46 protein-coding genes, 1 tRNA gene and 1 riboswitch are annotated in these 43,272 nt (G+C 71.2%); of the genes, 15 read left to right on the top strand and 32 right to left on the bottom strand.

Annotation, left to right across the window (positions count from 1 at the left end; translation table 11 throughout):
* Positions 1–131: 131 nt before the first annotated feature.
* The 6 genes from ABT106_RS14440 to ABT106_RS14415 form a co-directional block, all read right to left on the bottom strand.
* Positions 132–989, bottom strand: coding sequence for a fumarylacetoacetate hydrolase family protein (locus ABT106_RS14440; RefSeq protein WP_351276511.1), 858 nt, complete (start codon positions 987–989; stop codon positions 132–134).
* Between the two features lie 122 nt (positions 990–1,111).
* On the bottom strand, positions 1,112–1,936 hold the full coding sequence (locus ABT106_RS14435) for a YidC/Oxa1 family membrane protein insertase (RefSeq protein WP_351276509.1): 825 nt from the start codon (positions 1,934–1,936) through the stop codon (positions 1,112–1,114).
* Between the two features lie 224 nt (positions 1,937–2,160).
* Entirely contained in the window at positions 2,161–2,469 is a 309-nt protein-coding gene (locus ABT106_RS14430; protein WP_502979364.1) for a DUF6412 domain-containing protein, read from the bottom strand.
* A 141-nt stretch (positions 2,470–2,610) separates the two neighbouring features.
* Positions 2,611–4,107, bottom strand: a complete 1,497-nt coding sequence (locus tag ABT106_RS14425) for a sodium:solute symporter family protein (RefSeq protein ID WP_351276523.1) — start codon at positions 4,105–4,107, stop codon at positions 2,611–2,613.
* Between the two features lie 38 nt (positions 4,108–4,145).
* Positions 4,146–4,343, bottom strand: coding sequence for a DUF3311 domain-containing protein (locus tag ABT106_RS14420; RefSeq protein ID WP_351276503.1), 198 nt, complete (start codon positions 4,341–4,343; stop codon positions 4,146–4,148).
* Positions 4,344–4,363: 20 nt separating this feature from the next.
* On the bottom strand, positions 4,364–5,257 hold the full coding sequence (locus ABT106_RS14415; RefSeq protein WP_351276501.1) for a class E sortase: 894 nt from the start codon (positions 5,255–5,257) through the stop codon (positions 4,364–4,366).
* A 56-nt stretch (positions 5,258–5,313) separates the two neighbouring features.
* Between ABT106_RS14415 and ABT106_RS14410 the strand changes: the two genes are divergently transcribed.
* Together ABT106_RS14410 and ABT106_RS14405 are read left to right on the top strand one after the other, a co-directional pair.
* Positions 5,314–6,315 (top strand): SEC-C domain-containing protein, encoded by a 1,002-nt coding sequence (locus ABT106_RS14410; protein WP_351276499.1) that lies wholly within the window; start codon positions 5,314–5,316, stop codon positions 6,313–6,315.
* 135 nt (positions 6,316–6,450) lie between these two features.
* On the top strand, positions 6,451–9,612 hold the full coding sequence (locus ABT106_RS14405; protein ID WP_351276497.1) for a DEAD/DEAH box helicase: 3,162 nt from the start codon (positions 6,451–6,453) through the stop codon (positions 9,610–9,612).
* Between the two features lie 19 nt (positions 9,613–9,631).
* On the opposite strand, the gene ABT106_RS14400 is transcribed toward ABT106_RS14405, so the two are convergent.
* Positions 9,632–10,894: a hypothetical protein gene (locus ABT106_RS14400; protein ID WP_351276495.1), complete on the bottom strand. Its 1,263-nt coding sequence runs from the start codon at positions 10,892–10,894 to the stop codon at positions 9,632–9,634.
* Between the two features lie 39 nt (positions 10,895–10,933).
* Positions 10,934–11,470: a GNAT family N-acetyltransferase gene (locus ABT106_RS14395; protein ID WP_351276493.1), complete on the bottom strand. Its 537-nt coding sequence runs from the start codon at positions 11,468–11,470 to the stop codon at positions 10,934–10,936.
* Positions 11,471–11,652: 182 nt separating this feature from the next.
* Here ABT106_RS14395 and ABT106_RS14390 point away from each other — a divergent pair, with 182 nt between their 5' ends.
* Positions 11,653–11,832: a hypothetical protein gene (locus ABT106_RS14390; RefSeq protein ID WP_267718737.1), complete on the top strand. Its 180-nt coding sequence runs from the start codon at positions 11,653–11,655 to the stop codon at positions 11,830–11,832.
* Between the two features lie 84 nt (positions 11,833–11,916).
* Positions 11,917–12,216 carry a hypothetical protein gene (locus tag ABT106_RS14385; RefSeq protein ID WP_351276491.1) on the top strand — a complete coding sequence of 100 codons (300 nt, stop codon included), beginning with the start codon at positions 11,917–11,919 and terminating at the stop codon, positions 12,214–12,216.
* A gap of 139 nt (positions 12,217–12,355) precedes the next feature.
* Here ABT106_RS14385 and ABT106_RS14380 read toward each other — a convergent pair whose 3' ends face one another.
* The 5 genes from ABT106_RS14380 to ABT106_RS14360 all read right to left on the bottom strand — a co-directional run bounded on the left by ABT106_RS14380 (position 12,356) and on the right by ABT106_RS14360 (position 17,493).
* Positions 12,356–13,786, bottom strand: a complete 1,431-nt coding sequence (locus tag ABT106_RS14380; protein WP_502979362.1) for a DUF445 domain-containing protein — start codon at positions 13,784–13,786, stop codon at positions 12,356–12,358.
* 241 nt (positions 13,787–14,027) lie between these two features.
* Positions 14,028–14,726, bottom strand: a complete 699-nt coding sequence (locus ABT106_RS14375) for a DUF1707 SHOCT-like domain-containing protein (RefSeq protein ID WP_351276489.1) — start codon at positions 14,724–14,726, stop codon at positions 14,028–14,030.
* Between the two features lie 169 nt (positions 14,727–14,895).
* Positions 14,896–15,879 carry an ABC transporter ATP-binding protein gene (locus ABT106_RS14370; protein ID WP_502979361.1) on the bottom strand — a complete coding sequence of 328 codons (984 nt, stop codon included), beginning with the start codon at positions 15,877–15,879 and terminating at the stop codon, positions 14,896–14,898.
* Positions 15,880–15,884: 5 nt separating this feature from the next.
* Positions 15,885–16,754 (bottom strand): ABC transporter permease, encoded by an 870-nt coding sequence (locus ABT106_RS14365; RefSeq protein ID WP_351276485.1) that lies wholly within the window; start codon positions 16,752–16,754, stop codon positions 15,885–15,887.
* Positions 16,747–17,493 carry an ABC transporter permease gene (locus ABT106_RS14360; protein ID WP_351276519.1) on the bottom strand — a complete coding sequence of 249 codons (747 nt, stop codon included), beginning with the start codon at positions 17,491–17,493 and terminating at the stop codon, positions 16,747–16,749. Before ABT106_RS14360 ends, ABT106_RS14365 begins: the two co-directional genes overlap by 8 nt.
* 267 nt (positions 17,494–17,760) lie before the next feature.
* On the opposite strand from ABT106_RS14360, the gene ABT106_RS14355 reads away from it, so the two are divergent.
* Positions 17,761–20,241: a transglycosylase domain-containing protein gene (locus ABT106_RS14355; RefSeq protein ID WP_351276483.1), complete on the top strand. Its 2,481-nt coding sequence runs from the start codon at positions 17,761–17,763 to the stop codon at positions 20,239–20,241.
* An 81-nt stretch (positions 20,242–20,322) separates the two neighbouring features.
* Here ABT106_RS14355 and ABT106_RS14350 read toward each other — a convergent pair whose 3' ends face one another.
* The 3 genes from ABT106_RS14350 to ABT106_RS14340 all read right to left on the bottom strand — a co-directional run bounded on the left by ABT106_RS14350 (position 20,323) and on the right by ABT106_RS14340 (position 21,526).
* A complete protein-coding gene (locus tag ABT106_RS14350) occupies positions 20,323–20,643 on the bottom strand; it encodes a DMT family transporter (protein WP_351276481.1) in 321 nt (106 codons plus the stop codon).
* A 29-nt stretch (positions 20,644–20,672) separates the two neighbouring features.
* Positions 20,673–20,745, bottom strand: a riboswitch (guanidine-III (ykkC-III) riboswitch).
* Between the two features lie 74 nt (positions 20,746–20,819).
* On the bottom strand, positions 20,820–21,122 hold the full coding sequence (locus tag ABT106_RS14345) for a GroES family chaperonin (protein WP_351276517.1): 303 nt from the start codon (positions 21,120–21,122) through the stop codon (positions 20,820–20,822).
* Between the two features lie 83 nt (positions 21,123–21,205).
* Complete coding sequence (locus tag ABT106_RS14340) at positions 21,206–21,526, bottom strand: DUF3618 domain-containing protein (protein WP_351276479.1); 321 nt, start codon at positions 21,524–21,526, stop codon at positions 21,206–21,208.
* A gap of 105 nt (positions 21,527–21,631) precedes the next feature.
* On the opposite strand from ABT106_RS14340, the gene bcp reads away from it, so the two are divergent.
* From bcp to ABT106_RS14320, 4 genes are all read left to right on the top strand, one after another.
* Complete coding sequence (gene bcp, locus ABT106_RS14335) at positions 21,632–22,099, top strand: thioredoxin-dependent thiol peroxidase (RefSeq protein ID WP_351276477.1); 468 nt, start codon at positions 21,632–21,634, stop codon at positions 22,097–22,099.
* A gap of 152 nt (positions 22,100–22,251) precedes the next feature.
* Positions 22,252–22,902, top strand: coding sequence for an HNH endonuclease signature motif containing protein (locus tag ABT106_RS14330; protein ID WP_351276475.1), 651 nt, complete (start codon positions 22,252–22,254; stop codon positions 22,900–22,902).
* The gene (locus ABT106_RS14325) at positions 22,899–23,561 is read left to right on the top strand and encodes an HNH endonuclease (protein WP_351276473.1); all 663 of its coding nucleotides are present in this window, start codon (positions 22,899–22,901) and stop codon (positions 23,559–23,561) included. The genes ABT106_RS14330 and ABT106_RS14325 overlap by 4 nt, the downstream gene beginning before the upstream one ends.
* Positions 23,562–23,609: 48 nt before the next feature.
* A tRNA-Leu gene (locus ABT106_RS14320) sits at positions 23,610–23,684 on the top strand.
* 54 nt (positions 23,685–23,738) lie between these two features.
* Here the strand turns inward: ABT106_RS14320 and rdgB are convergent.
* The 4 genes from rdgB to ABT106_RS14300 all read right to left on the bottom strand — a co-directional run bounded on the left by rdgB (position 23,739) and on the right by ABT106_RS14300 (position 26,109).
* Positions 23,739–24,356, bottom strand: a complete 618-nt coding sequence (gene rdgB, locus ABT106_RS14315) for an RdgB/HAM1 family non-canonical purine NTP pyrophosphatase (protein ID WP_351276471.1) — start codon at positions 24,354–24,356, stop codon at positions 23,739–23,741.
* Positions 24,357–24,482: 126 nt separating this feature from the next.
* Entirely contained in the window at positions 24,483–24,878 is a 396-nt protein-coding gene (locus tag ABT106_RS14310) for a hypothetical protein (RefSeq protein ID WP_351276469.1), read from the bottom strand.
* Positions 24,879–24,993: 115 nt separating this feature from the next.
* The gene (gene rph, locus ABT106_RS14305) at positions 24,994–25,719 is read right to left on the bottom strand and encodes a ribonuclease PH (protein ID WP_351276467.1); all 726 of its coding nucleotides are present in this window, start codon (positions 25,717–25,719) and stop codon (positions 24,994–24,996) included.
* A gap of 102 nt (positions 25,720–25,821) precedes the next feature.
* Positions 25,822–26,109, bottom strand: coding sequence for a PTS sugar transporter subunit IIB (locus ABT106_RS14300; RefSeq protein ID WP_351276515.1), 288 nt, complete (start codon positions 26,107–26,109; stop codon positions 25,822–25,824).
* A 172-nt stretch (positions 26,110–26,281) separates the two neighbouring features.
* On the opposite strand from ABT106_RS14300, the gene ABT106_RS14295 reads away from it, so the two are divergent.
* Positions 26,282–27,583, top strand: a complete 1,302-nt coding sequence (locus tag ABT106_RS14295) for a PTS transporter subunit EIIC (protein ID WP_351276465.1) — start codon at positions 26,282–26,284, stop codon at positions 27,581–27,583.
* Between the two features lie 354 nt (positions 27,584–27,937).
* Positions 27,938–29,203, top strand: coding sequence for a PTS transporter subunit EIIC (locus ABT106_RS14290; protein ID WP_351276463.1), 1,266 nt, complete (start codon positions 27,938–27,940; stop codon positions 29,201–29,203).
* 369 nt (positions 29,204–29,572) lie between these two features.
* Here the strand turns inward: ABT106_RS14290 and ABT106_RS14285 are convergent, their stop codons facing one another.
* Positions 29,573–30,325 (bottom strand): MBL fold metallo-hydrolase, encoded by a 753-nt coding sequence (locus tag ABT106_RS14285; RefSeq protein WP_351276461.1) that lies wholly within the window; start codon positions 30,323–30,325, stop codon positions 29,573–29,575.
* Positions 30,326–30,540: 215 nt separating this feature from the next.
* Between ABT106_RS14285 and ABT106_RS14280 the strand changes: the two genes are divergently transcribed.
* The gene (locus ABT106_RS14280; RefSeq protein WP_351276459.1) at positions 30,541–30,960 is read left to right on the top strand and encodes a hypothetical protein; all 420 of its coding nucleotides are present in this window, start codon (positions 30,541–30,543) and stop codon (positions 30,958–30,960) included.
* 283 nt (positions 30,961–31,243) lie between these two features.
* Here the strand turns inward: ABT106_RS14280 and ABT106_RS14275 are convergent, their stop codons facing one another.
* The 7 genes from ABT106_RS14275 to clpS form a co-directional block, all read right to left on the bottom strand.
* On the bottom strand, positions 31,244–32,194 hold the full coding sequence (locus ABT106_RS14275) for a PLP-dependent cysteine synthase family protein (protein ID WP_351276457.1): 951 nt from the start codon (positions 32,192–32,194) through the stop codon (positions 31,244–31,246).
* Entirely contained in the window at positions 32,194–32,472 is a 279-nt protein-coding gene (locus tag ABT106_RS14270; protein WP_351276455.1) for a MoaD/ThiS family protein, read from the bottom strand. Before ABT106_RS14270 ends, ABT106_RS14275 begins: the two co-directional genes overlap by 1 nt.
* 113 nt (positions 32,473–32,585) lie before the next feature.
* Complete coding sequence (locus tag ABT106_RS14265; protein WP_311736929.1) at positions 32,586–32,693, bottom strand: putative leader peptide; 108 nt, start codon at positions 32,691–32,693, stop codon at positions 32,586–32,588.
* A gap of 77 nt (positions 32,694–32,770) precedes the next feature.
* Entirely contained in the window at positions 32,771–33,193 is a 423-nt protein-coding gene (locus ABT106_RS14260) for a M67 family metallopeptidase (RefSeq protein ID WP_351276452.1), read from the bottom strand.
* Positions 33,194–33,340: 147 nt separating this feature from the next.
* Positions 33,341–34,855 carry an amino acid permease gene (locus ABT106_RS14255; protein WP_351276450.1) on the bottom strand — a complete coding sequence of 505 codons (1,515 nt, stop codon included), beginning with the start codon at positions 34,853–34,855 and terminating at the stop codon, positions 33,341–33,343.
* A 368-nt stretch (positions 34,856–35,223) separates the two neighbouring features.
* Complete coding sequence (locus ABT106_RS14250) at positions 35,224–35,826, bottom strand: DUF2017 domain-containing protein (RefSeq protein WP_351276448.1); 603 nt, start codon at positions 35,824–35,826, stop codon at positions 35,224–35,226.
* Positions 35,826–36,140: an ATP-dependent Clp protease adapter ClpS gene (gene clpS, locus ABT106_RS14245; protein WP_267841727.1), complete on the bottom strand. Its 315-nt coding sequence runs from the start codon at positions 36,138–36,140 to the stop codon at positions 35,826–35,828. Before clpS ends, ABT106_RS14250 begins: the two co-directional genes overlap by 1 nt.
* Positions 36,141–36,220: 80 nt before the next feature.
* Here clpS and ABT106_RS14240 point away from each other — a divergent pair, with 80 nt between their 5' ends.
* Positions 36,221–37,549 (top strand): nicotinate phosphoribosyltransferase, encoded by a 1,329-nt coding sequence (locus tag ABT106_RS14240; protein WP_351276446.1) that lies wholly within the window; start codon positions 36,221–36,223, stop codon positions 37,547–37,549.
* A gap of 160 nt (positions 37,550–37,709) precedes the next feature.
* Complete coding sequence (locus ABT106_RS14235) at positions 37,710–38,294, top strand: isochorismatase family protein (protein WP_351276444.1); 585 nt, start codon at positions 37,710–37,712, stop codon at positions 38,292–38,294.
* Positions 38,295–38,325: 31 nt separating this feature from the next.
* Here the strand turns inward: ABT106_RS14235 and ABT106_RS14230 are convergent, their stop codons facing one another.
* Both ABT106_RS14230 and ABT106_RS14225 read right to left on the bottom strand, forming a co-directional pair.
* The gene (locus ABT106_RS14230; protein WP_351276442.1) at positions 38,326–38,640 is read right to left on the bottom strand and encodes a hypothetical protein; all 315 of its coding nucleotides are present in this window, start codon (positions 38,638–38,640) and stop codon (positions 38,326–38,328) included.
* Positions 38,641–38,756: 116 nt separating this feature from the next.
* A complete protein-coding gene (locus tag ABT106_RS14225; protein WP_351276513.1) occupies positions 38,757–41,108 on the bottom strand; it encodes an immune inhibitor A domain-containing protein in 2,352 nt (783 codons plus the stop codon).
* 483 nt (positions 41,109–41,591) lie between these two features.
* Between ABT106_RS14225 and ABT106_RS14220 the strand changes: the two genes are divergently transcribed.
* Entirely contained in the window at positions 41,592–41,852 is a 261-nt protein-coding gene (locus ABT106_RS14220; RefSeq protein ID WP_351276440.1) for a hypothetical protein, read from the top strand.
* Between the two features lie 128 nt (positions 41,853–41,980).
* Here the strand turns inward: ABT106_RS14220 and ABT106_RS14215 are convergent, their stop codons facing one another.
* The gene (locus tag ABT106_RS14215) at positions 41,981–42,718 is read right to left on the bottom strand and encodes an RDD family protein (RefSeq protein ID WP_351276438.1); all 738 of its coding nucleotides are present in this window, start codon (positions 42,716–42,718) and stop codon (positions 41,981–41,983) included.
* Between the two features lie 76 nt (positions 42,719–42,794).
* Positions 42,795–43,211: an RDD family protein gene (locus ABT106_RS14210; RefSeq protein WP_351276436.1), complete on the bottom strand. Its 417-nt coding sequence runs from the start codon at positions 43,209–43,211 to the stop codon at positions 42,795–42,797.
* Positions 43,212–43,272 lie beyond the last annotated feature (61 nt).

The raw sequence follows: 43,272 nt of genomic DNA, 5'->3' as shown, positions 1-43,272 counted from the left end.
CCGCCGGGGGGCACGCCGGGCGGCCTCGGCGGCCCGGACGCGGGCGGGGCTCACCCCTGTCGTCAGCGGTGCCGTGCGTGCGGCGCTTGCCCCGCATGCCGTACTCGCCCTGCTTGCCGCGCGGTCGCGGGCTACGCGCTCTTGAACTCCTGGCGCTGGCGGCCCAGTCCCTCGATCTCCAGCTCCACGACGTCACCGGCGCGCAGGTACGGCTTGGGCTCGGGCTGGCCCATGGCCACGCCCGCCGGCGTGCCGGTGACGATGAGGTCACCGGGGTACAGCGTCATGAACTGGCTCAGGTACCGCACGACCTCGCCGACCGGGAAGATCTGGTCCGCGGTGGTGCCGTCCTGCTTCAGCTCGCCGTTGACCCACAGCCTCACGTCCAGGACCTGCGGGTCCGGCACCTCGTCGGCCGTGAGGAGCCAGGGGCCGACCGGGGTGAAGGTCTCGCAGTTCTTGCCCTTGTCCCAGGTGCCGCCGCGCTCGATCTGGAACTCCCGCTCGGAGACGTCGTTGACGAGCACGTAGCCGCCGACGTGGGCCAGGCCCTCCTCGGCGGAGGCCAGGTAGCGGGCGGTGGCGCCGATGACGACGCCGAGCTCGGCCTCCCAGTCGGTCTTCACGCTGCCGCGCGGGATCAGCACGGTGTCGTCCGGACCGCCCACGGTGTCGGCGGCCTTGAGGAACAGGATCGGCTCGGCCGGCGGCTCCGCGCCGACCTCGGCCGCGTGCCCGAAGTAGTTCAGCCCGATGCCCACGACCTTGCCGATGCGGCCGACCGGCGAACCGATGCGCAGTCCCTCGGCGCCCAGGACCGGAAGTGCGCCGGACTCCGCCGCTTCCCGCACCCGGGACAGCACGGCGTCGTCGGCCAGCAGGCCGCCGTCCACATCCGTGATCACGCCGGACAGGTCACGCAGGGTCCCGTCCTGGTCGAGCAGCGCGGGGCGCTCCGACCCGACCGGTCCGACACGCAGCAGCTTCATGGGCATTCTCCCGTGGTCGAGGGTGGTCGGCCCAAGGGCATGCCCCGGGCCGGACGATGGGTTGCGGCCATCGGAGGATTGGCTGATCCTCCAAGAAGTCGGCTCAATCCGCAAGACCCTGTTCACAGGGTGGAACGCGCGCCTCCACTGGTACGCGGCTCCGCCACCGCCCCGGCCACCTTGGCCGCCCCGGCCGCCCCGGCCGACGCCGCCCGCTCCGCGCGGTCCTTGCGACGCTGGAGCCAGATCCGCTCCGCCACCGACCACGCGGTGGTGGTCAGCAGGTACAGGCCGGCGGCCAGCGGCACCACGGCGGCGGTGATCAGGGTGCCGAAGGAGAGCAGGGGCAGTACGCCGCCCACCTTGCGCATCAGCTCCTGCTGCTCGGCGGTCATCTCGGCCGGCCGGCCCGCACCCGCCTTCGCCGCACCGGGCCTGACCCCGGCTTTGGCGCCCGCCTTGGTACCTGACTTGGCGCCCGCCTTGCCCCCCGCCCTCGCCCCGGGTGCCACCGCCGCCGAGCCGATGGCGGCGGCCGCACGGCGCCCCCGTACCGCGCTCCACGCCGCCACGGCCGCTATCGCGGCGAACAGGCCGAGGAACACCAGCCCCTGCGCCCCCAGCAGGCCGCCCTCCCCGAGCGCCCCGGACCACCGGGCTCCCAGCGGCGCCTCGAACAACCGCTGCCCGAGCAGCTCGTTGGCCGCCCCGCCGACCTCCGCCGCGGAGAACGCCTGGTACATCACGAAGAACACCGGCAGCTGCAACAGCATCGGCAGGCAGGTCGCCAACGGGGTCGTCCCCCGGAAGGCCGCGCGGCTCAGCGGGTAGAGGGCGAGCCGTACGAGGACGGTGAACAGCACGATCGCGGCCGCGGTCGCCGACTGGGCGAGCACCGGCTCCAGCAGCCGGCCCAACTGGGCGACACCGTGGGTGAAAGCGGACATGAGGGCCCTCCGGAGGGTCTCGTCGAACGTCGAAAGAGCCGCATCGACGACGCGTGGACGCACGGGGTGCGTGGACGCGCGGGAATGCGGGGGATGCGTTTCGGCGTGACGGCCCACGAGGGGCACCGGCGGGGATGGCGATCAGCGATCAGCGGGACAACGACCAGCCGGCGGGCGGCGGGTGCCGGAAGGCACCGGCCGGGAAGCCGGGAGGTGACGCGCCCCTACGCGGCCGTCGGGACGCTACGGCCGGGCGCCCTGGGCCGGGAGCGGCCCGAGGCGTCGGGGTCGCGCTGCGGCAGGAACGCGGTGCGCTGCTCGCGGTCGCGGAGCGCGGTGCGTATGCGGTGCGGCGGTACCGGCCGCACGAGCCGCGCGGCGGCGGCCAGGGCCTCGGAGCCCAGCGCGACGGTGGCCGCGAGGGCCAGCACCACGACGCCGAGGCCGCTCTCCCCGGCGAACAGTCCGAGGACACCGCCGAGGAGGACGAGGGAGAGCGTCAGCAGCGCCGACACCCCCGCCGTCCGGACCAGGTTTCCGAGGAGGGACGACGGGCGACGGCCGCCGCTTCGTTGCCGAGTCACACTGCCCGCCCCCTTCCCTCTCCCGCGCACCAGCTCGCACATGACCTCGCGTACGAACTCCCGTACGACGTCGGTCACTCGTATCCGATACTAACCGGGCCCACCGACAACCGGTACGGGTGCGGCCCCCGGCAGTGGGTCCCGGGCCAGCACCTCCTCGTCCGGCCGCCCGTCCCCGCTCTCCCGCGGGCCGATCCGGGACACCGTCAGCGCGACCGCCAGGTTCACGACGAGGGCGGCCATCCCCGCGTTCACCCCCCACACCGGGTCGTTCCCGGTGAAGACCAGCGCGCAGACCAGCGTGACGCCCGCAGCCAGCCCGCTCACCGCCCCTGCCGTCGTCAGCCCCCGCCACACCAGCCCCAGCAGCAGCATCGGGACCAGCTGCGCCATCCCCTCGTACGAGACGAGGGAGAGGCGCACCAGCGTGTTCGGGGCGACGTACGTCATCACCAGCGCCACCGCCCCGGCGATCACGACCACCGTCTGCGACGCCCGTTTCTGCCGCTCCCCCGCACCCCACCCCGGCACCAGCGACAGCACGCTCCGCCCCCACATCGTGCCGATGACCAGCATGAACACCGCCATCGGCACGATCGACGACAGCGCGGCCGCCACCCCGACCAGACCCACCGCCCAGGCCGGCAGCGAGTCCACCACCAGCGCGAACAGCGCGAGGTTGGAATCCGCCCCGGCCGGCCCCGGCACCACGAACAGCGCCGCCATCCCCAGCAGCATCGGCACGAAGAGCAGCACGTTGTAGGCGGGCAGCAGCATCGCGTTGCGGCGCAGCGCGTCGGCGTCGCGCGCGCCCAGGTAGCCCGCCACGGTGGTCGGGAAGATGACGACGGTGAGCGCGTTCAGCACGGTCGTGGACGCGAACCACGCGGTCCCCAGCTCGCCGCGCCCGCCCGGGCCGGCCCCGTGACCGGGGAGGGTCAGCCACTGCGGCCGCTCCGCCACGAGCCGGTCGAAGAGCTCCCCGTAGCCGCCGAAGTAGTGCAGGGGCACGTACACCGCCAGGAACCCCAGCGTGCCGATGACCAGCACGTCCTTGAGCACCGACACCCACGCGCTGCCGCGCAGCCCGCTGACGACGACGAAGCCGGTGGTGACGGCGAAGGCCACGAAGTACGCCCACCCCAGCGGGACGGCCCCGTAGGTGACCGTGGTGACGACGACGCCCATGCCGGTGATCTGGAGCTGGATGTACGGCAGCAGGAAGACGGTCGCGAGGACGGCGACGCCGGCTCCCAGCCAGGGGCGCCCGTACCGGTGGGCCACCATGTCGGTGATCCCGACGAGGCCGTGGCGCCGCGCGTAGTCCCACAGCAGCGGGCCGACGACGTACCCGAGGGCGTAGCCGCAGGTCATGTACGCGACCACGTACATGACCGGCGCCCCGTACGAGTAGCCCCAGCCGGCCGCCCCGAGGTAGCTGAAGCTGGTGTAGCCCTCGCCGGCCATCAGCACCCAGATGAACACGGTCCCCAGCGAGCGCCCGCCCACCGACCACTCGGCGAGCCCGCCCCCGCCCCCGCCGCGCCCGCGCACCGCGAGCAGCCCGAGCGCGACGGTCGCCACCATGGACACGGCGAAGACGCCGGTCGCCACGGCCGACGCGCTCACCGGTGGTCCCCCCGCCAGACCAGCCACACGGCGAGCGGCGTCACCAGCGTCGCCCCGGCACACCAGACGAGCAGGAACGGCACCCCGCCGATCCGCGGCTCCACCCGGTTCACGAACGGCAGCGCGACCACGAACAGCACGAAGGGAACGGCCAGCCAGGCCAGCTGCGGACGCTTCACCCGATTCGGAGGCATCGCAACACCCTAGGGGGCGGCTACGGCCGCAGCGTTCCCCACACCACCAGCCGGTACGTGGAGGTGTACTCGGGGGTGCAGGTGGTGAGGGTGATGTACGCGCCCGGCTCGCTGTACCCGTACTCCGGCTTGACCACGCTGCGCGGCACCGGCGCGATCACCCCGGTGTCCCGCTCGGTGGTCTCGCCGAGGACCTTCCCGACCACGTACGTGTACCTGCGCCCCCGGACGTCGACCAGCAGCTCGTCCCCCGCCCGCAGGCGGTTCAGGTACCGGAACGGCTCGCCGTGGGTGTTGCGGTGCCCCGCGAGCGCGAAGTTCCCGCGCGCGCCGGGCGCCGCGGTGCCGGGGTACTGGCCGGCGTACCCCTTGTCGAGGACGGTCCGCTTGTCGACGCCCCGGGCGACGGGGACGGAGAGGCCGAGGCGCGGGACGCGCAGGACGGCGTACGCCTGGCCGGCGCCCGCCGATGCTCCGGGGGCGGGGGCCTGGGGGGCCTTGGGGGCCGGGGCCCTGGACGCGGGGGCGGACGGCGCGGGGTCCGGCCCGGCGTCCGGCATGGCGTCCGGCATGGCGTCCGGCCCGGCCGGGGACGCCGACTCCCCGCCCGGGAGCCCGTATTGCCCCGCTCCATCCCCTCCGCCGGACTCGGCGGACTCGGCGCGGGCGGCGGCTTCGGCGGGGGTGGCGGGGGTGGCGGGGGCGCCCCACTCGCGCTCCAGGGCCCGTACGCGGTCCTGCGCGGCGGCGACGGCCTGCCGGTTGGTCCACCACACCTGGTGCACCACCAGCAACGCCACCACCACGCCCACGGTGGTGACCGCCTCGGCGCACACCCACAGCACCCGCGCGAACGCGACCCGCGGCACCCCTCGTACGCGACCCTGCACCACCACCGGTATGTGATCTCTCACGGGCGGCACCATAAGACCTCCCCCGCCAACTGACCAGCGGCAGTACGGTGTGAACCATGCGCCCCGACACGCCTGCCGAGCACATCGCCGAAGCCGAGCGCCTCATCCGCACGGCGACCCGCTACCCCGAGGACCAGGAGCCGTTGCTCCTCCAGGCCGCCGCCCACCTGGAACTGGGCGACGCGCGCGATCGGGCGAGCGCCCTGTACGACCTGCTCCTGACGTCCTCCCCCGCCGACCCGCTCCTGATCAAGGCCCTCCAGGCGGCCAACCTCTGGGAGTACGGCCACGAGGCGGAGGCCCGCGCCCTGATCTCCGGCATCCGCGCGGCCGCCCCCGCGGAACCGGCCCCCTGGGAGGTCATCGCGGAGGCCCTGGAGACCCACGACGAGCTGGAGGACTCGCACGACTGCTTCACCGAGGCCGCCACGCTCCTCATCACGGAGGACGCGCCGCTCACCCAGGCCACCACGGCCCTGCTGACCGGCCGCCACCGCGTCCGCCGCCTCCTGGGCCGGCCGCACGACGACTGGGACATGGTCGCCGACACCCGCCACATCGGCCCGATCCCGCTCGACGAACTCCACGACCCGAAGCGCATCTGGGCCCTGGGCTCCGACGACCCGGCGGAACTGCGCGCGGAGATCGCCCGCCTCCGCGCGGAACTGGGCGACCGCCGCGCGGCCCTCTCCCGCCCGTTCCCGGTGGCGATCCTGCACTGGCCCCAGCGCGAACTGGCCGAGCTCCTGACGGGCTACCCCACCCTCTCCGCGGAGTACCCCTCCCACGGCACCCACCTCGCCCGCATCGAGGCGTCCCTGCGCGCCCTGGCCGCCTCGGGCACCACGAACCTCGGCATCGTCACGGCGAGCGTCCCGTCCTACGAGGCCTTCGCGGCGTCGGAGAAGACCTCCCCGGCCTCCCCGTCCCTCCTGGCGGAGTACGCCACCACCCTGGCCGCCCGCGGCAAGGCCACCCCGTGGCCCCCCACCCCGACGGCACCCTGCTGGTGCACCTCGGGCAAGCCGTACTCGGAATGCCACGGCACCTCGAACTGACCTGAACCAGCTGACGGGCGGTCCGTTCTCAGCCGTGCAGGCATATTTGGGGACACGAGTCCATCACATCACGCCAGCCATTGTCAGGGGTCGTTGATAAAAGAGGCAGTACCGATCAAGCCCCGAGGAGACTCCGTGACATCTGGTTCCCGCTCCAATGCTGCGAAGCCCGTCACCGGACTCCACGAGACTCTGATCACGAGCGGGCTTGAGGAAAAGCTCAAGGAGCTGATCTCCTCAGGAAGCGTGGTCATAGCCGACCAGGTCAGCGGGGAGTCGTCCCAGCACGTCCTGACCCGGCACATCTCCCGGGCGGTCGGCGAAGCCTTGAAAAGGCTCCCACCGACCGAGCAGGTCGATGCGGCGAACGTGATCCTGCACTCCCTGGCCACCCTCGACGGAGAGACAAGGACAGGCACCCAGGAGTGGGCGGGTCCCCTTGTCGACGGTCCTCGTCAACTGCTCGCCGTCTCCGGTCGCGCAGCCTCCGAGACCTACACGGTCCGCCCGTCCACTCCGTTGTCGGAGACGGCTCTCATCACCAACTCCCCCGACGATCCGAGCCTCGGCTCGGAGCTCCGAGCCGAGCTGGCCACAGCCGACCGCATCGATCTGCTGTGCGCCTTCGTGAAATGGACGGGCTTGCGCGTCCTGGAGCAGTCGCTCAAGGCTGCTGCGGCACGGGGCGTGCCCCTGCGTGTCATCACCACGACGTACATCGGTGCCACAGAACGCAGGGCACTGGACCGACTCGTCCGCGAGTTCGGTGCGCAGGTGAAGGTGAACTACGAGCTCCGCTCCACCCGGCTCCATGCCAAAGCTTGGCTGTTCCGCCGCGACTCGCGATTCGACACCGCTTACGTCGGCAGCTCCAACCTGTCAAAAGCAGCACTGCTCGACGGCCTGGAGTGGAACGTGCGGCTGTCCAGTGTCGCGACCCCCGACGTTTTGCGAAAATTCGAAGCCACCTTCGACTCCTACTGGAATGAACGGGCCTTCGAGTCCTACAACCCCGATGTCGATGCCGCCCGTCTGGACGAAGCGCTCCGAATCGCCGGCGGCTCCAGCAAGGACAGGGATGCCGCGCGCGTCATCAGCCTCTCGGGCCTGGAAGTACGCCCTTTCCCCCATCAGCGCGACATGCTGGAGCGGCTCGGAGTCGAGCGTACGGTGCACGACCGTCATGCCAACCTGCTGGTTGCGGCGACCGGTACCGGCAAGACGGTGATGGCAGCGCTCGACTTCAAGCAACTCCAGCAGATCCTGGGGCGCCCGCTGCGCCTGCTGTTCATAGCGCACCGCAAGGAAATCCTGGAGCAGTCCCTGCGCACCTACCAGGACGTACTGGTCGACCCCAACTTCGGCGAGCTGCTCTGCGACGGCGAGGTACCGAAGGCCTGGGACCACGTCTTCGCAAGCGTCCAGTCCCTGACGGCAAAGACCCTGGACACGCTCGCCTCGAACCATTTCGACGTCGTCGTCTTCGACGAGTTCCACCACGGCACGTCACCCACCTACCGCAGGGTGCTTGACCACTTCACACCGAAGGAACTGCTCGGTCTGACCGCCACCCCTGAACGCATGGACGGCCTGAACATCCAGGACGAGTTCTTCGAAGGACGCATTGCAGCCGAGATGCGCCTGTGGGAGGCGTTGGAGGCAGATCTCTTGTGCCCGTTCCACTACTTCGGCATCACCGACAACACCGACATGAGCGCCCTTGCATGGAAGCGCGGAGCGTACGACACCCAGGCCCTCAGCGCCCTCTTCACCGGCAACGAGGCGCGAGCCCGGCTCGTTATCCGCGCGCTCCAGGACAAGCACAGCGCACCGGAGACGATGCGCGCACTGGGGTTCTGCGTGTCCGTGGCGCACGCGCACTTCATGGCCGACTTCTTCAATCGCGCCGGCTTCCACGCCCTGGCTCTGTCCGGAGGGACGCCGCGCGACGAGCGGAAGGCAGCACTGGACGCGCTGAAGGCCGGCAAGCTCAACGTCATATTTTCTGTCGACCTTTTCAACGAGGGCCTGGACGTGCCCGACGTGGACACCTTGCTGCTCCTGCGTCCCACCTCCAGTGCCACCGTCTTCCTGCAGCAACTGGGTCGTGGGCTACGGCGGAGCGAGAACAAGTCCGTTCTGACCGTCCTTGACTTCATCGGGCAGCACCGGAAGGAGTTCCGCTTCGAGGAGCAGTTCCGCGCCCTGACCAACCTGACCCGCAACCGTCTCCTCACCAGCGTCGAGAACGACTTCCCGAAGCCGCCGCCCGGCTGCCAGATCATCCTTGAGCCCAAGGCCAAGGACTTGATCATCGAGAACATCCGGAACCAGATCAACGTCAACGTCACACAACTCACCCGGGAAGTCACAGCCCACGCCACGACGGAACTCTGCGTGTACCTCAAGGAGAGCGGCCGAAGGATCAGCGAACTGTACCGGGGGAACGGAAACTCCTGGACGGGCCTGCTGCGGCGGGCAAAGCTGCTCACCACCCCCGTCCCGGAAGGCGAGGACGCGCTCCTCAAGCGCGTGTCAGCCTTCCTCCACGTGGATGATCCGGAACGTATCCGTTCGTATGCGGCGCTCATCACGGACGGCGCTCCGGCCTACGCCGATCTCGACGCGCAGGGCCAGTCCTACGCCCGCATGTTCTTCTTCTCCCTCTGGCCGCTCGGAGCCGGCTTCTCGCGCTACCAGGACGGCTTCGACTCCCTCCGCTCACACCACGCCTTCCGCGATGAGCTCCGTCAGGTACTCGCCCACGACTTGGACCGGACCGAGCACGTTCCCGTTGCCCTGACCGGTGACCATGCGGCCCTGCCGTTGACCGTGCACGCTTCGTACAGTCGGGAGGAGATCCTCCCCGCCTTGGGTCAGGGCGAGCTCGGCGGCTCCTTGCCGGGACACTTCCGCGAGGGGGTGAGGTGGTGCGAGGGCATCCGGACGGACGCTCTCTTCGTCACGCTGGAGAAGGACGCCAAGGACTTCTCCCCCCAGACCCAGTACAAGGACTACGCGTCGGGTGAGTGCCAGTTCCACTGGGAGTCACAGAACTCCACCTCGGACACCTCCCCCACGGGGGTGCGGTACCGGACGCACGCGGAGAAGGGCTCACACGTCCTGCTCTTCGTCCGGCGCTTCAAGAAGACGGACATCGGAGGTCCTCAGGCCTGGATGCTGCTCGGGCCGGCCGAGTACGCCGACCATGAGGGCAGCAAGCCGATGGGGATCGAGTGGAAATTGCACCACGAGATCCCCGCTCACGTCCGCTCCTACTCGGCCATCAGCGGCTGACGAGCACCTCTGCACCTCCTCACCCCGTTCCACGGAACAGGTGGAGTTGCTGGTGGCCGCGGGCCGTTGTCGTGGGTGGGGTGGGGCGGGTCGCCGCCAGGGTGAGGAGGGTGCGGAGGGCCGTCACGACTTCCGTCGGGGTGTCGCGGATCATCGACGGGGTGGCGCTGACCACCAGGACGCCGTGGGACTCCAGGCGCAGGCGGCGGCGGAGCGTGGCGTGCCAGGCGTCGCGGGTGTAGTGGTACTCCGCCGAGTCGATCTCCAGGGCTACGCCCTCGTCGGGCCAGTACGCGTCCGGGCTGGCCAGGAACGTGCCGTCCGGGGTGTGGAGGCGGGCGTTCCACAGGGGGGTCGGGAGGTCCGTCGCCGTGAGGGTGTCGCGGGCCCGGGCCTCGGCGATCGAGCGGACTCCGGCGAGCAGTTCCGCCGCCGCGGCGGCGATCGCGGGGCGGGTGAGGAGGCGGGAGGCGCGGAGCTCGGCGTGCAGGTCGTGCGGGTGGCACCAGCCGGCCTGGACGACGCCCGCGAGGACCGCCCGGACCCGGTCGGGGTCCTCCGTGCGGGCGGCGAAGTCGGCGGCCGCGCGTACGGGGCGGGTGCTGGGGACGCCGGACACCGTGATGGTGCGCGGCCAGCGGGAGGTCGGGAGCGGGCGTACGTGCCCGGTGGCGGCGAGCCGGCGCGGGGAGCGGATCAGTACGTCGACGGGGCTGCCGGGGGCGTACGGGGCTTCGCGGATGCCGAGCAGGGCGAGGGCGGTGGCGCCGGTGAGGGCGGCCGTGTCGCCGGCGAGGGGGTCCGCGGCGGGCTCGGCGGCGTACAGGACGGCGGAGAGGGCGCGTTGGCGCTGATCCGGGGGGCCGGTCTGGAGGAGGTAGACCCGCGGCAGCAGGCGCTGCCAGGGGCCGCCGGGCCGGGCGCGGGAGGTGATCGTGCCGGCGGGGACGCCGGCGGCGACGAGCTGGTGGCGCGTGACCAGGTTGAGCTGCCGACGGGCCGCCCGTGGCGGGTGGTGGGCTGGGTGGTGGGGCGCGGGGTGGGGTGCGTGAGGCGGTGGGGAGTGGGGCACGTTGTGCCGCTGGGGCTTGTGGTGCTCGACTGGCTTGTGGTGCTCGACTGGTTCTTGGTGCTCGCCGGGATGGTGGTGCTCGACTGGCTTGTGGTGTTGGGCATGGTGCTTGTGGTGTTCGGGGGGCTGCGGGGGCTGTTCGCCGTACGGGTGGTGCCGGTCCGGCTGGTGCCGGTCGGGGCGGGGGTGGGGTTGCCGCGTGGTGATCATGCGGCCGGTATGCCCCGCTACGGGGGCGGCGTACCGTCGTCAGCGGCCCGGGTGCTCCGGGGACAGGAAGACCACGACCCCCGTCTCGGTGCCGGGCCGGGCCGGGACCTCGTGCCAGCCCAGGCGGCGGTAGGTGGCCACCGTGTCCCGGGCGAGGCGGGACGTCAGCAGCCAGGCCCGCCGGTCCGGGGCGTCGGCGGTGATCTCGGTGAGCAGGGCGCGGCCGGTGCCGTGGCCGCGCGCGTAGGGGCGTACGGCGAGTTCGTCTATCTCCAGCGCACCGGTCAGGAGCTCCTTCACCCGGGCCGCGCCGAGCTGGGCGGTCACCTGGGCGTAGCCGCGGATCTTGGGGAAGGCCGCCGGTGTGATCCAGCCCGTGGCGAAGCCGTCGATACCGGTCGCGGACTGGGCGAACGCGGTACGGAATCCACGGCGCCGGGCGTCGGCGGGGAGACGGGTCGCGAACTGGCGAATGGTTTCTTCACCCTCGTTCCACGGCGGGCCGGAGAAGACGTCGGCATAGACGTCGACCAGTTCGTCCGCGAGGTCGAGGACGGCCTGTCCGTAGCAGATCACGTTGTTCTGGCTCCTGAGGTCGGGTGCTGCGGGGTCGGTGGGGATTTTCCCATTTTGGGTTGGGAGAGTGAATTTATGGGCTTCGCGTTCCCGTCCCGTACACCGCACGGATCCGGCGAGTATGCGACAAATCACCACCGCACTTTCCGTGTCGGGGCACCCGGCGACCGCGTTGAGCAGCCGTGGACAGAATGCTGCGGACGGCCGGCCGGTGCGCGCTCGCCTTCCTTCTCGCCCTGGGTGTACTGGCGTTGCTGCCGAGCGCCGTACGCGACGCCGTGCCGGACTCGGTGATCGGCGGTGCCGTGATCGTGCTGGTGTGGGTACTGGGTGCCCGTCGGGTGGCCGGGCGATCGCGTTAGCCTCGCCCTCGCCCTCGCCCCTCGTACTCGTACTCGTACTCTCACAGTGAAGCTCATAGGACAAGACGACCGAAGGAGTTGGACATGGCTCGGGTACCGAGTTCCGTCGTGGCGGCGGCCGGTCTGGTCGGCGGGTACGCCGTCGCCCGGTGGACCAAGAAGCGGCCCCTGGGCGGTGTCGTACTCGGCGCCGCCGGGCTCGCGGCCGGACGGGAGTGGCACCGGCGGGGCGGTGTGCCCGCGGCCGCCGGGCTCGGGGCGCTGTACCTCGCCGGGTTCGCCGGCGCGCACCCGCTGGCCAAGAAGGTCGGCGCCTGGCCGGCCGTGCTCGGGGCGGCCGGCGTCGTCGCCGCCACCGCCTGGGCCGTCTCCGACCGCGCGTAGCAGCCGCCGAGCGCGCGTAGCCGCCGCCGAGCGCGGCCCGCGCGCCGGGCCCCCGCCAGCCCCGGCCCCCGGGCCGGGCCAGGGCCGAGGCCCGGCTCCGGGGCCACCCCATGGCCGGCCCGCCCCGCCCCGCCCCTCGCTACGCGCCGAACGCCTGCGACACCGAGTAGATCAGCAGGCCCGCCAGGGCACCGACCACCGTTCCGTTGATCCGGATGAACTGCAGGTCCCGGCCGATGTGCGCCTCGATCTTGCGGGACGTGTGCTCGGCGTCCCAGCCCGCCACCGTGTCCGTGATCAGCGAGGTGATCTCGGCGCGGTAGGTCGTGACGACGTACACCACCGCCCCCTCGATCCAGCCCTCCACCTTGTCCTGGAGCCGGCCGTCCGTGGCCAGCCTGGCCCCCAGCGTCATCAGCGAGGACCGGACCCGCAGGCGCAGCGCGCTCTGCTCGTCCTCCGCCGCCGAGATCATCATCGACCGCACCGCGGTCCAGGCGGAGGCGATCACGTCCTGCACCTCGTCGCGCGCCAGCAGCTCGGACTTCAGGCGCTCTATGCGCGCCCTGGTCTCCGTGTCCGACTGGAGGTCGGACGCGAAGTCCGTCAGGAACCGGTCCACCGCGCCGCGCGCCGGGTGTTCCGGCATGTCGCGCATCTCCGTGACGAAGCGGAGCAGTTCCTTGTACACCCGGTCGCCGATCTTGCGGTCCACGAACCGCGGGGTCCAGCCCGGCGCCCCGCCCTGGACCGCGTCCATCACCGCTTCCCCGTGCGTGACCAGCCAGTCGTGGGCCCGCGCGCACACGAGGTCGACGGCCCGGTGGTGCCCGCCGTCCGCGACGACCCGCTCCAGCGTCTTGCCGATGCCCGGCGCGATCTCCGCCGTCTCGGCCCGCCGGGTGATGGCCTCGCCCACGACGGCCTGCACGTCGGAGTCGCGCAGTACGGTCAGGGCCCCGCGCAGCGCGGTCGCCAGTTCCGCCGTGACCCGGTCGGCGTGCTCCGGCTCGGCCAGCCAGGCGCCGAGGCGGCCGCCGATGCCGAGGGCGTGCAGTCGGGCGGTGACCACGTCGGAGGAGAGGAAGTTCTCGCCGACGAACTCGCCGAGGGACACCCCCAGCTGGTCCTTCTTGGTCGGGATGATGGCGGTGTGCGGGATGGGAAGGCCCAGCGGCCGCCGGAAGAGGGCGGTGACCGCGAACCAGTCCGCGAGCGCGCCGACCATGCCGGCTTCGGCCGCGGCGGCCACGTACCCGGCCCAGCCGCCCGCGCCCCAGGCGTTCTGCGCGTACTTGGCCAGGACGTAGACCAGGGCGACCAGGACCAGCAGCCCCGTCGCGGTGGTCTTCATCCGGCGGACGCCGTGGCGGCGCTCCTCGTCGGCCGCGCTGAACACGAAGGCCCCGCGGGCGGGCGCCGAGGGCCGCGCCGCCCGCCCGGTCGCCGATGGCCCGCCCGGCGGCGGTCCCCCGGGCGGGGGCTCGATCGGCGGCGGGGCACTGCCTCCGGCGGTGGTGCGGTTGTCCACGTGCTCCTGCTTTCCCCGGGGACGCCGGTTTGTCTGCATAGCATCCGACTCCCGGGAGGCGCGAGGAGTTCCCGGCACGCCGTGTCACTCCCGCCGGCGCCATCGCGCCCCCGTACGGACACCCGTGCGCGTACCCGCGTCCGGACCGCTCAACGGGGATCCGGGGAGCCCGCCCGGCACCGGGCCGGTCAGGCACCCGGCCGGTCCGCCGGACGAACACGCCCGGCGCCCGAACACGCCCGGCCCCGCCCGGCGCCCGCCGGCTCCGCCCCGCCCCCGCTCAGTGCTTCTTGCGCAGCGACTTCGGACCGTCGAAGCCCTTGGGCGGCTTGGGAGCCTTGACCTTGATCTCCACTCCGCCCCAGAACGCGAAGCCGGTCACCACCACCCGCGGCGCGCCCGGCTGGGCCGGTCCCGGGGTGTCGCGCTGGTCGAAGGCGCCCATCACACCGATGCCCCGGACGTCGACCTCCACGCCGGGCGGCACCGTGATCTGGACGCCTCCCATGACCGCGACGCAGTTGATCACGACCTCGCGCTGGGCGAAGTCCGCCTCGCGCAGGTCGAGTTCCCCGCCGCCCCAGAACGCCACCGCGTCGAAGCGCGCGGGCACCGTCCACCGGCCCTTGCGCTGGAAGCTCGACATGACCGCGACCGCCCCGGAGGACCTCGCCGTCTCCCTGCCCACCCGCTCGGCCCACGGCCGCACCGTGCCCCCGCCCGCGAGCGGCACCGGCGTCGGGGAAGCCGCCGGGACGACACCCCCCGGGACGCCCGGCACCGCCGGCAGATCGCGCGTCAGCGGTTCCAGTTCCGCGTACGTACGGGACGTGTAGGCCGCCTCCAGGCGCTCCTCGAACTCCTCCATGTCGAGCCGGCCCTCGGCCACGGCGTCGCGCAGCCGCTCGACCACCCGGTCCCGGTCGGCATCGGACGCCCTCAGCTCCGGCAACGGCTTCTCCGGCCGCTCGTCACTCATGTGGCCCAGCCTATGCACTGATCCACGGGAGTTGTACGGCCCGCGGCCCCCACGGGCCCCGGGGCCGACCCTGATTTATCCCCGACCCCGGGACGGCTCCACCCCCGCCCCGCGGACACCCCGCCCCGCGGACACCCCGCCCCGCGGACACCCCCTCACCCCCGCCCCCTCACCCCCGGCCCGCGTACATCCGCGCGATCACGTCCTCGATGTCCGGCTCCCGCACCGACAGGTCCACCAGCGGGTACTCCGCCGCCACCGCCGCCACCAGCGGCGCCGCCGACGCCCCCGCCGGGAACGCCAGCCACTGCCGCGGCCCGTCCACCTTCACCACCCGCGCGCCCGGCACGCTGATCGGCGCGAGCTCCCGCTCCAGGTCCACCACCAGCGTCCGTTCGCTCTCGCCGACCGACCCCGCCGAGTGCAGCCCCTGCAGCGGCCCGTCGTACATCAGCCGGCCGTGGTCGATCACCATCACCCGCTCGCACAGCTGCTCGATGTCCTGGAGGTCGTGCGTGGTCAGCAGCACCGTCGTGCCGAGCTCCTCGTTCAGCTGCCGCAGGAAGCCGCGCACCTTCGCCTTGCTCACCACGTCGAGCCCGATCGTCGGCTCGTCCAGGTACAGGACGTCCGGATCGTGCAGCAGCGCCGCCGCGATGTCCCCGCGCATCCGCTGCCCCAGCGAGAGCTGACGCACCGGCACGTCGAGCAGCTCGGCCAGGTCCAGCCGGTCCACGCAGCGCTCCATGTTCTCCTTGAACCGCGCCGCCGGAATCCGGTACATCCGCCGCATCAGCCCGTACGAGTCCTTCAGCGGCAGGTCCCACCACAGCGTGGTCCGCTGCCCGAAGACCACCCCGATCCGGTGCGCGAGCCGCAGCCGCTCCCGCGCCGGGTCGATGCCCGCGACCCGCAGCCGGCCGCCGCTCGGGGTCAGGATGCCGGTCAGCATCTTGATCGTGGTCGACTTCCCGGCGCCGTTGGGCCCGATGTAGCCGACCATCTCGCCCCGGGCCACCTCGAAGCTGAGCCCGTCCACGGCCCTGACCTGACGTTTCTCCCGGCGCATGAGACCCACCCTGCGCCGTACGTCGAACACCTTCTCGACCCCGTCCAGCGAGATCAGCGCATCCGTCACAGCCGCCACGGCCATCACCCCTAGCTTCCCGTGCTTCGGTACGAACGGACGCCCGCACGCCACGCCAGCGACGCGGGCAGGAACACGGCGAACGCCACCAGCGGGCTCACGAACGCGGCCCACTGCGGCAGCCCCAGCGGATCCGGCCGCCCCAGCAGGTACAGCGCGGGCAGCCAGTTGACGAAGGCCAGCGGGACGATGAAGGTCACCCCGCGCAGCAGGTCCTTGCCGAACACCGTCGGCGGGTACTGGAGCATCGTGCAGCCCCCGTACGTGAAGGAGTTCTGCACCTCCGCCGCGTCCCCGGCCAGGAACTGGAACGCCGCCCCCGCCACCATCACCGCGCCGAAGATCGCCGCCCCCGCCGTGATCATCACCGGCACCAGCAGTACCTTGCCGACGGTCCACTCCAGGTCCAGCGCGGACAGCGCCCAGAGCAGCAGCCCCAGCCCCTGCACGATCCGGCCCAGCCGGCGCAGCGCGAAGCGGTCCGCCGCGACCTGCGCGAGCACCGGGACCGGACGCACCAGCATGGTGTCGAGCGATCCGTCGCGGATGCGGGAGCCGATCCGGTCGGTGTTGCCCAGGAGCAGGTCCGCCAGGCCCAGGGAGGCCGAGCAGGACCCGTACAGCAGGGCGACCTCGGGCAGCGTGAACCCGCCCAGGACGTCCACGTGCGTGAACATGATGGAGATCGCGACGAAGTCGAGCAGCGTGATCGCCGCGTTCCCGAACGTCGACAGGAAGAAGGACGTCCGGTACGTCATCGTCGACCGGATCCACATCGCCACGATCAGCCCGTAACCGCGCACCCCCTCCACGGCACGGTTGCGCCGGGGCAGCTCCGGCTCCCGCTCCGTCCGGCTCCGCGCCAGCACCGCCTCAGCCACCCTGGACCACCACCTTCCGCGTCGCCGCCGACTGCACCAGCCGGCCGGCCCCCAGCAGGACCGCCGCCCACCCGGCCTGGAACGCCAGCGCCCCGGCCGCCGCCCCCGCCCCCGCGTGCTCGCCCAGCAGCACGTCCATCGGGACCTGGAGCATCGCCGCCCACGGCAGGACCCGGACGAGCTCGCCGAAGCCGCCCGGGAACACGGTCAGCGGCAGCAGCATCCCGGAGAAGAAGATCGTGACCACGGTGGCCATCAGGTTGATCCCCGCCCCGTCCATCAGCCAGAACGCCGCCAGCCCCAGCAGGTAGCGCAGCGCGAAGCTCACCACCAGCCCGAGCGTGACGGACACCAGGAACAGCAGCCAGCGCGCCGGGTCCACCGGCAGCGCCAGCGGGAAGGCCAGCGCCCCCGCGACCAGCGGCAGCACCCCGCGCCCCGCCAGCTGGAAGGCCGCCCGGCCCAGATCGGCCGCCAGCCACCACATCTGGAGGTCCGCCGGCCGGTACAGGTCAACGGCGATGTCCCCCGTACGGACCCGCTCCTGTATCTCCTCCTGGAACCCGCCCCCGATGAGCGCCGCAGCGGCCAGCAGCGCCTGACTGACCCATACGAAGGTCAGGGCCTGCGCCTGGTCGTAGCCCCCGAGCCCGGGGCGCTCCTCCCACAGCGCGATGTACGTGTACGCGACGATGAAGCCGAACACGGTGTTCGTGAACACCCCTGCCGCCGTCGCCATCCCGTAGGTGGCGTAACGCCGGAATCCCCCGGCCGCGACCGCCAGGTAGAGACGCACCGACGACCGGATGCCCCCGCCAGCTCTCTGACGCACCGTATCCCTCCGTTTCCCACGTCGTTCCTACGTCGGCCAAAGCGCGCGAGCTTAGTGCGGAGGGGCGATCCCCGCGACCGGTTTACGCCCGTCCGGCGCGGAACCCGTGGCCATCGGGTAGACACCATGAGGTACAGAAGTGGATATTTCGTACGGCGCCGAGGAGTCCTGGAGATGAGCGACCCGTCACCACCACCGGGCTGGACCCCTCGAGACCCGGACACCCCACCCGGAGAACCGCGGGCGCGGCAGCCCCAGGAGCCACCCGGGCGACAACCCGGGCAGGCCGGCACCCCAGCCGGTCCCGGCAGGCCCGACGCACCCCCCGAGCCCGGCAAGCCCGGCAAGAAGGCCCGTCGCCGCCGGACCGGCCGGCGCCGCTTCCTCCCCACCTGGCGCATGCTCGCGGGCGGCGTCCTGCTGGCCGTCCTGCTGCTCGGCGGCGCCCTCGTCGCCGGCTACCTCCTGGTCGACATCCCGCCGGCCAACGCCGCCGCGACCGCCCAGTCGAACGTCTACCTCTACTCCGACGGCTCCCTGATCGCCCGCGACGGCGAGGTCAACCGGGTCAACGTCCCGCTCTCCCAGATCCCCCGGACCGTCCAGGAAGCCGTACTGGCCGCAGAGGACCGCGACTTCTACTCCGAACGGGCGGTCGACCCCAAGGCGATGCTCCGGGCCGCCTGGAACACCGCGACCGGCAAGGGCACCCAGTCCGGCTCCACCATCACCCAGCAGTACGTGAAGAACTACTACCTGGGCCAGGAGCAGACGATCAAACGCAAGGCCAAGGAGTTCTTCATCGCGATCAAACTCGGCCGCGAGAAGTCGAAGGACTACATCCTCGAGGGCTACCTGAACACCAGCTACTTCGGCCGCAACGCCTACGGCATCCAGGCCGCCTCCCAGGCGTACTACGGCAAGGACACCGACCGGCTCACCACCGCCGAGGGCGCCTACCTCGCCACCCTCCTCAACTCCCCCAGCGCCTTCGACGTCGTCTCCCACCCGCAGAGCCGCCCGCGCGCCGTCGCCCGCTGGAACTACGTGCTCGACGGCATGGTGAAGAAGGACTGGATGCCCGCCGCCGAACGTGCGGCCACCCGGTTCCCCGAGCCCGGCAAGGTCCGCACCGCCGCCGGGCTGTCCGGGCAGCGCGGCTACCTCGTCGAGGCCGTCAAGGACTACATCGTCGAGCGGAAGGTCCTCGACGACAAGACCCTCGCAGAGGGCGGCTACCGCATCACCACCACCATCGACCGGCGCCGCCAGAACGCCTTCGTCGAAGCCGTCGACGACGAGATGGTCAGCAAGCTCGAACCGGCGAAGCGCAAGGCCGACCGCCTCGTACGGGCCGGCGGGGTCTCCATCGACCCGGCCACCGGCAAGGTCGTCGCCCTGTACGGCGGCATCGACTACACCAGGCAGTACGTGAACAACGCGACCCGGCACGACTACCAGGTCGCCTCCACCTTCAAGCCGTTCGTCTTCGCCGCCGCCGTCGAGAACGGCTCCCGCACCCAGGACGGCCGCCGCATCACCCCCCAGACGATCTACAACGGCGACAACAAGCGCCGCGTCGTCGGCACCCGCATCCCCTACGCCCCCGAGAACGAGGGCCAGGTGTCGTACGGCAACATCACCGTCAACACCGCCACCGACCTGTCCGTCAACACCGTCTTCGCCCAGATGGTCGTCGACGTCGGCACCGACGCGGTCAAGAAGACCGCCGTCGCCCTCGGCATCCCCGAGGACACCCCGAACTTCGACTCCGGACCGGCCATGGCGCTCGGCACGATGCAGGCCAGCGTCCTGGACATGACCCAGGCGTACGCGACCCTCGCGGACCACGGCCGCCACACCCCCCACACCTTCCTGGAGGAGATCACCAAGGGCGGCGACACCCTCAGGCTCCCCGACCGCAACCCCGCCCAGGCCGTCAGCCGCGAGGCCGCCGACACCACCACCTCGATGCTCATCAGCGTCGTCGACAACGGCACCGGCACCGCCGCCCTCGCCGCCGGCCACCCCGCGGCGGGCAAGACCGGAACCGGCGAACTGGACCGCTCCGCCTGGTTCGCGGCCTACACCCCGGACCTGGTCACGGTGGTGTCGATGATGGGCCAGGACCCCGACACCGGAACCCTCCAGTCCCTGTACGGCGCCCTGGGCGAACCCCGGATCGGCGGCGGCGGATACCCCGCCCGCATCTGGGCCGCGTACACGAAGACAGCCCTGGAGGGCACCGACCCGCTCGACTTCGAACTCGACCTGCAACCGGGCGCGGTCCAGCCCCCGCCCTCGCCCCTGCTCCCGCCGTCCGAATCCGACACGCCGCCGCGCACCCCGGGCGGCCGTACGCCGACACCCCCGCAGCGCCCTAGCCGCCCGACGCCCCCCACCCCGACCACGGGCGGGCAGGACCAGGGGGGCCGGACGGACGGCGGACAGACCGACAACGGCCGGACGGACGGCGGCACCACCGACGGCGGCCAGAGCCAGGGCGGGCAGACACAAGGAGGCCAGACGAACGGCGGCCAGACGGACGGCGGCACCAGCGCGGGCGACCAGGGCGGCACCACCGCGGGCACCCAGGGCACGGACGGCGGCGCGACCGAGGGCCAGCGCCCGCCGCCGTCGGCGTTCCTGGAGTAGCGCGGCGGCCCGCCGGGGGGCGTGGCCGGCCCGGCGCCGGCCGAGGGCGGGGGCGGGGGCCGGTGGCCGGCCAGGGCCCGGTCAGTGGCCGGAGGTCACCTTCAGCCCCACCACGGCGACCAGCAGCAGGCCGATGAAGAAGATCCGGGCGGCGGTGACGGGCTCACCCAGCACCGCCATGCCGAGCACGGCCGCACCGGCGGCGCCGATGCCCACCCACACCCCGTACGCCGTACCGATCGGCAGGGTCTTGGCGGCATAGGACAGCAACACCATGCTGGCGACGATCCCGGCGCCCGTGAACACACTGGGCCACAGCCGGGTGAAACCCTCGGTGAACTTCATTCCGATCGACCAGCCGACTTCGAGCAGACCGGCGACGAGCAGCAGGATCCAGGCCATGACGGCACCTCCGGGACGAGAGCGAACGGGGTGCGTCGTCTTGTCCTCAACCCGGTACGGCGCGTCTCGTCGGGGTACCCCCACCGTAGCAAAGGGCGGTGTGCGGGGCCGGTGACCCTGGTCACCGGCCCCGCACACCGCCCGTCGTCCGCTGTCCGGCGTTCGCCGTCCGCTCGCTAGAGGTACAGCCCCGTGGAGTCCTCGGACCCCTCCAGCCGCTCGGCGGCAACGGCGTGCAGGTCCCGCTCGCGCATCAGCACGTACGTCGCACCCCGCACCTCTACCTCGGCCCGGTCCTCCGGGTCGTACAGCACCCGGTCGCCGGGCTCGACGCCCCGCACGTTCTGCCCGACCGCGACCACCTCGGCCCAGGCCAGCCGCTTGCCCACCGCGGCCGTCGCCGGGATGAGGATGCCGCCGCCCGAGCGGCGCTCGCCCTCCGGCAGGTCGGACTTCACGAGCACGCGGTCGTGCAGCATGCGGATGGGCAGCTTGTCGTGGGTGGTTTTCTCGCTCACGCCCCGAACCTACCCGCCCGCACGCACCCCGTACGCCGCAGGGGTCACCGGCGCCTACGGCGCGCCGACACCACGAGCAGGCCGACGACACCGACCGCCAGCAGCGCGACGGGCACGATCCGCTCGACGCGCGGAGCGCCGTCCTCGTCGCGGAACCGGCTCGTCACGTCCGTCACCAGACGGTTCACCGACACGTAGGCGCGCCCGGCGGTGTGGTCGACCGTCGAGGCGACCTTGGCCTTCGCGTCCCCGATGATCGTCTTCGGGTGCATGCGCACACCGATCTCGTCGAGCGTCTCGGCGAGCTGCTCGCGGCGGCGGACGATGTCCGCCTCGATCTGTGCGGGGGTCCTGGCTTCCGGCACCGCGCTGCCTCCGTCGTCGTGTGGTCTGTGGGCATGATCCGTCGTGGACACTCTGTCAGCTTAGGCTCATGCCGTACCGATCCCCTCCCGAGGAGACTGTCTGACATGAGCGAGCGACTCCAGCCGGGCGACACCGCCCCCGCCTTCACCCTGCCCGACGCGGACGGCAACGAGGTCTCGCTCGCCGGCCACAAGGGCCGCAAGGTGATCGTCTACTTCTACCCGGCCGCTCTGACGCCGGGCTGCACGAAGCAGGCCTGCGACTTCACGGACAACCTGGACGTCCTGGCGACGGCGGGCTACGACGTCATCGGCGTCTCCCCCGACAAGCCGGAGAAGCTGGCGAAGTTCCGCGAGCAGGAACACCTGAAGGTCACCCTGGTCGGCGACCCCGAGAAGGGGGTCCTGACGGCGTACGGCGCCTTCGGCGAGAAGAAGCTGTACGGCAAGACGGTGACCGGGGTGATCCGCTCCACGGTGGTCGTGGACGAGGAGGGCAAGGTCGAGCACGCCTTCTACAACGTCAAGGCCACCGGCCACGTAGCGAAGATCATCAAGGACCTGGGCATCTGACCCGGCCCCTTTCCGCGACGGAGCGGCCCGCACCCCCGGTGCGGGCCGCTCCGTTTATCGGCCGATACGCCCCGTAACCGCCCGCCCACCACCCCGTTACTCCGTACGAGGGCCGCACACGCGGCCGGGGACGGAAATGGGAGGGGGCGGGGATGCCGGTCAGCCCGTACACGAGGGAACGCCTGGCGGAGGCGGCACAGGGGGCACGGACGCTGTCCGAGGCGCTGGAGCGACTGGGGGTGGACCCGGAGAACCGGTCCCGGAGGCGGTACCTGCACCTGCGCATGCGGCGGCTGGGCGTGGCCGTAGCCCACTTCGAGCGCGAGGGCGTGAAGTGGACCAAGGAGGTGCTGGCGGAGGCCGTGGCCGCCTCGACGAGCCTGTGCGAGGTCCTGAGGCGGCTCGGCCTCGACGTCGTGGGCGGCCACCACACGCACATCGGCCGCAAGGTGAAAACCTTCAACATAGACACCTCGCACTTCACGGCGCCCGTACGAACGGAGCGGATGCGCGACAACCGGCGACGCCGATCCGCCGAGGAGATACTCCGCGTGGTCCACTCCCCCACCGTGACCCGGGTGGGCAACGCCAGGTTGCGGCGAGCGCTCATGGAGATCGGACGCGAGGAACGCTGCTCCCTGTGCGGCTTGCCACCTGCATGGCTGGGGGAGCCGCTGCCCTTGGAAGTCGACCACGTCAACGGTGACTGGCGCGACAACCGCGCGGACAACCTCCGCTTCCTCTGCCCGAACTGTCACTCCACGACGGACACGTACCGCGGCCGCGCAAAGGGTCGGCGGTGACAACGGGCCCCCGCTACACGCGGGAACTCCTGGCCGAGGCCGCCGCGCAGTGCAAGGACCTCGACGAGGTCATCGCCCGCTATGGCATCAGGCCGCACCCGCGCCTGAAGCAGTACCTGATGCGCCGCTTCTCTGCCTACGGCATCGATGTCTCCCATTTGAAGACACGCTCGTACATCCGTCACGAGAAGCCGGACGAGGAGGCACTGCGCCAGGCGGTCGCCGCGTCCCAGTCACTGACCGAGGCGCTCCGGATCCTGGGCCGGCCGTCCAGCTTCAGCTGGAGAACATCACTGAAGAAGTGGATTGACGAGATGGGACTAGATACCTCCCATCTCCTTGGCCAGGCCCACCAGCGAGGCAAGCCAAGTCCCGTTACAGGCCGGCCCGCCGAAGACGTGCTCGTGCGGCACGACGGTAGGCGACGGACTGGAACCAAGGTCCTTCGTCGGGCCCTTCGGGCCATCGGCGTGCCAGACGAGTGCGGTCGATGCGGCAGCCCCGCCGAGTGGAAGGGGCTTCCCATGACGCTGGAGATCGACCACGTCAACGGCGACTGGAGCGACGACCGCCGGGAGAACCTACGATTGCTCTGCCCCAACTGCCACGCGATCACGAGCACCTGGTGCCGGGGAGGAGCGCGGCGCCCGCCTCATTGAGGATCTTCATCGCACCGACAGTGCGGCGACCAGTAAAGTATGCCGCGCGGGTCCGTACCCCAGCTGGCAAGAGGGCGCCGGTTTAGGTCCGGTGTGTCGTGGGTTCGAATCCCACCGGGCCCACAGCTGCGGCCGGTGACCACCTCGTGTGGTCACCGGCCGTTCGCGTACCCGGCGTCAGCCGCCCAGCAGTTCGCGGACTTCCGGGATCAGGGCGCGGAAAGCCTGGCCGCGGTGGGAGATCGCGTTCTTCTCCGCCGGCGTCAGTTCCGCGCACGTACGGGACTCGCCGAGCGGCTGGAGGACCGGGTCGTAGCCGAAGCCGCCCGTGCCCGCCGGGGCGTGGCGCAGGGTGCCGAGGAGGCGGCCCTCGACGACGCGCTCGGTGCCGTCCGGGAGGGCGAGGGCGGCCGCGCAGAAGAAGTGCGCGCCGCGGTGCTCGTCGCCGATGTCGCCGAGCTGGGCCAGCAGGAGCGCGAGGTTCGCGGCGTCGTCGCCGTGGGCGCCGGCCCAGCGGGCGGAGAAGATGCCGGGGGCGCCGCCCAGGACGTCCACGCACAGGCCGGAGTCGTCGGCGACGGCCGGCAGGCCGGTGGCCTGGGCCAGGGCGTGGGCCTTGAGGAGGGCGTTCTCGGCGAAGGTGACGCCGGTTTCCTTCACGTCCGGGATCTCGGGGTACGCGTCCGCGCCGACCAGCTCGTGCGGCAGGCCGGCGTCGGACAGGATCGCGCGGAGTTCGGTGACTTTGCCCGCGTTGCGGGTGGCGAGGATGAGGCGGCTGGGCGTGGAGGTCATGCCCGCCATTATTCCGGCCCGCGCGGCCCGCGCCGGGCGCCGGGGCCGCCCCAGGCCCGGCTCGGTGCCCCGCGCCGCGCGGGGGCCGGCCCGCGCCGCGGCACCGCGCTTCCCGCCCCGGTCGCGTCAGCCGGGGGTGCAGACCTTGGAGAGTTCGCTCGCCGCGTCGGCGACGGGCTGGATGTCCGGGGTGGCGTCGCCGCCCTCGATCGAGGTGCGGACGTTCTTGACCGCCGTCTCCATCGAGTCGATGGCCTTGCCCAGGTCTGCGTTGTCCGTCTGGTCGCCGATCTTCTTCAGGTTGGCCTCGATCGCGTCGAGCGCGTTCTGGGCGTCCTGGGGGCTGTTGCCGGCCTGGGAGACCGCCTGCTGGAGGTCGTTCGCGCCGTCCGTGATGGCCACCGCCGTGTTGGCGCAGTCCATCGCCGTGGAGATGGCGTCGCATGCGGAGAGGCCGGGTATGACCAGGGCCGCTGCGACGGCCACGGCGGCGATGCGGTGCTTCGGCTTGATCGGCTTCACTTCGGGTCCCCCAGGAATTCGGATACGTGGACATCGGGTGCGCGGACGGGCGCACGGCTCCGACACCGCGCGCCCGTACCGGCGTAGACGCCGGGCCGGGCCCGGCGGTTGCCGCCTACAGTTCCAGCGCGCTCCGCTGGATGGCCTCGAGGTCCGCGCAGCCGCCGGCGGCGAGGTCGAGGAGGGCGTTCAGTTCCTTGCGGTCGAAGGGCTCGCCCTCGGCGGTGCCCTGGACCTCGACGAAGCGGCCGTCGCCGGTGCAGACGACGTTCATGTCGGTCTCGGCCCGCACGTCCTCCTCGTAACAGAGGTCGAGGAGGGGCTCGCCGTCGACGATGCCGACGCTGACGGCGGCGACGGTGCCGTTGAGGGGCTTGCGGCCGGCCTTGATCAGCTTCTTCTGCTGGCCCCAGGCGACGGCGTCCGCGAGGGCGACGTACGCGCCGGTGATGGCGGCGGTGCGGGTGCCGCCGTCGGCCTGGAGGACGTCGCAGTCCAGGACGATGGTGTTCTCGCCGAGCGCCTTGTAGTCGATGACGGCGCGCAGCGAGCGGCCGATGAGGCGGGAGATCTCGTGGGTGCGGCCGCCGATCTTGCCGCGTACGGATTCGCGGTCGCCGCGGGTGTTGGTGGAGCGGGGCAGCATCGAGTACTCGGAGGTGACCCAGCCTTCGCCGCTGCCCTTGCGCCAGCGCGGGACGCCTTCGGTGAAGGAGGCGGTGCAGAAGACCTTGGTGTCGCCGAAGGAGATGAGGACGGAGCCCTCGGCGTGCTTGCTCCATCCGCGTTCGATGGTGACCGGGCGGAGCTGTTCGGGCGTGCGGCCGTCGATGCGAGACATGGCTCCGAGCCTAGTCCCTGCGGGGGTGCGCGAAGACCCCGCCCGGGGGTGCCGGGCGGGGTCTTCGGTGGTGCTGTGGTGGGTCCGGTCAGTGGGTCCGGATCACATCATGTCTTCGATGTCGGCGGCGATCGGGTCGGCGTCGGTGCCGATGACGACCTGGATCGCGGTGCCCATCTTGACGACGCCGTGGGCGCCGGCGGCCTTCAGCGCGACGTCGTCGACGAGGCTGGGGTCCTTGACCTCGGTGCGGAGGCGGGTGATGCAGCCCTCGACCTCTTCGATGTTGTCGATACCGCCGAGCCCGGCGACGATCTTCTCAGCCTTGGTGGCCATGTGTTTCTCCCTGAGTGTTACGAAGAACGAGTCTCGGCGGCCAGTACGTGGAATGCGCCGCGTGGTCCGCTTCGTCACGGTAACTCACGGTTGGCCCATCTTCGCGGGCGCGTGCCCGGTCTCTGCCGAATGATGATGATCAGCAGCAACCTGCCCACAACTGGTCTACACCAGTGTGCCGCACGTGTTGCGGCTGCCAAAAACGGGCCGGTCAGGGAGGACGCCGATGAGCGCGAGCAGCGCAGCGGGAGTGCCACAGCAGAAGTGGTGGAACGGCTTGTTCCAAGGGCTGCAGAAGATGGGGCGGAGCCTGCAGCTGCCGATCGCCGTCCTGCCGGCGGCGGGCATCCTGAACCGGCTCGGCCAGGACGACGTGTTCGGCAAGGACGGCCTGGGCTGGAACGACGTCGCGCGGGTGATGGCCGCCGCGGGCGGTTCCCTGCTCAACGCCGACCTCGGCCTCCCCCTCCTCTTCTGCATCGGCGTCGCGATCGGGATGGCCAAGAAGGCGGACGGCTCCACCGCGCTCGCCGCGGTGGTGGGCTTCCTGGTCTACCGGAGCGTGCTGCGGGCCTTTCCGCTGCCCTGCCCCGAGGGGACGAGGGACATCGGGGGCGGCTGTCTGGGGGCCGACAACACCTTCGCGGAGTACGCCTTCCAGAACCCGGGGGTCTTCGGCGGCATCATCATGGGCCTGCTGGCCGCCTGGTTCTGGCAGCGCTACCACCGGGTGAAGCTGGTCGACTGGCTCGGCTTCTTCAACGGCCGCCGGCTGGTGCCGATCATCATGACGTTCGTCGCGATCGCGTTCGCCGTGCTGTGCCTGTGGGTGTGGCCGCCGATCGGCGGCGCGCTGGAGAGCTTCTCGGACTGGCTGGTGGGTCTGGGCTCGTGGGGCGCCGGAATCTTCGGCATCGCGAACCGCGCACTGCTGGTGATCGGGCTGCACCAGTTCCTGAACGTGCCGGTGTGGTTCCAGTTCGGCAGCTTCACCAAGCCGGACGGCCAGGTGGTGCACGGTGACATCCCGATGTTCCTGGCGGGCGACCCGAACGCCGGGCAGTTCCTCTCGGGCTTCTTCCCGATCATGATGTTCGCCCTCCCGGCGGCCGCCCTGGCCATCACCCACTGCGCCAAGCCGCTGCGGCGCAAGGAGGTCGGCGGGCTCATGCTGTCGGTCGGCCTGACCTCGTTCGTCACAGGGATCACGGAGCCGCTGGAGTACTCGTTCCTCTTCGTGGCGCCGCTGCTGTACGTGATCCACGCGGTACTGACGGGTGTGTCGATGGCGGTGACGTGGGCGCTGGGCGTGCACGACGGCTTCAGCTTCTCCGCCGGTCTGATCGACTACGTCATCAACTGGAGCCTGGCCACGAAGCCCTGGATGATCATTCCGATCGGCCTGTGCTTCGCGGTCGTCTACTACGTGGTGTTCCGCTTCGCGATCACGAAGTTCGACATCCCGACCCCGGGCCGGGAGTCGGACGAGGAGATCGAGGCGATGGAGGCCGAGAACACGCGGGCGTAGCCAAGCCGTTATGAAGGCGCGGTCCGTCCGCGCCGGGCCTTCGGACCCTGCCGTTCGGGCCCTCGGATCCCTGGATCCGAGGGCCTCGGCCATGTCCGCAGGGCCGTGGCTGCGGACGTGGTTCCGGATGTGCGGCGCCGGGGGGCCGGGTGTGCGGCGCCCGTGAGCGGGGTGTGGCGCAGGCCACAGGAAATTGAAGGTTCCTTATCTAACCCTCACCGTGTTACAACTGGTCTACACCACCTATTGGTGTAGACCACGCGGTGCTTGTTCCGGTCCCCGCGGTCCCCCTTTCTGAGACGTCGCCTCCCCTTCCTTGTCCCCGGGCGACGCCTTGCCCACTGGAGGAAGTTGATGAGTACGGCAACCGCCGCTCCCGCCAAGAAGCGGGGCTCCGGCCTGATGCAGGGTCTGCAGAAAGTCGGCCGAAGCCTTCAGCTGCCGATCGCCGTCCTGCCCGCCGCCGGCATCCTGCTGCGTCTCGGTCAGCCCGACGTCTTCGGCGTGGACGGTCTCGGCTGGGGCAAGGTCGCTACGGTGTTCGCCACCGCCGGTGACGCGGTCTTCGCCAACCTGCCGCTGCTCTTCTGCATCGGTGTCGCCATCGGCTTCGCCAAGAAGTCGGACGGTTCGACCGCGCTGGCCGCGCTGGTCGGCTTCCTGGTCTACAAGAACGTCCTCACCGCGTTCCCGGTGACCGAGGCGGTCATCAACACCGCCGAGAACAAGGGTGTCGACGTCGCGGCGACGTACAACAACCCCGGTGTCCTCGGCGGCATCATCATGGGTCTGCTCGCCGCCGTCCTGTGGCAGCGCTTCCACCGCACCAAGCTCGTGGACTGGCTCGGCTTCTTCAACGGCCGCCGCCTCGTCCCGATCATCATGGCCTTCGTCGGTGTCCTCGCCGGTGTCTTCTTCGGCCTGGTCTGGGAGCCGATCGGTGAGGTCATCTCCAACTTCGGCGAGTGGATGACCGGCCTCGGCGCCGGTGGCGCGGGCATCTTCGGCCTCATCAACCGCGGCCTGCTCCCGATCGGCATGCACCAGTTCGTCAACACCGTCGCCTGGTTCCAGATCGGTGACTTCACCAACGCGGCCGGCGAAGTCGTCCACGGTGACCTGAACCGCTTCTTCGCCGGTGACCCGAGCGCCGGACTCTTCATGACCGGCTTCTTCCCGATCATGATGTTCGGTCTGCCGGCCGCCGCCCTGGCCATCGCGCACACCGCCCGCCCCGAGCGCCGCAAGGCCGTCACGGGCATGATGGTCTCGCTCGCCCTGACCTCGTTCGTCACCGGTGTGACCGAGCCGATCGAGTTCTCGTTCATGTTCATCGCGCCGCTGCTGTACGCGATCCACGCCGTCCTGACCGCCCTGTCCATGGCGATCACCTGGGCGCTGGGCGTCCACGCGGGCTTCACCTTCTCCGCGGGTCTGATCGACCTCGGCTTGGGCTGGAGCAAGTCCACGCAGGCCTGGATGCTCATCCCGATCGGCCTGGTGTTCGCCGCGATCTACTACGTGGTGTTCCGCTTCGCGATCGTCAAGTTCAACCTCCCCACCCCGGGCCGCGAGTCCGACGAGGAGCTCGCCGAGCTGGAGAAGGCCGACGCGAAGTAGGCCATAGCCGGATCCGCCCGACCCGGCACCTCAGGACCGAAGCCCCTGCCTTTCCCTACGAAAGGCAGGGGCTTCGGCGTGCCCCCGCTCCCTGGCGTGGACGGCATGACTCCTCCCGCACAGCCCCGCATCCTCGACCTCGACCGGCTCGCCGCCCTGCGCGGGCGCGCCCCGACCCGGGCTGTGGCCGCCGCCGAGGGGCGGACCATGGTCGCCGAGGTGTTCGCCGAGCGGGCCGCGCTGTCCCCGGTCATGTACGCGTACTCGGTGGCGATCCGCGGCCGCCGCCACACCTGGAACCGGATGGCACTCGGCGGACGGCCGGCAGGCCCGGCCCGCGGCGGAGACGGTGACGGTGACGGTGACGGCCTAGACCTCGTAGACGGCGCCCGCGTACGCGACGTCGACGGGACCGCCGTACACGGCGCGGGCGTCGGCGAGGTTGCGCTCGGCGTCCGTCCACGGCGGGATGTGCGTGAGGACGAGCCGGCCGACGCGGCCGTCGCGGGCGTACTCGCCGGCCTCGCGGCCGTTGAGGTGGAGGTCCGGGACGTCCTCCTTGCCGTGGGTGAAGGAGGCTTCGCACAGGAACAGGTCGGTGCCCTCGGCGAGCAGGCCCAGCTCGGGGCAGGCGCCGGTGTCACCGGAGTAGGTGAGCGAGCGGCCGCCGTGCTCGACGCGGATGCCGTACGACTCGACCGGATGGCTGACCCGCTCGGTGCGCACCCGGAAGGGGCCGATGTCGAAGGTGGCGGACTTCAGGGTGCGGAAGTCGAAGACCTCGCTCATGGAGCGCTCGTCGGGGACGTCGTCGTAGGCGGTGGTCAGGCGCCTCTCGGTGCCCTCGGGGCCGTAGACGGGCAGGGCGGGGCAGCGGCCGCCCTCGTGCCGGTAGAAGCGGGCGACGAAGTACGCGCACATGTCGATGCAGTGGTCGGCGTGCAGGTGGCTCAGGAAGATCGCGTCGAGGTCGTAGAGACCGCAGTGGCGCTGGAGTTCGCCGAGGGCGCCGTTGCCCATGTCGAGGAGCAGCCGGAAGCCGTCGGCCTCGACGAGGTAGCTCGAACAGGCCGATTCCGCGGACGGGAACGACCCCGAACAGCCGACGACGGTGAGCTTCATGGAGCGTGAACCTCCGTGGACGGTCCGTGGACGGAATGCGGGCCGTGCGTGGGTCGAGCGTAAGGCGCGGAGCGTCGGCTCGCTCCTCCGCGGCAGGCCGTTGTGGGGGGAATCACCTGCGCTGTCACCCGGGGGAGCGACGGTGGGCACGGACGTTGCCATGGCCGGGTGTCCCCTGCCGTGCCGGGGCTTTCCCGCCCGGCTACGGTCGAAACATGGACACCTCCTGGTGGCCCGGGGTGGCCGCGGTCGTGGCCGTCGCGCTGGTGGTGCTGGTCGCCGGAGGGCGGCTGGGACTCCCCCGCCGGGCCCCGCCCGCACGGGGGACGGGTCCGCCGCCGCGGCCGCGGGCGGGCGAGCTGTGGCGTCTGGCGGACGGCCGGCTGTGCCTGGTCCTGTCGGCGGGGCCGGTACGGGGCCACCGGGCGCGGGTCGCGTGGATCACGGGCAAGTACGACGACCGGCGTGCCGGGGTGATCCCGCTGCCGCCGGGAACCGTGGGGGCGCAGGGCCGGGCGGGCTACCTGGAGGCGGACCGGCCGGCGGAGGTGTCGGTGTGGGAGTTCCGCGACCGGGCGGGGGTGCTGGATCCGGCGGTGTGGGACGAGGTCAAGGGACTGGGGGGCGGCCGGTGATCCGCGGACGGCGTGACGGTCCGGAGCCGCGCATCCAGCCCCGCCCCGTGACGGCCCGGAGCCGCACATCCAGCCCCGCCCCGTGACGGCCCGGGACCGAACATCCAGCCCCGCCCCGTGACGGCCCGGAGCCGCACATCCAGCCCGCCGGCGTTTGAGGCGCGGGGTCCGGGGCGGAGCCCCGGGGGCCTGAGCCCCACCCCCGCCGAGACGCGTCCCGGAGCGAGGACAGGGAACCGCCCGGCCCGCCTGTACCGCCCGGCCCGCCGCGAGGCGCGAGGCGTCAGGCCCAGAGCTGGCCCTGGAGCGCCTCGATGGCCTCCTCCGTCGTCGCGGCCGTGTACACGCCGGTGGACAGGTACTTCCAGCCCCCGTCGGCCACGACGAACACGATGTCCGCCGTCTCGCCCGCGGCCACCGCCTTGCGGCCGACGCCGATCGCCGCGTGCAGGGCCGCGCCCGTCGAGACGCCCGCGAAGATGCCCTCCTGCTGGAGCAGCTCCCGGGTGCGGGTGACGGCGTCCGCCGAGCCCACCGAGAAGCGGGTGGTCAGCACGGAGGCGTCGTACAGTTCCGGGACGAAGCCCTCGTCGAGGTTGCGCAGGCCGTAGACCAGGTCGTCGTACCGCGGCTCGGCCGCGACGATCTTGATGCCCTCGACGTGCTCGCGCAGGTAGCGGCCGACGCCCATCAGGGTGCCGGTCGTACCCAGGCCCGCCACGAAGTGGGTGATCGACGGGAGGTCGGCGAGGATCTCCGGGCCGGTCGTGGCGTAGTGCGCGCCCGCGTTGTCCGGGTTGCCGTACTGGTAGAGCATCACCCAGTCCGGGTGCTCGGCCGCCAGTTCCTTGGCCACCCGGACCGCGGTGTTGGAACCGCCCGCCGCCGGCGACGGGATGATCTCGGCTCCCCACATCCTCAGAAGGTCCCGGCGCTCCTGCGAGGTGTTCTCCGGCATCACGCAGACGATGCGGTAGCCCTTGAGCTTGGCCGCCATCGCCAGGGAGATCCCGGTGTTGCCCGAGGTGGGCTCCAGGATGGTGCAGCCGGGGGACAGCCGGCCGTCCTTCTCGGCCTGCTCGACCATGTGGAGCGCGGGGCGGTCCTTGATCGAGCCGGTCGGGTTGCGGTCCTCCAGCTTGGCCCAGACGCGCACCTGCTCCGAGGGCGACAGCCGGGGCAGCCGGACCAGCGGCGTGTTGCCGACCGCGGCCAGCGGGGAGTCGTAGCGCATTACTTCGATCCGCCGGCCACGGCCGGGAGGATGGTGACGCTGTCGCCGTCCTTGAGGGAGGTCGAGATGCCGTCCAGGAAGCGGACGTCCTCGTCGTTGAGGTAGACGTTCACGAAGCGGCGCAGCTTGCCGCCGTCGACGATGCGCTCCTCGATGCCCTTGTGCCGGGTCTCCAGGTCGGAGAACAGCTCGGACAGGGTGGCGCCCTGGCCCGACACGGCCTTCTCGCCGTCGGTGTAGGTGCGGAGGATGGTCGGGATGCGGACCTCGATGGCCATGGCGGGCTCCTGTGTCGTGAGGATCTGAGAGATCGTGCGGGGGGCGTGGGGCGGCGATGCGGGGCGCGCGGTTCTCGTGCCCCCGCGCGACGGGGCGGTGTGGTGCGTGGTGCTCAGGCAGCAGGACAGATGGCACTGGCGAGACGGCACAGGTCGACGTGCAGCCGCGCCACGAGCAGCAGCCTGCCGGGCGTCTCGATGCTCACGTCGTGGGAAACCATGCGGTCATGTTAACGATTCCCGACCGGCGGCTTGGAGTGTGATCCCGCATCGTGGACGCCGACGGCTCACATACTGGTCAGTAGGCCGTTACGACCCGCACTTCCTCTTCGGTGATCACTCCGTCGACGATGCGGTACGAGCGGAACTGGAACTCTCCGAGGCCGTCCTCGTCCGCCGTCGAGACCAGGACGTAGTGGGCGCCGGGCTCGTTCGCGTAGGTGACGTCGGTGCGCGAGGGGTATGCCTCGGTCGCGGTGTGCGAGTGGTAGACGATCACCGGGTCCTCGTCGCGGTCGTCCAGCTCGCGGTAGAGCTTCAGCAGGTCCTTCGAGTCGAACTCGTAGAACGTGGGCGAGCGGGCCGCGTTGAGCATCGGGACGAACCGCTCGGGGCGGTCGGTGCCGGCCGGCCCGGCCACGATGCCGCAGGCCTCGTCGGGGTGGTCCTGGCGGGCGTGCCCGACGATCTGGTCGTAGAGGGCCTGGGTGAGGGTCAGCATGAGCGACAGGATAAGCAGACGGGCCCTCCTGTACCGAGGGGCGGTACGGGAGGGCCCGAATGATGGACACGCCGCCCTGGGGGCGGGGTGCCGGGAGGGTGGTTCCCGGCCGCGGCAGGCGGCCGGGACCCACGGTCGGCGGTGCGGCTACGAGGACGGCGTGGACTCGGCGGACTCGGAGGACGCGGCGGACGCGGCGGACGCTGTGACCGGCGCGGGCCGCGAGACCTTGTTGAAGGCGGCGCCCTGCGGGTTGCGGGACTTCAGCACCAGGTAGGAGACGCCGAGCAGCAGGCCCCACAGCGGGGCGCAGTACAGCGAGACCCGGGAGTCCTTGTCGACGCCCATCATGACGATGACCATGCCGATGAACAGCAGGGAGAACCAGCTGGTCCACGGGGCGCCGGGGGCCCGGAAGGGCGACCGGGGCAGTTCGCCGCGGTCGGCCTTGGCGCGGTACTTGATCTGGCAGACCAGGATCATGATCCAGGCCCACATGCCGGAGATGGTGGCGAAGGAGACGACGTAGTCGAAAGCCTTGCCCGGCGCGACGTAGTTGATCCAGACGCCCACCAGCATCAGCGCGGCGGAGAAGGTGGTGCCGATGAGCGGGGTGCCGCTCTTGGTGAGCCGGGTGAACATCTTCGGGCCCTGGCCGTTGAGCGCGAGGTCGCGCAGCATGCGGCCGGTGGAGTACATGCCCGAGTTGCAGGACGACAGGGCGGCGGTCAGGACGACGAAGTTGACGATCGCGGCGCCGACGCCGAGGCCCATGCGCTCGAAGGCGGCGACGAAGGGCGAGACGCCGGGCTGGAAGTGCGTCCACGGGACGACCGACAGGATCATGACGAGCGCGCCGACGTAGAAGACGGCGATGCGCCACGGCACGGTGTTGATGGCCTTGGGGAGGGTCTTCTCGGGGTCCTTGGACTCGCCGGCGGTGACGCCGACCAGCTCGACCGCGAGGAAGGCGAACATCACGATCTGCAGGGTCATCAGCGTGCCGCCGATGCCCTTGGGGAAGAACCCGCCGTCGTTCCAGAGGTTGGAGACGGACGCGGTCGCGGCGGCGTCGGAGAAGCCGATGGTGAGGATGCCGGCGCAGATCAGGATCATGCCGACGATGGCGGTGACCTTGACCATGGAGAACCAGAACTCGAGCTCGCCGAAGAGCTTCACGGAGATCAGGTTGGCGCCGTAGAGAATGACCGTGAAGATCAGCGCGTACGCCCATTGCGGGAAACTGTCGTCGGTCCAGTACGACATGTACTTCGCGGCCGCGGTGACCTCGGTGATGCCGGTGACCACCCAGAACAGCCAGTACGTCCAGCCGGTCGCGTATCCCCAGAACGGGCCCAGGAACTCGCGGGCGTAGTCCGAGAAGGAACCGGAGACGGGGCGGTACATGAGGAGCTCGCCCAGGGCCCGCATGATGAAGAAGATGACCAGGCCCGCGATGGCGTAGGCCAGGATCAGGCTCGGGCCGGCCTTGGAGATGGCCTTGCCCGCTCCCAGGAACAGGCCGGTGCCGATGGCCCCGCCGATCGCGATCATCTGGATCTGGCGGGCCCCGAGCGCGCGGTGGTAACCCTCACCGTCGCCCTCGCCCCGCGTGCCCTCGCCGGGCGTCTTGCCGTGCTGCTCGACCTGCACAGAGGTCATGTCTGGTGCGCCTTTCTCCACGCCGACCCGCGCCCTCTACAGGCTGCGGATCGGGTCCTCGATCCCCCCGGATACGGATGGAGTTGCACGCCGGCGGTCCGCCGGTTCAAGCAGGCCGCGGGACATGGGTGGCGTCCCGGCGGCGGTCGTGAAGATTTATCACGGGCTTACGGGGGATCGAGGCAGGCGGATGTGACACGGGCCACGGGAAATTCAGGACATGGACCCCGAAACACGTCAGATCACCGCATGGCGGTGATCTGATCGTTATCCGGATTTGAGCGTCCGCTGAGCGAACGCTGCGCACCGTTGAGGATGAATTGAGGATGTTCCGGGGGTCCCGGAGGCCGGGGCGGCCCCCCGGAGCCTCAGAGGGTCTCGATGAGGGTCTCCTGAAGCCCGCCGAGCCACAGGTACGCCATCACCATCGGCTTGCGCGGATCGTCGTCCGGCAGCCGGAACAGCACCGCGCTCTCGTCGTCCTCGGTGATGTCCAGCCGGGCCGCGATCGTCAGGCGCAGGTCGTTGAGCGCCCCGAGCCAGCGCAGCGGCAGTTCCCCCGCCAGTTCCAGCACCGCCGCCCCGTCACCCGCCGGGGTGAGTCCGTCCAGGCTGCGGACGACGGCGAGCGCGTCCTCGCGTTTGCGGGCGCGCAGGTCGTTCTCGGTGAACCGGCGGAACTCCGCCGCCCGGGCCGTCAGCTCGGCCGCGTCCACGCCCGCCTCGGCGGCTCCGCCGGGAGCCCCGTACGCGTCGGGGAAGAGCCGGGCCAGCGCCGGGTCCGACGGGGGCTCGGAAGGGCCCTCGGCGAACAGCGCGGCCAGCGGGTCGGCGTCCTCGGCGGGCTCCGGGGCGCCGGGGCCGATCAGCTCCAGGAGCTGGACGGCCAGCGAGCGCAGGATGGAGATCTCGATCTCGTCGAGCGCGATGGCGGAGCCGCCGTCCTCGCGGGTCTCGAACGTGCCCCCCATCAGCCGCGGTCCTGCGTCAGGGTCGCCCACAGGCCGTAGCCGTGCATGGCCTGCACGTCGCGCTCCATTTCCTCGCGGGTGCCGCTGGAGACGACCGCCCGCCCCTTGTGGTGGACGTCCAGCATCAGCTTGTGCGCCTTGTCCTTGGAGTAGGCGAAGTACGCCTGGAACACGTACGCCACGTAGCTCATGAGGTTGACCGGGTCGTTGTGCACCAGGGTCACCCAGGGGACGTCGGGTTCGGGGACCGCGAAGGTCTCTTCGGCCGATTCGGTGCGTTCGATCTCTACAGGAGCAACACTCACTCGTCCCATGCTGCCACTGCCGGGGGCCGGTCGCACAAACGGGCCGTACATCTCGTCACTCTGACGAAATGTGCGCTAGCATCCCAGCCATGAACCCTGCGGACCTGGGCCTGCCGGTGGACGTGCCGTCGACAGCGCTCTTCACGGACCATTACGAGCTCACGATGCTGCAGGCCGCCCTGGCCAACGGCACCGCCGACCGCCGTTCGGTCTTCGATGCCTTCACCCGGCGGTTGCCCGAGGGGCGCCGCTACGGGGTCGTCGCCGGCACCGGCCGGGTGCTGGACGCGGTGGAGAACTTCCGCTTCGACGGCGCCGTGCTGGAGTTCCTGCGCGAGCGGGCCGTCGTCGACATGCGGACGCTCGACTGGCTGGCCTCCTACCGCTTCTCCGGCGACATCTGGGGCTACCCGGAGGGCGAGGTCTACTTCCCCGGCTCCCCCGTCCTGCGCGTCGAGGGCAGCTTCGCCGAGTGCGTGCTGCTGGAGACCGTGATCCTGTCGATCCTGAACCACGACTCGGCCATCGCCGCGGCCGCCTCCCGGATGTCCTCGGCGGCGGGCGCGCGCCCGCTGATCGAGATGGGCGCCCGGCGCACGCACGAACTGGCGGCGGTGGCCGCGGCGCGGGCCGCCTACGTGGGCGGCTTCACCTCGACCTCGGACCTGGCGGCCGGCTTCCGGTACGGCATCCCCACGGTCGGCACCAGCGCCCACGCCTTCACCCTGGTCCACGACAGCGAGCGCGACGCGTTCACCGCGCAGGTCGCCTCGCTGGGCCGGGGCACGACGCTGCTGGTGGACACCTACGACGTCGCCGAGGCCGTCCGCACGGCCGTCGACATCGCCGGGACGGACCTGGGCGCGGTGCGCATCGACTCCGGCGACCTGCTGCTGGTGGCCCACCGGGTCCGCCAGCAGCTGGACGAGCTGGGGGCCACCGCGACGAAGATCGTGGTCACCTCGGACCTGGACGAGTACGCCATCGCCTCGCTGGCGGCGGCGCCGGTGGACGCGTACGGGGTCGGCACGCAGCTGGTGACGGGCAGCGGCCACCCCACGTGCTCGATGGTCTACAAGCTGGTGGCGCGGGCGGCCTCGGCGGACCCGAAGGCGGCGCTGGCCCCGGTGGCGAAGAAGTCCTCGGGCGGCAAGACCTCCGTGGGCGGCCGCAAGTGGGCGGCCCGCCGGGTCGACGCCGAGGGCGTCGCCGAGGCGGAGGTCGTGGGCCTGGGACCGGTGCCGGCGGCGCTGGCCGACCACCAGCTGCTGACCCAGCTGGTCAAGGCGGGCGAGGTGATCGCGCGCGAGCCGCTGGAGACCGCCCGCGACCGCCACCAATCGGTTCTGGCCGGTCTGCCGCTGTCCGCGACGCAGCTCTCCCGGGGCGAGGCCGTGCTCCCCACCGAGTACGTCTGACCCGCCGCGTAGGTCCGACCCCCCGCGTACGTCCGGCCTCGCGCCGGGGCCGGGGGCCCGCCGGGCGGGTCGGGGCCCCGGTTTCGGGAAGGGGCGGGGCGGGGGAGGAGCCTCGCGGGCCCCGGCCCCGCACACCACCACGAACCGAAGGGCACGCGCCATGCACCGCGCACTGATCGTCGTCGACGTACAGAACGACTTCTGCGAAGGCGGCAGCCTCGCGGTCACCGGCGGGGCCGACGTCGCCGCCGCCATCACCGAGCTGATAGGCCAGGCCACGCCCGGCTACCGACACGTCGTCGCCACCCGCGACCACCACATCGACCCCGGCGCCCACTTCGCGCACCCCCCGGCCCTGCCCGACTTCGAGACGTCCTGGCCCGTGCACTGCGTCGCGGGGACCGAGGGCGTCGGCTTCCACCCGAACTTCGCGCCCGCCGTGGCGTCCGGAGCCGTCGCCGCCGTCTTCGACAAGGGCGCCTACGAGGCCGCGTACAGCGGGTTCGAGGGCGCCGACGAGAACGGCGTCACGCTCGACCGCTGGCTGCGGGACCGGAACGTGACCGAGGTCGACGTGGTCGGCATCGCCACCGACCACTGCGTGAGGGCCACCGCCCTCGACGCGGCCCGTGCCGGCTTCACCACCCGCGTCCTGCTCGACCTGACGGCCGCCGTCGCCCCGCACACCACCGCCCGCGCCCTGGACGAGCTCCGCGCGGCCGGGGTGGAGCTGGCCGGAGGCTGACCCCGGCCGGGAGCCCGGGCCGGCTGCGGCTCTAGCGCCCCAGCAGGGCCCGGATCGGGTGCCAGAGCTCCTCCGCCACGTCGGGGGCGCAGCGCCACAGCAGGCCGTCCGGGTGGTGCAGGACGGCCGTGACCTCGTCCGGGGTCGGGGGCTGGGCGTTGCCCCGCAGGTACACCGCGCGCATTCCGAGGTTCCGCAGCCTGGTCAGGGCGCGGGCCCGGTTCGCGGCGTGCACCAGCACGCGGACGCTCCCACTGTCGCCGCCGTCGCCGGATGACGGCCTCGGCAGCGTGAGCGCGACCACCACGCTGCCGCCTGGCAATCTGACGAAACCTCCACCGGGCATGATCTTCAGCTCCCCCGTCAATAAGAAAACTCAGCCCGTGCATCTAAACGCGAACGGCCGCCGCCCGCTAGAGGGCGACGGCCGATCATGCTTTGACCTGCGGTTTGGCTGAGAAACTACTTGGAGGGACCCACTTCGACCGTCATCTGGAGACCGTCGTAGGGCTCCTTCAGGATCTTGATCTTCGTGTTGGTGTCAGTGACCTTCACGGAGCCGGTCGGGTTCTCGTCGTAGAAGTACTTGCCCTTGCGGTCGTCGAAGACCAGGTTCGTGGGCTTCGGCTTGACGAAGAGCTCCTCGCCGTTCTTGTGCAGCGTGAACGCGTCCGTCGAGTAGGCGCTGAACGTCGCGTCGTACGGCTGGATCTTGTTCCGCAGCAGCGTGCCGTCCGCCCACTTCATGGGCTTGGCGTTGGCGTCGATCGGCAGGATCAGACCCTGGCCCGGGTGCTGGCTGGTGTTGTTGTCCTTCTGGGAGGTGTCCCACTGCCAGATCAGCAGACCGTCCTGGTACGGGTAGTGCTCGACCCAGTCCGGACGGGTGTTGCCGAAGCCGAAGTTGTACGGGCCCACCTTGAGGGTGGAGTCGTACGACACGTAGCGGCGGTTCTCGGCCAGGTAGTACTGCGCGTACTCCTTGGTGAAGCCGGCACCGATGCGGGAGAAGCCCTTGCCGGTCCAGCCGTTGTCGCCGTTCTCGGCGCCGTCGGCGAAGACGGTGGAGCCGTCCGCGGTGATGTTGACGGCATCGGCCGTGAAGCCCTTGCCGCCCGCGCCGCCGTCCGTCTGGTAACGGAAGCGGAGGTCGACCTTCTTGCCCGCGTAGGCGTCGAGCGGGAAGTTCAGCGACTTCCAGGCACCCGAGGCACCGGTCAGCGAGGGGCTGCCGCCCGCGTCGGCCGGGAGGGCCACGCCGTCGGCCGTGCCCGCGAGGGCGGTCCAGTTGGCGCCGCCGTCGGTGGACACCTCGGTGTAGAGGTAGTCGTACTCGGCCTCGATGTCCCACCAGCCCTTGAGGGACAGGGCGGCGGACTTCTTGCCGGTCAGGTCGACCGAGCGGGTGAGGGTGTTCTTGAGGTCGTCACCCATGTTGCTCCACCACTGCGAGGAGCCCTCGGCGGGAGCGACGACGTCGGTCTGGACCTTCTTCTTCGGCAGCTCGACGACCAGCGCCTGCTTGTCCTTGGTGTTGTACGCGGAGACGCCCAGCTTGTGGGTGGACTTCGTCGCGGCCTTCGCCTTGTCGTAGTTCAGCCAGCCCAGCTGGAGCTTGTCCCAGGCGGTCATGTCGCCCGGGAGGTCGCCTATGGAGTCCTTGCCCTTGCCGAGCCAGGAGCCCGCCGACATCAGGGACCAGAAACCGACGCCGTTCTCGCCGCCACCGGAGGTGTCGTAGAGGTCCGGCAGGCCCAGGTCGTGGCCGTACTCGTGCGCGAAGACGCCGAGGCCGCCGTTCTCCGGCTGCATCGTGTAGTCGCCGACCCAGATGCCGGTGTCACCGATCTGGGCGCCGCCGGCCTTGTTGTTCGCCGGGCCGGTCTTGCCCGCGCTGGTGCCGTAGGCGTACCAGCGGTGGGCCCACAGCGCGGAGGTGCCCTGCACGCCGCCGCCGGCCGACTCGTCCTCGCCCGCGTGGACGATCTGGAAGTGGTCGATGTAGCCGTCGGGCTCGTTGAAGTTGCCGTCGCCGTCGAAGTCGTAGCGGTCCCAGAGGTCGTACTGGGCCAGCTGCGCCTTGATCTGCGCGTCGGTCTTCCCGGCCTTCTTCTGCGCCTCCGTCCACGCGAGGACGCCGTCCTTGACGGTGTCCCACACGTTGGAGCAGTTGGTCTGGCCGCAGTAGTTGGAGCCGTAACGGGCCTCGTTGTACGGGACCTTCACCCAGTCGGAGACCTCGCCCTCGACCGAGTAACGGCCCGAGGAGGTCTTCTCGTAGTAGGTCTTCAGCGAGTCCTTGCCCTTGCCGGTACCGAAGTACAGGTCCTGGAAGTAGCTGCGGCTGAAGTCCTTGCGCCAGGCGGTGCTGTTGTCCAGCTTCCGGTCCGGCTGGGCGATCGTGTTGTGCATGGGACCGGGGGTGCCGCCGTACTTGGGCGCCTCGGGCTTGGGGCCCGGGCCGTCCGGGTCGTGCATGGTCGTGCTGTCGACCTGGTCGCCGAACTCCACGAGGATCGTGAAGATCTTGTCGGTCTTCTCCCGGCCCAGCTCGACGTACTTCTTCTCGTCGAGCTTGACGACCTTGGAGGCGCCGCGCTGCTCGACGTCCTTCTTGCCGGTCAGCACCTGGTCCAGGGCGGCCTTGCGCTGCTGCGCCTGCTGCTCGCTGAACGGGCCCTTGAGGTTGTGCTCGGCCACCTTGGCCGGGGCGGTCGGGTCCTGCCGGTCGGCGGCCGGAGCGGCGACCGGGCTGGGATCGGCCTGGGCGGCACTCACGCTGAAGAAGGTGACGCTGGTCGCGCAGGCGGCCATGGTCACGGTGACGGCAGCGGCGCGCAGCGCGCGTCGTCTGACGGAGTTGCTGGTCACTTGATGTCGTTCCCCTCCCGCGGCCGCGACGTAGGTCGGAACTTCTCCATAGGAGCGGGGGGTTCCGCGCGGCGCGCGTCTCAAGTGACGACATTTGACCGGAGAGACGCGAGAAAAGACAGTCCTTGACTTGTTCGTTACAACTGCACTATGCGGGCAATGAGTTCCGCTATTCGGACGTTCCGCAGCCATACGGGGCGAAGGGTGCTTCCCGACGGCACGTCTGCCCCATTCCGGCCAGTTTCCCGCCCCGTTCAGGCCGCGTCGGGGCACACGAAATGATCCCGTGCGCCCCCCGTGCTCCGGCACCGTGGGTTAGGTCACGCTTACTGCCGGTTCCCCACGGGCATCTCCCGTCGTAGAGTCTCTTGACGCGCGACCTTGTTGAGCCGACTCCCCCTCCCCTCCCTGAGGACGGATATCACCATGCCGCGTCCGACTGCCGCACAGCTTGCCTACGGGTCCGCCACCGTCATCGTGTCGACGATCGCCATGCTGCTGCTCTCGCAGACCAGCACGGGGTTCGGGGTCGGGGTCATCTCCGCGGCCGCCCTCGCCCTGGGCCTGCTCGTCGCACTGACCGTGCCCGTACCGAAACGCCGCGGCCGCCACGCGGCCCGTCCGGCGGTGGCCGCCCGGGTGCCCGAGCCCAGGGCAGCCGCGTCCGAACACCCCGTGCACCACTGACCGTTGCCGCACCCGGCCGGCGCCCGGAACGCGCCGCGGGCGGCCTCCCCGGAGGGAGACCGCCCGCTTCGTGCCGCGCGCCGTCGCGGCGCGTGCCGCCGTGCTCTCGTGCTGCCGTGCCGGCCGCCCTAAGCGGACCTGACCACCACGGTCTTGGCGACCTTGTCGTGCAGGCCCTGCTTGTACGGCTTGTCCACGAGGATCGAGATGATCAGCGCGATCGGCCACAGGCAGAAGCAGCAGATCAGCGTCGGCAGCCAGAGGACGGCGGCACGGGACAGGGCCGGACCGGACTGGGGGACGCTGCCGTCGTTGAGCATCGCGACGCGCAGGCCCATCGTCTTCTTGCCGATCGTCTGGCCGTTCTTCTTGGTGAAGAACCAGTCGTAGCCGACGTAGGCGAGGATCGAGATCAGGGTCATGATCAGGCCACTGCCGCTGTAGGACTTGGTGATGACCTCGGAGATGTCCTCGCCCTGATCCGTCTCGACCGTGTAGCGGTTCGTGCCGAACGCCAGCTGGATCAGGAACAGCGGGATCGCCACGATGACCACGTCGATGACGCGGGCGGCGAGCCGCTTGCCGATGTCGGCGAGCGGGGGCATCCCGGCGAGCGGATCGGGCATGCCGCCGCCTCCGCCGTAGGGATCGCCGCCGCTTCCGTACGGCGGGGGCGGAGGCGGGTAGCCCCCGTATCCGCCGCCGCCCCCCGGGCCTCCGGGGGGCGGGGGCGGCGGGTGGCCGCCGCTTCCGGGGGGCGGTGAGCCGTACGGCGAACCGCCCGACGGAGGCGTCGGTTCCTGGGGCTTCTTGAGGAACGGGTCGTCCTCGGGCGGCTGGCCCTGCGGCGGCTGGTCGGTACTCATGGCCCGAGTCGAACCCGGCTCAGGGACCCCCGCAACGGGACCGCGTCCGTTCGGGGTACGCGGGGCCCCGGGCGGCTCAGCGCGCCACGTACGTGCCCGCCGCCCTGTCGTGCCAGGCCCGTCGGCGCGGACCGTCCACCAGGCACCAGAGGCTGCCGGGGAGCCCGAGGAAGGCGTACACCAGCCAGCGGAGCAGCGCGGCGCCGAAGGTGGGCGGCCGCAGCGTGCCGGTGGCCAGGACGCGTACGCCGAGCAGCTTCTTGCCCGGGGTGCGGCCCCAGCGCGCGGTGGGCAGCACCTCGTAGAAGACCCCGAAGAGGAGGACGGCGCCGAGGACGAGGCCCGCGTCGGTGGCGATGGCGGCGTCGAACAGCCAGACGGTGGTGGTGCGGCCGCCGGCCCGGGCGGCGTCGACCTTGGCCTGGAGGTGCGCGGTGGCGGCGGGGACCATCGGCAGGGGCCACCAACTCCCCACGGCCTGGAAAGTGGACACCTCCTGCCCCGAGTCTGTGTGCCGTGACCGCCGCACCCCCACACGGCAGTCCACCCCCACC

The organism is Streptomyces sp. NPDC002044 (assembly GCF_040296725.1).
GTDB classification, from domain to species: domain Bacteria; phylum Actinomycetota; class Actinomycetes; order Streptomycetales; family Streptomycetaceae; genus Streptomyces; species Streptomyces antarcticus.
Note: the sequence above shows the minus strand (reverse complement) of the source record. Positions and strands in the feature narration are given on the sequence as shown.

What these genes read in the sequence shown, in the direction of transcription:
- ABT106_RS14235 (WP_351276444.1), top strand. Translation starts at nt 37,710, where the DNA reads ATGCACCGCGCACTGATCGTCGTCGACGTACAGAACGACTTCTGCGAA.
- ABT106_RS14290 (WP_351276463.1), top strand. Translation starts at nt 27,938, where the DNA reads ATGAGTACGGCAACCGCCGCTCCCGCCAAGAAGCGGGGCTCCGGCCTG.
- ABT106_RS14270 (WP_351276455.1), bottom strand. Translation starts at nt 32,472, where the DNA reads ATGGCCATCGAGGTCCGCATCCCGACCATCCTCCGCACCTACACCGAC.
- ABT106_RS14370 (WP_502979361.1), bottom strand. Translation starts at nt 15,879, where the DNA reads ATGGCCGTGGCGGCTGTGACGGATGCGCTGATCTCGCTGGACGGGGTC.
- ABT106_RS14255 (WP_351276450.1), bottom strand. Translation starts at nt 34,855, where the DNA reads ATGACCTCTGTGCAGGTCGAGCAGCACGGCAAGACGCCCGGCGAGGGC.
- ABT106_RS14420 (WP_351276503.1), bottom strand. Translation starts at nt 4,343, where the DNA reads ATGCCTCCGAATCGGGTGAAGCGTCCGCAGCTGGCCTGGCTGGCCGTT.
- ABT106_RS14385 (WP_351276491.1), top strand. Translation starts at nt 11,917, where the DNA reads ATGGCTCGGGTACCGAGTTCCGTCGTGGCGGCGGCCGGTCTGGTCGGC.
- ABT106_RS14425 (WP_351276523.1), bottom strand. Translation starts at nt 4,107, where the DNA reads ATGGTGGCGACCGTCGCGCTCGGGCTGCTCGCGGTGCGCGGGCGCGGC.
- ABT106_RS14350 (WP_351276481.1), bottom strand. Translation starts at nt 20,643, where the DNA reads ATGGCCTGGATCCTGCTGCTCGTCGCCGGTCTGCTCGAAGTCGGCTGG.
- ABT106_RS14380 (WP_502979362.1), bottom strand. Translation starts at nt 13,786, where the DNA reads ATGCAGACAAACCGGCGTCCCCGGGGAAAGCAGGAGCACGTGGACAAC.
- rph (WP_351276467.1), bottom strand. Translation starts at nt 25,719, where the DNA reads ATGTCTCGCATCGACGGCCGCACGCCCGAACAGCTCCGCCCGGTCACC.
- clpS (WP_267841727.1), bottom strand. Translation starts at nt 36,140, where the DNA reads ATGGGACGAGTGAGTGTTGCTCCTGTAGAGATCGAACGCACCGAATCG.
- ABT106_RS14240 (WP_351276446.1), top strand. Translation starts at nt 36,221, where the DNA reads ATGAACCCTGCGGACCTGGGCCTGCCGGTGGACGTGCCGTCGACAGCG.
- rdgB (WP_351276471.1), bottom strand. Translation starts at nt 24,356, where the DNA reads ATGACCTCCACGCCCAGCCGCCTCATCCTCGCCACCCGCAACGCGGGC.
- ABT106_RS14280 (WP_351276459.1), top strand. Translation starts at nt 30,541, where the DNA reads ATGGACACCTCCTGGTGGCCCGGGGTGGCCGCGGTCGTGGCCGTCGCG.
- bcp (WP_351276477.1), top strand. Translation starts at nt 21,632, where the DNA reads ATGAGCGAGCGACTCCAGCCGGGCGACACCGCCCCCGCCTTCACCCTG.
- ABT106_RS14225 (WP_351276513.1), bottom strand. Translation starts at nt 41,108, where the DNA reads ATGGCCGCCTGCGCGACCAGCGTCACCTTCTTCAGCGTGAGTGCCGCC.
- ABT106_RS14250 (WP_351276448.1), bottom strand. Translation starts at nt 35,826, where the DNA reads ATGGGGGGCACGTTCGAGACCCGCGAGGACGGCGGCTCCGCCATCGCG.
- ABT106_RS14435 (WP_351276509.1), bottom strand. Translation starts at nt 1,936, where the DNA reads ATGTCCGCTTTCACCCACGGTGTCGCCCAGTTGGGCCGGCTGCTGGAG.
- ABT106_RS14215 (WP_351276438.1), bottom strand. Translation starts at nt 42,718, where the DNA reads ATGAGTACCGACCAGCCGCCGCAGGGCCAGCCGCCCGAGGACGACCCG.
- ABT106_RS14295 (WP_351276465.1), top strand. Translation starts at nt 26,282, where the DNA reads ATGAGCGCGAGCAGCGCAGCGGGAGTGCCACAGCAGAAGTGGTGGAAC.
- ABT106_RS14275 (WP_351276457.1), bottom strand. Translation starts at nt 32,194, where the DNA reads ATGCGCTACGACTCCCCGCTGGCCGCGGTCGGCAACACGCCGCTGGTC.
- ABT106_RS14375 (WP_351276489.1), bottom strand. Translation starts at nt 14,726, where the DNA reads ATGAGTGACGAGCGGCCGGAGAAGCCGTTGCCGGAGCTGAGGGCGTCC.
- ABT106_RS14220 (WP_351276440.1), top strand. Translation starts at nt 41,592, where the DNA reads ATGCCGCGTCCGACTGCCGCACAGCTTGCCTACGGGTCCGCCACCGTC.
- ABT106_RS14400 (WP_351276495.1), bottom strand. Translation starts at nt 10,894, where the DNA reads ATGATCACCACGCGGCAACCCCACCCCCGCCCCGACCGGCACCAGCCG.
- ABT106_RS14330 (WP_351276475.1), top strand. Translation starts at nt 22,252, where the DNA reads ATGCCGGTCAGCCCGTACACGAGGGAACGCCTGGCGGAGGCGGCACAG.
- ABT106_RS14345 (WP_351276517.1), bottom strand. Translation starts at nt 21,122, where the DNA reads ATGCTGCACGACCGCGTGCTCGTGAAGTCCGACCTGCCGGAGGGCGAG.
- ABT106_RS14285 (WP_351276461.1), bottom strand. Translation starts at nt 30,325, where the DNA reads ATGAAGCTCACCGTCGTCGGCTGTTCGGGGTCGTTCCCGTCCGCGGAA.
- ABT106_RS14265 (WP_311736929.1), bottom strand. Translation starts at nt 32,693, where the DNA reads ATGGTTTCCCACGACGTGAGCATCGAGACGCCCGGCAGGCTGCTGCTC.
- ABT106_RS14260 (WP_351276452.1), bottom strand. Translation starts at nt 33,193, where the DNA reads ATGCTGACCCTCACCCAGGCCCTCTACGACCAGATCGTCGGGCACGCC.
- ABT106_RS14440 (WP_351276511.1), bottom strand. Translation starts at nt 989, where the DNA reads ATGAAGCTGCTGCGTGTCGGACCGGTCGGGTCGGAGCGCCCCGCGCTG.
- ABT106_RS14355 (WP_351276483.1), top strand. Translation starts at nt 17,761, where the DNA reads ATGAGCGACCCGTCACCACCACCGGGCTGGACCCCTCGAGACCCGGAC.
- ABT106_RS14230 (WP_351276442.1), bottom strand. Translation starts at nt 38,640, where the DNA reads ATGCCCGGTGGAGGTTTCGTCAGATTGCCAGGCGGCAGCGTGGTGGTC.
- ABT106_RS14410 (WP_351276499.1), top strand. Translation starts at nt 5,314, where the DNA reads ATGCGCCCCGACACGCCTGCCGAGCACATCGCCGAAGCCGAGCGCCTC.
- ABT106_RS14360 (WP_351276519.1), bottom strand. Translation starts at nt 17,493, where the DNA reads ATGGCGACGGCGGCAGGGGTGTTCACGAACACCGTGTTCGGCTTCATC.